The organism is Pseudomonas sp. SDO5532_S415 (assembly GCF_054071155.1).
In genome coordinates this window covers 1-57671 of record NZ_JBSVWS010000011.1, presented here as the reverse complement: position 1 = coordinate 57671, position 57671 = coordinate 1, and the positions used below count along the sequence as shown (strand labels likewise).

The following is a 57671-nucleotide window of genomic DNA, read 5'->3' as shown; positions in this document are numbered from 1 at the left end:
CGCCGTAGATCCAGCAGGTGGTGTCGCGGGTGAACTGGGTGTTGGGTAATGGCGGCAACAGAAAGCTGGAGTGGCCCAGGTAATCGCGGTACATCTTGATCACGGCGGAGCCTTCGCTTTCCGGTAGATCCTCACCGGCCACGCCGCCGATGAGGAACTCGGCCAGCTTGCGTGGCTCCAGGCCTTCGAGCCAGCTGCGCACCTCGTTGGTCAGGCCGAGGCCTACAGTGTCGGAGGTGATCTTGCGATCCAGAATCCATTTAAGGGCTTCAGGGTTCTGGACTGTATCGGTCAGCAGGTTATGCATTTCCAGTACATCGATACCACGTTCGCGCATTTTGGTGACGAAATCGAAGTGATCGCGCTTGGCCTGATTGACCCAGATCACATCGTCGAAAAGCAACTCGTCGCAGTTGCTCGGGGTCAGCCGCTGATGGGCCAGTCCGGGAGAGCAAACCATGACTTTGCGCAATTTGCCGGCTTCGGAGTGAACGCCGTACTTAACTTTTTCCTTGGACATCACAGTAATCCTCCGGATGACAAATCATTTACTACAGGGTCAGGAAACCGTCATACAGCCCATAGGCGGCCACCAGGGCGCCTATGACGACGGCTGCGAAAATCAGCTTCTCGACGTGGGTGAAAACCGGTTTGTTGACTTCGAGCTTGGCCTTGGCGAACAGGATCGCGCCGGGGGCATAGAGCAGGGCGGACAGCAGCAGGTATTTGACGCCGCCGGCATAGATCAGCCAGATCGCGTAAATCAGTGCGATAGCGCCGATGAACAGGTCTTTCTGGCGTTCAGCCCCGGCGTTTTCATAACTCTCGCCACGCATTGCAAGAAGAAAGGCGTAGGCCGCCGACCACAGGTACGGCACCAGAATCATTGAGGTGGCGAGGTAAATCAGCGACAGGTAGGTGCTGGAGGAAAACAGGGTGATGATCAAGAACAACTGCACCATGGCGTTGGTCAGCCACAGGGCGTTGACCGGTACATGGTTGGCGTTTTCCTTTCGCAGGAACGCCGGCATGGTGTGGTCCTTGGCCGCGGCGAACATGATCTCCGCGCACAGCAGCACCCACGACAGCAGTGCCCCCAGTAGCGAAATGATCAGGCCGACGCTGATCAATATTGCACCCCAATCACCCACTACGTGCTTGAGCACGGCGGCCATCGACGGGTTCTGCAGTTTCGCCAGCTCCGGCTGGGTCATGATGCCCAGCGACAACACGTTCACCAAAACCAGGATCAGCAACACGGAAATGAAACCGATGACGGTGGCTTTACCGACATCACTGCGTTTTTCCGCACGCGCCGAGAAAATGCTCGCGCCTTCGATACCGATGAACACCCACACCGTGACCAGCATCATGTTGCGCACCTGGTTCATCACGCTGCCCAGGTCGGGGTTTTTCAAGCCCCAGATGTCGGCGGTGAAGATATCCAGCTTGAAAGCGAAGAGCGCAATCAGCACAAACAGCAGCAACGGTACGATCTTGGCTACCGTGGTCACCAGGTTGATGAACGCTGCTTCCTTGATCCCCCGCAACACGAGCCAATGCACGGCCCACAGCAGCACTGATGCGCCGATCACGGCGGCAGGCGTATTACCTTCTCCAAATACCGGAAAGAAGTAGCCCAGGGTGCTGAACAAGAGTACGAAGTAGCCGACGTTTCCCAGCCAGGCGCTGATCCAGTAGCCCCAGGCCGATGAAAAACCCATGTAGTCACCGAACCCGGCCTTGGCATAGGCGTAGACACCGCCATCAAGGTCAGGTTTGCGGTTGGCGAGGGTCTGGAAAACGAAGGCCAGAGTCAACATACCCACGGCGGTGATCGCCCAGCCGATCAGTACGGCACCGACGTCAGCGCTGGCGGCCATGTTCTGCGGCAAGGAGAAAATCCCGCCACCGATCATCGAGCCGACAACCAAGGCTATAAGTGCACCGAGACGCAATTTTCCGGGGGATTCTGACATGGTTGCCTCCATTGCGGGAAAAGAGAGAAAACAGAATAGTTTTCTTCACTAATCAAACACCTGACTTGGGTCAATGCCGGATCACCAAGGCGCGTCAATGACTGATTGAATAAAACTCAGTCGATAAGTATTGATGCCGAGGAAGCCCTTTCCAGAGGCCTTGGCAAAGTGTGGTTTCTATTTATGGGGTTCATTGAAGTTTAGACGCTAGTTTGTTTTCGTGTTTTGTAAAGTTCGGTTCAAGCCAATAGTGACTTTTATCTACTTCCAATAAGAACGCTATTAAATGCGACAGATTTAGCGTGATTAGGTATAAAAAATCCGCGATAAATGAACATTAATTGACGAACGTTATTACGCTTTAGCTGCTTAGCTTAAAACCAGTTTTGGACGGTTGCGTGACAGGCAGGGAGTACAGCGATGTCGGATCCGACGCAAAAGCTTCGCTTGAGTGCGCTGATCGCTCTGGTAGTGGGCTCCATGATCGGTGGCGGGATTTTCTCTTTGCCACAGAACATGGCGGAGCGAGCCGATGCCGGCGCCGTGCTGATCGGTTGGGCCATCACCGCCGTTGGTATGTTGACCCTGGCCTTCGTCTTTCAGACCCTGGCCAATCGCAAGCCGGAGCTGAACTCCGGCGTGTATGCCTACGCCAAGGCCGGGTTCGGCGATTACATGGGATTTTCCTCGGCCTGGGGCTACTGGATCAGCGCCTGGCTGGGCAATGTGGGCTACTTCGTACTCTTGTTCAGCACCCTCGGTTACTTCTTTCCGGTATTTGGCCAAGGCAACACACCGGTTGCCATTGGTTGCGCCTCGGTCTTGTTGTGGGCGGTGCACTTTCTGGTCATGCGCGGCATCAAGGAAGCGGCGTTCATCAATCAGCTGACCACCGTGGCCAAGGTCGTGCCGCTGATCATGTTTATTGTCATTGCCGCCGTGGCCTTCAAGGCCGACGTCTTTACCCGCGACATCTGGGGGCGCAGCAACCCCAACTTCGGCAGTGTGATGGACCAGGTACGCAACATGATGCTGGTGACGGTCTTCGTCTTCATTGGCATCGAAGGCGCCAGTGTCTATTCGGCCAGGGCAGAGAAACGTGAGGATGTCGGCCGGGCAACGGTCATCGGCTTTTTTGGCGTGCTGGCACTGCTGGTGATGGTGAACGTGTTGTCGCTGGGGATCATGAGCCAGCCGCAATTGGCCAACCTGCAGAACCCGTCGCTGGCCGCGGTGCTTGAACACATTGTCGGCCCCTGGGGAGCGTTGCTGATCAGCATCGGGTTGGCGATTTCCCTGCTCGGTGCCTTGTTGTCATGGGCGCTGCTGTGCGCCGAGATACTGTTCGCCACAGCGAAGGACCGGACCATGCCGGCCTTCCTGACCAGGGAAAACGCCAATCACGTGCCGGTCAATGCGTTGTGGCTGACCAATGGGATGATTCAGCTTTTCCTGCTGATCACACTGTTTTCCGCCGGTACCTACACCAGCCTGATCTACCTCGCGTCCTCGATGATCCTGGTGCCGTACCTGTGGTCGGCGGCGTATGCGGTGCTGTTGAGCGGGCGCGGCGAAACCTATGAAAATGCTTCGTCGGAACGGGCCAAGGATCTTTTGATCGGCGGCGTAGCGCTCGGTTACGCAACGTGGTTGTTGTATGCCGGCGGGGTGAAATACCTGCTGCTCTCGGCATTGCTGTACGCACCCGGAGTGATTTTGTTCGCCAAGGCCAAACATGAGCAAGGCCAGCCGTTGTTTACCCCTATCGAAAAGGCAATCTTCACCTGTGTGATCACCGGGGCCGGGCTGGCGGCTTATGGGTTGTATAACGGTCTTTTGTCGTTGTGAGCGCTGCGGAGGTTTCAAACTACACTGAAGTGGGGCTGGAAACGGCCTACCCTGTCAAAGCGGTTCAGTATCGGTTGGCAGGGGACCCGGACGGCAACACCAGGACCCGAGTCCGACGAGGTTGGACCCATGCAAAGCATTGCAGAAAAAAAGCGCGCACCGGTGCTCGATCCCATTGACCGCGTCTCGGAGGTGATCTTCGGCCTGCTCATGGCGATGACCTTCACCGGAACGATTAGCGTTGTGACGACGGATCAGGAAGCTGAACGGGTCATGATGATCGCCGCGCTCGGCTGCAACCTCGCTTGGGGGCTCGCCGATGCGGCCATGTATTTGCTGCGGGTGCTGATCGAGCGCAGTCGCAACCGCACACTGCTTGCCAGCCTGCGCGGCGGCGTGGATGCAACCACCGGGCAAACGCTGATTGCTGATGCGCTGCCACCGCGGATCGCTTCGGCGGCCGGCGCCGACGGGCTGGAAATGTTGCGCCAACGCTTGCTCGAGGCACCCGCCGCCTCAGCACCACGCCTTGGCACGGATGATTTCAAGGGCGCTTTTGGCGTGTTTTTGCTGGTCGTACTCTCGACGTTCCCGCTCGTGGTGCCTTTCATGGTGCTGGACCAGACAATGCTGGCGGTGCGCGTCTCCAATCTGATCGGCGTCGGGATGCTGTTCGTGGCGGGCTGGATTCTTGCGCGCTACGCAGGTGTAAGACCTTTGCTGGGCGCCATTACCCTGGCCATCGCCGGTTCGTTGCTGATCGTCGCGATCATCGCGCTCGGCGGTTGAACAGACATCATTCTTCAAGAGCCTGTAGCCGTACCGCAGGGTCGTCCCGTCGGTTGTCAGTGACCTGCATTCGTGAGGTATTGATCATGGCAAAAGATAAAAAAAACGAGCAGAAGAAGCCGTCCGCGCAAAGCCCGAAACTCAAGAACCAGGACTATCTGGATCAGTTGCGGCGCTTGCACGTTGAGCTGGTCAAGTTGCAGGAATGGGTCGTTAAAGAGGGCATCAAGGTCTGTATCGTCTTCGAAGGGCGCGACGGAGCCGGCAAGGGCGGGACGATCAAGGCACTGACCGACCGGGTCAGTCCGCGGGTCTTTCGCGTCGTCGCGTTGCCTGCGCCGACCGAACGCGAGAAGAGCCAGATGTACATGCAACGCTACCTGCCGCACCTGCCCGCGGCCGGCGAAGTGGTGATCTTCGACCGCAGTTGGTACAACCGCGCGGGCGTCGAGCGCGTAATGGGTTTTTGCACCGACGATCAGCTGGACAAGTTCCTGAAGTCGGTTCCCCTGGTGGAGCGCGCCATCGTCGAATCCGGTGTGATCCTGCTCAAGTACTGGCTGGAGGTCAGCCAGGAAGAACAGACCCGCCGACTCGAGGCGCGCATCAAGGACGGGCGCAAGATCTGGAAACTGTCACCGATGGACCTGAAGTCCTACAGCCGCTGGTATGAATACTCCCGTGCCCGCGACGACATGTTCCAGGCGACCGATACCGACTATGGGCCATGGTTGGTGGCCGATTCAAACGACAAACGCCGGGCCCGCCTCAACATCATCACCGACTTGCTCAGCCGCATTCCCTACAAAGATGTGAAGCGCGAACAGGTAACGTTGCCCAAGCGACAGAAACCGGGCGGTTACCGTGAACCGGATTACCCGTTCCGGCGCATTCCGGAAAAATTCTGAGTGCTCCGTTCAAGCGAATCTGCGTTTTTTTGACGAGGGGCTATGAGCCATTCAGATGCTTCGCCACCGCTGCCGGAACCGGGCCGGATCGCGCGCAAGGAGTCGGGCGCCGATCAAACCGGCTGGCGCCGCTGGCTGCCGGGGCTGCGAACCCTGCGCAGTTACAAGATGGCGTGGTTGCAGCACGATATCGTCGCCGGCCTGGTGCTGACCACCATGCTGGTGCCGGTCGGTATCGCCTACGCCGTGGCCTCGGGCGTACCCGGCATCTATGGGCTGTATGCGACCATCGTTCCGCTGCTGGCTTATGCGCTGTTCGGTCCCAGCCGGATTCTGGTACTGGGCCCGGACTCGTCATTGGCGGCGGTGATCCTTGCGGTGATCCTGCCCTTGTCCGGTGGCGACCCGCAGCGCGCGGTGGCCTTGGCGGGCATGATGGCGATTGTGTCCGGGACGGTGTGCATCCTGGCCGGCGTGGCGCGGCTGGGCTTTATTACCGAGTTGCTGTCCAAACCCATCCGCTATGGCTACATGAACGGCATCGCGCTGACGGTGCTGATCAGCCAACTGCCCAAGTTGTTTGGCTTCTCGATAGAAACTGACGGTCCCCTGAGAAACCTCTGGGCCATCGTTTCGGCGGTGATGGCGGGCAAGACTCATTGGGTCACGTTTGCAGTCGGCGCGGCGACCCTGGTGGTGATCCTGCTGCTCAAGGACAAAAAACGCGTGCCAGGCATCCTGATCGCCGTGGTGGCGGCCACCGTCGCCGTGGGGATGCTGGATCTGGCGGCGCAAGGTGTGGCGGTACTCGGCTCACTGCCACAAGGCTTGCCGGCGTTTGACATTCCCTGGATCACCCGCGCCGATATCGTCCCGGTGTTGATCGGCGGTTGCGCCGTCGCCCTGGTCTCGTTCGCCGACACCAGCGTATTGTCACGAGTCTACGCGGCGCGCACCCGGACCTACGTCGACCCGAACCAGGAGATGGTCGGGCTGGGTATCGCCAACCTGGCGGGCGGTTTGTTCCAGGGCTTCCCGATCAGCAGCAGTTCATCGCGAACGCCTGTGGCCGAGGCGGCGGGGGCCAGAACCCAACTGACCGGTGTCGTCGGCGCGCTGGCGGTTGCCCTATTGCTGATGGTGGCCCCGGACCTGTTGCAGAACCTGCCCACCAGCGCGTTGGCGGCGGTGGTGATCGCCTCGGCCATCGGCCTGATCGAAGTCAGCGACCTGCGCCGCATCTACCGCATGCAGCGCTGGGAGTTCTGGCTGTCGATCGTCTGTACGGTGGGCGTGGCGGTGCTGGGGGCGATCGAGGGCATCGGCCTGGCGATTGTCATCGCGGTCATCGAATTCCTGTGGGATGCCTGGCGGCCGTACTCTGCGGTCCTTGGACGGGCCGAGGGCGTGCAGGGGTATCACGACACCAAACGCTATCCCGACGCGCGCCTGATCCCCGGCCTGGTGCTGTTTCGCTGGGATGCACCGTTGTTTTTCGCCAATGCCGAACTGTTCCATGACCGGGTACTGGACGCCGTGGCCGCCTCACCGACGCCGGTGCGCTGGCTGGTGGTGGCGGCGGAGCCGGTCACCAGTGTCGACGTGACGTCTGCCGACATGCTGGCCGAACTGGACGAAACCTTGCACGCGGCGGGCATCGAATTGTGCGTGGCCGAGATGAAGGATCCGGTCAAGGACAAGCTCAAGCGCTTCGGGCTGTTCACGCGGTTTGGCGAAGACGCGTTTTTTGCGACCCTGGGGGCTGCGGTCAGCCGGTATCTTGAACTTCATCCGGTGGAGTGGGAGCAGGAGGATCGGGAATAGCCCGCGCGCAATCTCCACCTGTAGGAGCGAGCTTGCTCGCGAAGAACGTGAACGATAACGCGTAAAATCAGATGGCCAGTGGCGCCTTTAGGTTTTTCGCGAGCAAGCTCGCTCCTACAGTAGTGCAAGTCGGGTTATTTGCCGGACACGCTCAGCTCATCGGCCTTGCTCACCCACCCACCACCCGTTGCCTTGTACAAATCAATCATGGACGTGAACACCAAGGCTCGTGTCCGGGTGTAGTTCAGCTCGGCATCGAACAGGCTGCGCTCGGCGTCCAGCACCTCGATGTAGTCGGTGTAGCCGTTGTCGTAGCGCAGCCGCGCGAACCGCGCGTAGGTTCGCAGCGCCTCGACCTGCCGCCCCTGGGAGGCCATCTGCTCGCGGGATTTACTGGACGCGATCAAGGCGTTTTCCACATCCCTGAAGGCCGATTGAATGGCCTGCTGGTACGTCAGCAAGGCTTGTTGCTGGAACGCTTCTGCCTGTTGCACCTGCCCGGCGATGCCGCCGGCGGTGAAGATCGGCATGCTCGCGGCCACGCCATAGGACCAGGTGGCGGCGGGCCCGGTGAACAGGTCCGAGAGCTGGTTGCTGACCGAACCCAGCAGGCCGGTCAGGGAAATCGTCGGGAAATACTGGGCCTTGGCGGCGCCGATCAGGGCGTTGGCCGAGATCAGGTTCAGCTCGGCCTGGCGCAGGTCGGGTCGCCGTTCCAGCAGGTCCGAAGGCAGGCCCGCCGGCACCGATGGAAGGACCAGTTGCCCCAGGTCACGCCCGCGAATGATCGGCCCCGGATTGCGGCCAAGCAGAACGGCCAACGCGTTTTCCTGCTGCGCCACCAGCGGTTCGAATTGCGCCACCGAGGCCAGGGTCCGCTCATATTCGGATTGGTTCTGCGCCAGTTCCATTTCGGAAATGGTGCCGGCGCCGTAGCGCAGTTTGAAAATCTCGTAGGAATCTCCACGCACCTTGGCGGTGGTGCGGGCAATTTCCAGTTCCCGGTCCAGATCGCGCAGGGTCACGTAACTCGACGCCACCGAGGAGACCAGGCTCAACAGGACGCTGCGGCGACCTTCTTCCGAGGCCAGCAGATCGGCCCGGGCGGATTCGCTGAGGCGGCGCAAACGGCCCCAGATATCCAGTTCCCAGTTCACACTGAGGATGGCCTGATAGTTGTTGAACACCGGGTCGACGGAGGAATCCAGCGGCACCGGACCGTTGTCCCGTGGCGAACGGGTCCGCTGGCCCTGGGCGCCGAGCCCGACTTGCGGGAACAACAGCGAACGTGTCTCGCCATAACGGCCCTGGAACTGCTCCACCCGCGCGGCGGCGATCTTGATGTCCTTGTTTTCGAGCAATGCAGTGCGGATCAGATCGTTGAGGACCGGGTCCCGGAATTGCTCCCACCACAGCGTGTTGGACAGGTCCCTGGCTTCCTTGTCCGCATAGCGATAAGCCGCGGGGGTGTCGATTTCCGGGTGTTGGTAATCCGGCCCCACCATGCAACCGGCCAGGCCCAGGCATAACAACAGTGGAAGAGGGGGCTTGCGCATCTCAGTCCCCCTCATGCCGGTTCTGCGCCGCGCCGTCGGGGAGCTGCGCAGACGGCGTTTGAGCGGATGTCTGGGGTTCGTCCTTTTTCGCGAACATCCGCTCCACCAGGTAGTAGAACAAGGGAATGAAGAAGATCGCGATCACGGTCGCCGCCAACATCCCGCCGATCACCCCGGTACCGATGGAGTGGCGGCTGTTCTCCGACGCGCCGACGGCAATGGCCAGCGGTACACAGCCGAGGATGAACGCCAGTGACGTCATCACGATAGGCCGCAGACGCTCCTTCGCCGCCGTCATTGCCGCGTCATAGGCCGACATGCCGTTTTCCCGGTTCAATACGGCGAACTCGAAAATCAGGATGGCGTTTTTCGCCGCCAGCGCCACCAGCATGGTCAGGCCGATCTGGAAATACACGTCATTGCTCAAGCCCCGGATGAGCACTGCCAGCAGCGCACCGAACAACGCGAACGGTACCGCCAGCAGTACGCCGACGGGCAGGGACCATTTTTCGTACTGCGCCGCGAGGATCAGGAACACCATCACCAGGCCGAAGATGAACACCCGGGACGAGGCGCCGCCGCTCTTTTTCTCCTCGAACGCCTCACCGCTCAAGGCCAGCGAATAGTCATTGGTCATGATCTCGGCGCTGATTTCCTCCAGGGCTGCCAGTGCCTGGCCGGAACTGTAGCCGGGCGCCGCGTTGGCCGTGAGTTTTACCGCCGGGAAGTTGTTGAAACGGGTCAGCAAGTCGGGCCCGGTGACGTAGCGGGTGGTCAGCACGGCCTTCAGCGGCACCATGCCGAGGTTTTTGCTGCGCACGTAGATCTGTTGCAGGTCCTCGGCCTTGAGGCGATAGGACGGCTCGGCCTGCAGGATGACCTGCCACAACCGGCTGAATTTGTTGAATTGCGAAACGTACAGCGAGCCGAACATGGTCTGCATGGCGCTGTAGACATCTTCCACCGGCACGCCCAGGGTCTCGGCCTTTTCCCGGTCCACGTCGACCATCAGCTGCCGGGAGTGCACGTTGAAGGTGGAGGTGATGGCGCCGAGTTCCGGGCGCTGCCGGGCCTTGGCCACAAGGTTGCCGACCATTTCCGCCAGTTGGTCGATGCTGTCGTCGCCCTTGCTCTGCACCCAGACCTCCATGCCGCCGGTGGTGCCCAGGCCGGGAATGGACGGCGGGTTGACCGGCAGAATGATCCCGCCCTGAACCGTGGAAAACGCATGGGCGGCTTTCTGGATGACCGCCGGGGCGCTCTGTTCCTTGATGGTGTCCGAGTCCTTGTAACGCCCTTCGAAATCCTTGAAGCCGACGAAGAAGGCGGCGGCGTTGTTCTTGTTCTGGCCGTCCAGCAGGCTGTAACCGTTGACGATGGCCACGCCTTCGACGGACGGATCGTTCATGAAGAAGTCACTGGCCACCTTGCCGACCTCGCCGGTGCGATCCAGGCTCGCCGCATCGGGCATGATGATGGCCCCCAGCAAATAGCCCTGGTCTTCCGGCGGCAGGAAGGCACTGGGGATGCGCTGGCCCATCAATACAATCAGCACAATCATGCCGGCAAACAGCAACAGTGCCAGCACAAAGCGCTTGATCATGAACGCCACCGCGTTGGAGTAGCCCTCGGTCATGCGTTCGAAGCTGCGTTCGAACCAGCGAAAAAAGGCATTTTTGTCGCCGTGCTGAGGCTTGAGCAGCAACGCGGCCAAGGCAGGCGACAGGGTCAGGGCCACCAGGCCGGAGATCACCACGGAAATGGCAATGGTGATCGCGAACTGTTTATACAGCTGGCCGGTGATACCGCCCATGAACGCCACCGGGATGAACACCGCGCACAGCACCAGCACGATGGCCACCACCGGCCCGGCCACTTCGTCCATCGCGCGCTTGGCCGCGTCCTTGGGGTTCATCTTGTGCACGTGCATGTTGCGTTCGACGTTTTCGATCACCACGATCGCGTCGTCCACCACGATACCGATGGCCAGCACCATGCCGAACAATGTCAGCATGTTCACCGAAAATCCCAGCGCCGACATGCCGATGAACGTACCGACGATGGACACCGGTACCGCCAGCACCGGGATCAGGGTGGCACGCAGGCTCTGCAGGAACAGGTAGACCACGATGACCACCAGCACCAGGGCTTCGAAGAAGGTGTGGATCACCTCGGAAATCGACGCACGGGTGAAGGCCGTGGTGTCCATCACGATCTTGTATTCGATGCCTTCGGGAAAGGTCGCCTTCATGTCCGCCAGTGTTTTGGTCACGGCGGCGGAAACGTCGAGGGCGTTGGCGCCGGGTTGCTGATACACGGCAATCAAGGTCGCCGGGCCGCCCTGGTAGGTGCTGCGCAGCGAGTAGTCTTTCTGCCCGAGTTCGGCACGCCCGACATCCCGGAGGCGAACGATGGCGGCCCCGTCGTTGCTGGCGCGCAAGATGATGTTCTCGAACTCCACCGGTTCGGTCAGACGCCCCTTGGTGGTCACGGCGAACGATTGTTCCACGGCTTGTCCCGTGGGGGATTGCCCGACCCGGCCGACCGCGAACTGCTGGTTCTGGTTGGCCACGGCTTTCTGCACGTCCGCGGCGGTGATGCCCAGTTGGGCCATGCGGTCAGGCTTGAGCCAGATGCGCATGGCGTAGTCCGGGGTGCCGAAAATACTGGCCTGGTTGGCACCGGGGATGCGCTTGATCGCATCCAGGATGTAGAGGTTGGCGTAGTTCGCCACGTAGGTGCTGTCATAGCGGTCGCCGGCGGAGTACACCGCCAGGACCATCATGAAGGCTGACGACTTCTTCTGCACCTGAATGCCCTGGCTCTGCACCGCGGAGGGCAGTTGCGGCAGGGCCAGGTTGACCCGGTTCTGCACATCCACCTGGGCCAGGGAAGGATCGGTGCCGATCTCGAAGAACACGTTGAGGGTCATGTTGCCCGTCGCGGAGCTCGACGAGTTCATGTAGATCATGTTGTCGGCGCCGTTGACCTGCTGTTCGATCGGCGCGGCCACGTTATTGGCCACCACCTGCGCATCGGCACCGGGGTAGGTGGCCGCGACGGTGATCTGCGGTGGCGTGATGTCCGGGTATTGGGCGACAGGCAGCTGGAGCATGGCCACAGCGCCGGCCAGGGTGATGATGATGGAAATCACCGAGGCGAAGATCGGCCGGTCGATGCAATAGTGGGAGATGCTCATGGCGCTTTTCCGCCGGTCGCACCTTTCGTACCGGCTTTCACCGTTTCGCCTTCGGCGGCGGGTGGCGCAGTGGTGCCGGCCGCGTCGACGATATTCAACGGCCCTCCGGGTGTGACCCTGATCGCGCCATCGACCACGATGCGCTCACCGGCGCGCAAGCCCTTGCTGATGAACCAGTTATCGCCTTGCCATTCACCCACTTCGACCACCCGTTGTTCGGGCTTGCCCTCGGCATCGAGTACCCAGACGAAATGGCTCCTGGCCCCCTCGAGCACGGCTTTCTGCGGCACCAGAATGGCATTGGGCCGGGTAGCGCCCTTGGCCAGCGCCCTGACGAACTGACCGGGACGCAGCAGTCCTTTCGGATTGGCCAGCACCGCCCGAACCAGAAAGGTACCGGTTTCCTGGCTGAACGATGGCGCGAGAAAATTCACCTTGCCGCGATCAGGCACCACGGTGCCATCGGCCAACACCACTTCGACTTCAAAATCGCTGCTGGCCGGGAATTTGAGTCGCCCGGCGCTGATCTCGTCGCGGTATTTCAGTGTTTCGTTTTCCGAGAGGCTGAAGTTGACGTACATCGGGTCCATCTGTGACACCGAGGTCAGCAGGCCCGACTCACCCGGTGTTACGTAACTGCCATCCTGTTTTTTCGCATAGCTGGAAAGGCCGGTGAGCGGGGAGGTGATGGTGGTGTAGCTGAGATTCAGCTGTGCGGTGCGTACCACTCCCTCTGCGGCCAGTACGGCGGCGCGGGTTTCCCTCTCTTCACCGACGGAATTGTCCAGGTCCATCTTGCTGACCGCGTTCTGTGCCGCCAGTGGACGGACCCGGGCCAGCGCCGCCTTGGCGACTTCCCAGCGCGCCTGCTGCTGCGCCAGTTGTCCCTGGGCCGACAGCAGCGCGGCCTCGAAGGGTTTGCGGTCCATCTGGAACAGCGTTTGCCCGGCTTTCACCAAATCGCCTTCAGTGTACAGCCGTCGATCCAGGAAGCCGGCGACGCGGGCACGGATTTCCACTTCGCGGGAACTCTGGGTCTGGGCGACGAACTCGAAAGTCACCGGGGTATCGCGGGCGGTGACCGTCATCACGGTGACGTCGGGAGGCTTGCGCGCCGGGGACACCGGTTCTTTGCCACAGCCGGCCAACAGGACGAAAACTCCCAGCAGACAGGCAATGGGTAAGCCGTTACCGCTGGAATATGCGACGCCGCCCATGCCCGTTCTCCATGAAGGTCGATCAAGGAAGCGTAGCTAGCATTGCTTCAGAAACCAGTGGTCATGGGCGGTTCTGGATTGAAAAACTCTCAGTGTTGCTGGAGGAGGGCCGTTTCGATGCAGTGCAGAAGCCTGTCGGCGTCGCAGGGTTTAGGCAGGCAGGCAATCAGCCCGGGGTCGTCGGCACCGATGGGAGGTGCCGCGTCAGGGTAGGCCGTGATGAATAGGGTGGGAATGTGGATGCCCCTTGCAACGAGCTGTTCATGCATCTCTACGCCGCTCATGCCCGGCATCTGGATATCGGAAATCAGGCAATGGGTTCAGCCAGGGCGTTCGCGTCGAGAAACTTCAGTGCGCTGCAATAGGTTCTGGTTTTATAGCCACTGGACCGAATCAGGCTTTCCAGGGCACTGCGAACGGAATCGTCATCATCGACAATCGCAATGATTGTCGCACTGCGCAGCTGAGTGTTTTGCGTCATATGATTTGCTCGTGACAGCTCCCTTCGTCTTTACAAGATACGCACTCTCAGCAGGTGGAAAAGTATATCTACGTATAGCTTGCTAAGACCAAGTGATGATGTCGCCACAGCCGTTCCATGACATCTTGCGCATGAGCAGGGCGCTTGTGTTTTTTCAGGTCATTTGCGGGTTCCGACTACCCGCCACTCGAGCCTTGATGAGCTGACCGTGAAAGGTTGCCATAAGATAGCTAATCTATCCCGCTCCGGATTCCGTCGAAAACAACGATCATCGGGATAACAGCATGCAGATTTCATGGGACGACGGTGAGCGCATCTTCTGGCGGGAATTACGCTCGGGTGCAGGTGGCAACCCTCCCGTTCTGGTGACTCGACCCGTCGCCGAACAACCACTACCGGCCTGTCTTGCCCGCCTTTCTCATGAGTTTGCGCTCAAGGACGAGCTGGATCGCAGTTGGGCGGTACGGCCACTTGAGCTGGTGCGTGACAACGGGCAGCTGCAATTGGTGCTCGAAGACCCCGGTGGCGAACCGCTCGTGCAGTTGTTGCACGCCCCCATGGAAACGACGACCTTTTTGCACCACGGCATCAGTATTGCCGTGGCACTGGGCAAGCTTCACCAGCGTGGGCTTGTCCATAAAGACATCAAGCCCAGCCATATCCTGGTCAATTGCAACGACGGACATGCCCGACTCACCGGATTCGGCCTCGCCTCGCGGCTGCCCCGCGAGCGGCAGATGCCCGAGACCATCGCTGGCACGCTCGCCTATATGGCACCCGAGCAGACCGGCAGGATGAATCGTTCGATCGATTCGCGCAGCGACCTCTATTCCTTCGGTGTCACGCTTTACCAGATGCTGACCGGATCACTGCCCTTTACCGCCACCGACCCCATGGAGTGGGTGCATTGCCATATCGCAAAAAAACCGCTGTCGCCGAGCTTGCGGGTCGAAAGCGTTCCCGAAGGGCTGTCCGGCATTGTCATGAAGTTGCTCGCCAAAACCGCCGAGGAGCGCTATCAGACGGCTGCGGCGGTTGAACATGATCTGCGCAGGTGCCTGGCTGACTGGCAGCAGATGCGCCAGATCCAGCCCTTCACCTTGAGTGACCACGGCACGTTCGACCGGCTGATGATTCCCGAGAAACTCTACGGGCGCGAGCAGGAGGTCGAGACCCTGGTTTCCGCGTTCGGCCGAATCGTCAAGAACGGAGTGCCGGAGCTGGTGTTGGTCACGGGCTATTCAGGTATTGGCAAGTCGTCGGTAGTCAATGAGCTGCACAAGGTACTGGTACCGCCGCGGGGCATTTTCGCCGCCGGCAAATTTGATCAGTACCGGCGCGACATTCCCTATTCGACGCTGGTACAGGCCTTTCAAAGCCTGGTGCGAGCGCTGCTGGGCAAGAACGATACGGAGCTGGCGAACTGGCGCGAGGCCTTGCAAACGGCACTGGACGCCAATGCGCGACTCATGACCGACCTCATTCCCGAACTGAAGCTCATCATCGGCGAGCCGTCACCGGTTCCGGCGCTTGATCCGCAACAGGCGCAACGCCGTTTCCTTCTGGTGTTCCGGCGCTTTATCGGCGTATTTGCCCGGGCTGAACATCCGCTCGCACTGTTTCTCGACGATCTGCAATGGCTCGACGCGGCAACGCTGGACCTGCTTGAGGACCTGTTGACCAGCCCGGATATGCGCTACCTGATGCTGGTGGGGGCTTACCGCAGTAACGAGGTGGATGCGACGCACCCGCTGACGGGCAAGCTTCAGGCCATCCGCAATGCGGGGGGCAGGGTGGATGAGATCACCCTGGCGCCACTCGCCAAGGTGCACATTGAACAGCTGATCGCCGAGGCGCTGCATGATCAGCTAACGCGCGTCGAACCCCTGGCGCAACTGGTGCTGGACAAAACCGCCGGCAATCCGTTCTTCGTCATCCAGTTTCTGCAAGCGCTCGCCGAGGAGCAGCTGCTGACGTTCGATCATGACGCCGGTCGGTGGTGCTGGTACCCGGATCGCATTCATGCCAAGGGCTACACCGACAATGTGGTGGACCTGATGGTCGACAAACTGGCCCGGTTGCCGGCCGAAACGCAGCAGGTGTTGCAACAACTGGCGTGCCTGGGAAACGTCTCCACCACTATCGCGCTCTCGACCGTGACAGGCATGCCCATGGCACAGTTGCGCACGGTGTTGTGGGAGGCGATTCGCCAGGAATTGGTCGAACAACTGGAAGGCGCCTACGGTTTTGTCCATGATCGTATCCATGAGGCCGCGTATTCACTGATCCCCAAGGAATCACGCGCCCAAGCCCACCTGCGCATCGGGCGGCTTCTTGCAGTGCAGACGCCGACGCAAGGTCTGGAAGAGGCGATCTTTGACATCGTCGGCCAGCTCAATCGCGGTGCCGCGCTGCTTGTCGAGCAAAGCGAGCGCGAGCAACTGGCCGGGTTCAACCTGATGGCCGGCCAGCGTGCCAAGGCGTCAACAGCCTATGCATCGGCGCTCAACTATCTGACCACGGGCGCCGGGCTGTTGAGCGACGACTGTCGAGTGCGCCAGCATGGGTTGTACTTCGCACTTGAGTTGAACCGGGCCGAGTGCGAACTCCTGACCGGACAGTTGTCTCTCGCGGACAAGCGCTTGACTGCCCTGGCGCTTCGCGTAATGACGGTGGTCGAACGCGCCAGCGTTGCTTGTCTGCAAATGGACGTCTATCTGCTCCTGGATCGCAGCGATGGCGCGGTCGCTGTCTGTCTCGATTACCTGCGGCATGTGGGGATCGAGTGGTCGGCACATCCCGGCGACGATGAAGTGCGTCGCGAGTATGAGCAGATCGGGCGGTTGTTGGGGGACCGGGCCATCGAGGATCTGATTGATCTGCCCTTGATGGAGGACGCCACGGCCCTCATGACCGTCAATGCGCTGGGCAAACTCTTCGCGCCGGCCTTGCAGACGGACACGAACCTTTCGTGCCTGTCGATTTGCAAGGCGGTCAGCCTGAGCCTGGAGTGGGGCAACTGCGATGCCTCCTGCGTGCTGTACGCGAATGTGTTCCGGGTCGCCGGCCGGCGGTTCGGTGACTACCAGGCCGGTTTCCGCTTCGGCCAGCTGGGTTGCGACCTCGTTGATCGACGCGGTCTGACACGTTTCGAGGCCAGCACCTATCTTTGCTTCTCCTGTTTTGCCGTGCGCTGGATGAAGCCGGTGGGGCAATGCCGGGACTTGCTGCGGCGTTCTTTTGCAGCGGCGAACCGGATCGGCGATCTGCCTTACGGCGCCTATGCCGGCAACAACCTCACCGCCGATCTGCTGTTCGCCGGCGAGCCGTTGCCGGATGTACAAGGCGAAGCCGAACAGGGCCTGGCTTACGCCCGCAAAGTGCGATTCGGCCTGGTGGTTGATTTTATCCTCACGCAATTGACGCTGATCCGGATGCTCCGTGGCTTGACGCCCACCTTCGGACGCCTCGACGACGGCGAGCAAAACGAGCCCGAGACCGAAGCCCACCTGTCCAGCAGTCCGGACCTGGTACTGGCTGAATGTTTGTACTGGGTCCGCAAACTGCAGGCCCGCTACATGGCCGATGATCCAGCCGCGGCCATGTCCGCCGCTGCCAAGGCGCAGGGGTTACTCTGGGTTTGCCAGTCGTTCTTCGAGGAAGCCGAATTTTACTTCTATGACGCGCTGGCCCGGGCGGCCTGGTGCGACGAAGTCCCGGTCGAAGAACATGCGCAGCAACGGGTCGCCATGGAGCGCGGTTACCGCCAGCTCCAGACCTGGGCGCAACAGTGCCCGGAGAATTTTGCCAGCCGGGCCGCGCTGGTCGGCGCCGAAATCGCCCGCGTCGAAGGACGTGTGGTCGATGCCGAGTTGCTTTATGAGCAAGCCATCCACCTGGCGCAGGAGAGTGGCTTTGTCCATATCGAAGCGCTCGCCAACGAATGTGCATCTCGCTTCTACGCGGCGCGCGGCCTGGGGAAGATTGCCCGGGTCTATTTGCAGGACGCCCGTTACGGCTACCTGGGGCGCCGATGGCAAGGTGCGGCAGCTTGATGCCAAGTGCCCATCGTTGAGGACCGAAGCGCTCGGGCTCGGCCCGACGACCACCATGGCCACCACGGTCGAACACCTGGATCTTGCCACCGTACTCAAGGTATCCCAGGCCGTCTCGGGTGAAATCGTCCTGGAAAAGCTGATCGATATGGTCATGTGCACGGCCATTGAACAGGCCGGTGCCGAACGCGGCCTGCTGATTCTGTCGGACGGTGGCGAGCAGCGGATAGCGGCGCAAGTGACCACCGGCGACAACGCTACGCAGTTGCGCGATGCGCCGGTCAGCATGGCGCTGTTGCCGGAGTCCGTTCTCTATCAGGTCCTGCGTACCCAAGAGAGTCTTGTGCTTGACGATGCCATGACCGAGGCTTCGTTTGCCGCGGATCCTTACATCCGTCAGCATCGCGCCCGTTCCATTCTCTGCCTGCCGTTGATGAACCAGGCCAAGCTCGTCGGCGCGCTCTACCTGGAAAACAATCTGACTGCCTGTGTGTTCAGCCCGGCCCGTATCGCCGTGCTCAAGCTGGTGGCGTCACAGGCGGCCATTTCACTGGAGAATGCCCGTTTGTACCGCGAGGTCGCTGAGCGCGAGGCGAAGATCCGGCGCCTGGTGGATGCCAACATCATCGGGATCGTTGTCTGGAATGCCGAGGGTGACATTATCGAGGCCAATGATGCCTTTCTGCGCATGCTGGGTTACACGCAGGAGGATGTCGTCTCGGGCCGCCTGCGCTGGAGGGATTTGACGGTGCCGGAGTTCCGCGAGCTCAGCGAGCGCTCGATGTTGGAAGCGGTGCGAACCGGCCATGCCCAACCCTTCGAGAAGGCATACTTCAAAAAAGATGGCAGCCGCTTGCCGGTCATTCTCGGTTTGGCAATGTTCGAAGCCAGCAGCAAGGAGGGGGTCGCCTTCGTGCTGGACCTGACCGACCGCAAGCAGGCGGAAGAAAAAATTCGCGAAAGCGAGCGCCGCTATCGCGAGGTGCAGACAGAACTGGCCCACGCCAACCGTGTCGCGACCATGGGGCAGCTGGTGGCGTCGATCGCTCACGAAGTCAACCAGCCGATTGCCGCGACCATCCTCAACGCCAATGCCGCGCAACGCTGGCTGAACATCCAGCCGCCGGAGCTCGACGAGGTCCGCCATGTACTTGGCCGACTTATCGTGGATGCCAATCGGGCGGCGGACGTGCTGGGACGGATCCGTGGGCATATCCGCAAGGCGCCGCCGCAGAAGGAACCGGTGAACATCAATGCCGCGATCGGCGAAATGATCGAGTTCACCCGTGGCCAGATCATAAAGAGCGGTACCTCGTTGCAGACACAACTCACCGAAGCTTTGCCGCTGGTCGAAGGCGATCGTGTAGAGCTGCAACAGGTGCTGCTCAACCTGATCATGAACGCACTGGAGGCGATGGGCAGTATCCGCCAGGCCGAGCGACAGTTGCATATCGGCGCGGTGCTGGACGATGCGGGCGGGCTAATCGTCAGCGTCAGCGATACGGGGCCGGGGTTCCCTGCGGAAAACGTCGATCAGGTGTTCAGGTCTTTCTACACCACCAAGCCCACTGGCCTGGGAATGGGGTTGTCGATCTGTCGCTCGATCATCGAGGCCCATGGAGGGCGGTTGTGGGCAAGCGCCAACCGACCCTGCGGGGCCACCGTGCAATTCACGCTGCCCGTTGCGTCGCCGGTCTCCATTTAGGGACCGGGCGCTGTGCTACTCTTTTTTTTCCGATAATTACCGCAGAGGCTTGTGCATGAACGCTCCGGTCAATGAGCTGCAAAGCAAGGGTTCCATGGTGTTCGTGGTGGATGACGATGTCTCCATTCGCGAAGCGTTGAGCAACCTGTTGCGCTCTGCGGGCATCAACGTCGAGACGTTCGCCTCCACCGCGGAATTTGTCCGGCAACCGAAGACCGAGGGCGCCAGTTGCCTGGTGCTGGACGTACGGCTTCAGGGTAACAGCGGCCTGGACTTCCAACGGCAGTTGGTTGAGTCGAACACCCATATTCCAATCATCATCATTACCGGCCACGGGGACATCGAGATGTCCGTCAAGGCGATGAAAGCCGGTGCCGTGGACTTCCTGGCCAAGCCGTTCCGTGAACAGGATCTTCTGGACGCGGTGTCCGCCGCGCTTGCCACGGATATCAAGCGCCGGGAAGTCGAGCGACAGCTTGCAGACTTGCACGACCATTACCAATCACTGACCGTTCGTGAACGAGAGGTGATGGCGCTTGCCGTCAAAGGCCTGATGAACAAGCAGATTGCCGGACAGATGAGCATCAGCGAAATCACCGTGAAAATTCACCGCGCCCATGCCATGAAAAAAATGCACGCCAAGACCTTTGCTGACCTGGTTCGAATGGCAGAGGCGCTGGGGGTAGGGCACAAGGGTTGAGCGGGGTTACAGGTTTCTGATCTTCGATGGCACCAAACTTGCGGCCGTTGTAAACCCCTTGTGGGAGAGAGCCAGTTCGCGAAGATACTGGCACATTCAGCAGAGATATCGTCAGACACACCGCTTTCGCGAGCAGGCTCGCTCCCACAGTTTTTGATCCTCGGTGGGAGCGTGGCTTGCCCGCGAAGAGGGCGGCACATTCAGCAGAGATATCGTCAGACACATCGCTTTCGCGAGCAGGCTCGCTCCCACAGTTTTTGAGGCGTGACCGGAATCAGGACTCCTCATCCTCGGCGCCGGGATAAAAACCGTGCAGCAGTTGATAGCGGTCACTGCGGATCCTGTCGACCCGCTCCTGCACCTCCTGTTGAGGAAAACCGAGCAGAATCAGCGCATGCGAGGCAAGCATCAAGCTGGATTCCATGAGTTCGGGCACTACCTCGCTGGCGCCGGCTGCTTTCAACTCCGGCCCCTGATCATCGTCCCGTGTGCGTACCAGGATAGGTACGCTCGGGTTGATTCGGCGTGCCGCCAGCAGGATTTGCAGGGCGGTGCCGGTATTGTCGACGGCGATGACCAGCAGGCTGGCACGCTCCAGCCCGACGGCGGACAGCAGGTCTGCACGCTGTGAATCACCGTAGTGCACGGTACTTTCCGCGACTGCCGCTTCCTGGACCCTCACCGGGTCGCTGTCCAGCGCGACGTAAGTCTGCTGGGCGTTGCGCAGGAATCGCCCGATGGATTGCCCGACGCGACCATAACCACAAATCACCACATGCTTTTTTGCCTGCGCGTTGAGCGCACTGATTTCCTCAAGTCTGGCTTCTTCGTTGGGCTTGCGGTGCAAGTGTGCGGCGATGCGAGGGGCCATGCGCAGCAGCGACGGTGTGACCAGCATCGAGCAGAAGGTCGCGGCGAGCAACAATCCGCCAAGATCCGCCGGCATCAGATTGTTCTGCTGCATCTGCGTCATCAATGCAAAACAGAACTCGCCGCCCTGCGCCAGGGCCAGGCCGCTGCGCCAGGCGGTTTCATTGTCACTGCCACGCCACTTGACCAACAGTGCGACCACGCTGGCCTTGATCAGCAACAGCCCCAGGGTCAGTCCGAGGATCAGCACGCCGTGGCTGGCAAACAGGCGCAAGTCGATCAACATGCCGATACTGACGAAGAACACGCCCAGCAGGATGTCGCGAAACGGGCGAATATCGGCCTCGATCTGATGCCGGTAATGGCTTTCCCCCAGCAACATGCCGGCGAGAAAGGCGCCAAGGGCAGGGGAGAGACCGATCAGGTGTGTCAGCCCCGCAGTCAGCAGCACGATTACCAGTGCCAGCAATACGAACAGTTCGGCGGAACGCGAGGCCGCCACCTCATGAAACAAATGGGGCAACACCCAGCGACTGAGCAGGGACAGCCCTGCGAACAGCACCAACGTTTTACCCAGCGTCAGGGGAAGCGCCCAGTACCAGGCTTGATCGCTGGTGCCGGCGAAGACCGGGACCAGCGTCAGCAGTAACACGGCCACGACGTCCTGGAACAACAGCACACCGATAGCGTTCTGGCCATGGCTGCTGAAAATTTCGCCGAGACTCCCCAGTTCCTTGCTGACAATGGCGGTAGAGGAAAGGGCCAGGCCACCACCGAGTAAAAACGCCGCCGCCGTAGGCACGCCTGCCAGCATCAACAAGGCGCCCAACACTGCCCCGGATACCACCACTTGCAAGGTGCCCAAGCCGAACACCACCCGGCGCAGCGCAATCATCTTCGACAGTGAAAATTCCAGCCCCAGGGAAAACAGCAGAAACACCACGCCCATTTCGGCAATCAGGGGCAACGCATCGCTGTCTTTTACCCAGTCGAAGGCCATCGGTCCGACCATCAGCCCCACGCACAGATAGCCCAGCACCGGCGGCAAGCGCAAGCGATGGAACAGGGCAATGACGACCAGGGATGAGGTGAAGATGACCAACAGGCTGGCGAACATGGTCGCTCCGTGACGGCTCTAGTGTGCAGGTGAGCAATTGTAGCTTGCGCACGGGAGGCGCGACCGATGGGCTTTAGTTCGGGGGAGGGTAGAGATACGAATTGCAAAAGCTGAGGGGGCGAGCAATCGGGGCCGGTACGGTCGTCCGGCCCCGACAGGGTTACTTGCGTACGTTCTGGTACAGCATCAATCTCGACGTTTCATGCATGCCCCGGGTCAGTTCAACCAGGCGCTTGAACTCTTCAGGGTTTTGCTGGGCCACGTTGTCCAGCGGTGTCGGCGAGGCCAGGTCGTGCAGTGTCGGCGAGCTGCCGTCGTGCTCCATCTGCACCATGTAGTGCTGGGTGACGCCCGCAATCAACGGGAAGGTGCCTTCACGCAGCACCAATGGCACTACGCGCTCACCCTCGGGCGCAGGTTGCTGGATATCACGTCCCAGGCCGCTGTTGCGAAACTCAACGCCGGCCATGCCGGCCACGGTCGGCAGCAAGTCCACCAGGCCGACGGCTTCCTTGACGGTCCGCGTGCCGAGCAGGCCCGGTGCGTGGATGATCATCGGCACCGCGTTGCTTTCCAGGCCCAGTTGTTCATAAGCCGGTGCCAGGAAAGGGATCTGGGCGATACGGGTGTTATGGTCGCCAAACAGCACGAAAATGGTGTTGTCGTACCAACCACCTTCCTTGGCAATTTCCATCAGGCGTCCGATGTTGAAGTCCAGCAGGCGCACAGCGTTGTACTGCTCGACACTGCGCGATCCCGCGGCCTGGACTTCAGCCAGGGTAGGGTGCTTGACCTCGAATCCGTCATTGGTCTTGGGAATTGTGAAGGGACGATGGTTGCCGGCCGTCTGCACATAGACAAAGAACGGTTTGTCCTTGGGCAGGGCTTGCAGGATCTTGTCGGTTTCCTTGAATAGATCCAGATCCGAAATTCCCCAGACATCCACCACCGGGGCTTGCCAGTCCCGCTCTTCGTACAAGCGGACCCCGTCGATGCTTTGACGGATCAAGGCGTTCATGTTGGCCCAACCGGAGTTGCCGCCGATGGTGTAGATTTTCTCGTAATCGGTGAACGCATTGATCAGTGTGTGTTGCTTGGTGATCAACGGATTACGCGTCGCGGTTTCCTGGCGGGTGACGTCCGGAACCCCGCTGATGCTGGCCCAAACGGTTTTCGCGGTGCCGGTGACCGGCACATAGAAGTGCTCGAAGAACCAGCTCTGCGTGGCCAGGCGGTCGATATTGGGCGTCGGATTGAGCGGGTTGCCATAGGCCCCGACGGCACTGGTGCCCAGCGATTCAAGCATCACAAACATCACGTTCGGCGCCCGTGTGCCCGATACCTTGTAGGGCTGTGGCGCCTGGTGACGGACGAAATTCAGGGTTTGCGGGTCGGGCTGGTCGACCCCCAGGTATTTGGAGATCACGGCATAGTGCTCACGCACCTGCGCTTCGTCATAGCGCGACTGGCCGACCTTGACCGTGTCGTAGAAGAAAATCACCGGGTTCAGGCCCAGTGCCGCGACCTGGTTATTGCCGGAGAAGAACGCATCGCTCCAGCGCAATGGCACCGGGTTTTCAAGGTTCATGTTCTCGACGCGCCCCAGGATACCCAGCAGCACCAACACGACCATCAGCGTGCTGCCCCAGGTGACGGAGAGCGGGTGGATGGCTTTGCGGGCGCGGTCCAGCGTCAGGCGTTCCAGGCGCACCAGGACCAGCGTCACCAGTGCGACCGTCGCCAGCCAGCCCAGAGAAATCCAGATGACCGGGTAGGTCTGCCAGACCATGTCACGGGATATTTGCGCGTCTTCGATGAAGCGCAGGACGGTGGCGTTGATCCTTACACCCAGATAGGCGTAATGGCCAAAATCGACGATATAGATCAGGAGCAGGGCGCCGATGGCGGCCGACACATACACGCGTCCCAATCGGCGAAGCAGGCGGCTACTCACCAGATTCCAGCGCGGAATCCAGGCCAGCAACGCCAGTGGCAGCATGACCAGGATGGCCAGGCGCAGATCGAAGCGAAAGCCGATGCCCAGGGTTTCCAGAACGGCATCTTCTGCGCTCAACGCGCCGGCGTCGAAACCGGAAAAGCCGAAAAAGAACACTACCCGCAGTAACGCAAACAGCACGAACGCAATCGCTGTTGCGCCTAGCCAGTAATGCAAACGTCTCGATTGCAGCCAACGCATCCATGTACCCCTGTTAAAAAATTGTCGTTGAATCTCAAGCGGACCTGGAGTCTTCCACTGAGCCACGCGATGGGTTTCGCCGGCCATGCATACCGCGCACCGCCAGCATCAGCAATGCCGAGCAGCAGTACAGGCCCAGCAGTGGATCGACCAGGTAGTCCCAATAGTTATGCGACGGTTTTATCCCGCCGATGAAGGCCAGGGTCGCAGCGGCCAGCATCACGACGGCCAAATAACTGCGCAGATAAAACAGGCCTGCCGTGAGCAGTCCGACGAAGATCAGCATCGGGCGTGGACTGAAACCGAACCGATAGGGGTCCAGGTAAGTCAACCCCAGCGTTGCCGGATAGAGCATCAGCGCCATGGCGGCGAAGACAATCAGTACGGTGGTTGTGCCTGGCCGCGCAGCCGGCAGGAAATCCAGTCGACGCAAACAGCCCCACGCCATGAAAACCAGGGTCGTGACGGCAAGGTCATCAATGTGGCTGCGCAAGTACGCGGCCAGCGACAAGCCATCCAGCGGTATGAAGCTGACTGCCAGCAAGGCGAGCAATAGCCCGATGCGGACGGTCCTCTTCAAGCCAAAGGACGGCAGCAACAGGAAGACGATCATTGCGAAGCTGATATGGGCTTGCCACAGGTTGATCATTTGGCACGCTCCGACAGCCACGCATCGTTGAAGGTGACGTGTTTGATGAAGGTGTTATTCCAGGAATAAACCAGGTGATACAAACCGTCGGGACTTCGAATGAAGTAGGGGTATTCATATTCGAAAACGCAGCCTTGCGCCTTGCAGACCCGGTTGTCGAGGTTGTTCAGGAACTGGGCCTCCAGCGGTTGGCGAAGTGCGCCGCTGGATCCGCGGAATTCTCTACCGATGATTTCCTTGTAGGCCTCGGGCGAAAACGTATCGCCCTCAGGATCAGGAGACTTGTCGAGGTCGCGCAGCGAGCGCCAATCGTCCATTTTTGCATCGGTACCATAAAGACTCAGTTTGAAGCGCCCCTCCTGTAAATCATTGAGCGCCACCAACAACCCATGTTCGGGTGTCGCGATGGCCGCCAACGAGGAGTTCGGGTTCGAGGGGTCGAGCGGATAAGGTTCGCTCCAGGTTTGCCCGGCGTCTTCGGTACGGGTCGCCAGGACACGGTGGTGGGTATCGCCGGCATAGCGCAGCAAGGCGATGCCACGCTGGCCATCCAGCGGAACGACCGTGGGTTGCAATGAGTTATTGCCGCGGCTGATGCGGTATTTATCGATCACATCACCGTCAGCGCTCAGGTACAGGTACTCGGAAAACTTGCCCAGGAATTCGTGGTAGACCGGCAAACCGATGGAGCCGTCGGCATGGAACACCGGGGCCGAACGTACCAGGGTGCTGATATTCAGAAACGGGGAGGTGACCAACTGGCGTGGTTCGGACCACTGGCGACCATAGTCGTCGGAGACCATCACATTGACCGCACTGCCGGCCCAGCCACCCATGGACACTGACACGTAGAACAACCAGAGGCGGTTGTCCGGTGCGAGCGCAACGACCGGGTTGCCCAATTTGCGGATGTATTTGCGAGTGCCCTGTTGGGTCGAATCCCGAGTCGCCAGAACCTGTTCCGCCCCCCATTCGCCGGTTTTCGCGTCGAAGCGGGCAGAGCGCACCTGCACGTCGGCCGCGCCTTCGCGTGTGCCGGCGAACCAGACTGCCATCAGGCTGCCGTCAGGCAAGGCGGTGACTGCCGAGGAATGTACGAAATCCACCAGGCCGGATGAGGCAAATCGACTGGTGTAAATGGGTTTGGCGACTTGATCAGCCACGGCCCGGGTCGGACTCATCAGGGCAAAGGATGAGTGCACAGGTGCGGGGTGAGTGAGCCAAGCGGTCGCGAACAGGCAAGTAAGGGCAAGGTAAGCCCCGAATGCAGGGAGGCTGGGTAGGTGGATGCGCATAATGTAAGGCTGTGCATCTCTTGGTCAGGTAAGGCAGCGTAACCTATCACTTGTAGTTACTAACTCGGTGTTTAGCGAGCTGGTGCTTTGTAAGCAAATGTGTTTTTGGCGTTATCAGCTCTCTGGTTGATGTTCTATTTTCTTTTATATCAATAGCTTGTGGCAGGATTGAGCGCCCCATCCGTTGATCGAAAACCTCGTCTCGACGACCTTTGATCATGCTGTTCCTTTCCTCATGGGCGGTGAACCGGTGCCGCGGTCCGGGCCAGGAAACCGCGGCGACCGATCAATCAGGCGGCGGGGAGCAGGCCTTTCTGTTTGGCGACATGAGTCGCCAGTGCGTCCATCAGATCCGGGGACAGGCAATCATAGGGCTCCAGGCCGATCGAGCGCAGGCGCTCACGGATAGCCTTCATTTGCGCCGGTGGCGTACCGGTTTCGATCAAGGAAGACACGAACCCCGCGAAGCCTGGTGCAGACCATCCCTTCTGGGGAGAGAGTTCGGTGTGAATGAAGTCCAGGCCATATAACGCATGGTCCTTGTTTTCGATACGCCCGAAGAGATGGGCGTGGCACTGCTTGCAGGCATGGCGTTGGACGGTGGCGGCTTCGTCGACAATCGCCAGTTTTTCGCCGTGGGCAATAATGCTGACCTTATTGCGAGGTACAGCGGCAATGACCGCGAATAACGCATTTTGCGGTTTCCAGCATTTGCTGCAGCCGCACGCGTGGTTGTGCACGGTTTGCGCGTCGATCCTGACTTCGACCTTGTCGGTTGCACACAGGCATTGCAGGGTGCCACCTGTGAAATTGGCGGCGGCGGGTTGGATGCCATTGTCCAGTGCAGGGTGAAGTTTCATGGTGTTCATGCTGGCTTCTCCTTTTCAGTGCTTCAGACAAAAAGAGCCGGCGGTGTACCCAGGGCAGTCGCTGATCCGAACCGATACCGGCTCATGTTCACGGGCCTCATCAGAATATTCCACGTCACCCGACAACGCCTGAATCTCGACAACCGGTAAGGGAGCGCGTCAGGCCATTGTTAGTTGGAACGCCAGCTCCATAATTTCGTTTATGTTGGTTAATTAGTTATGAGCTAATAACCGCAGCCTTATAACGCTTCTCCGTTTTTTACGACGGCTTAGTTATACGGAGCGCACTTATATCTTTATACGAAATGATGATTAGTCATGGGGTGTTTTATGTCTTTATGATCTGTCCCACAACAACTCGTGAGACAGGAGGTAACTCGATGACCATTCAAATCAAACCCGTCGCTGGTCGTATTGGTGCGCAACTGGAGGGAGTCAAACTGGGTGGGAACATCAGTGATGAAACATTCGAATTCATTAACCAGGCACTTCTGAAATATAAAGTCCTGTTCTTTCGCGACCAACACTTGGACGACGCCGAGCACGAAGCTTTTTCCCGGCGTTTCGGTGACCAGGTGCCGCATCCGACCGTGCGTTCCGCCGAGCAAAGTGCCGCTATCCTGCACCTGGACGCCAAGGAAACCCGCGCCAACTCCTGGCATACCGATGTGACCTTTGTTGCCAATTACCCCAAAATATCCATCTTGCGCGGTGTGGTTATTCCACCTTATGGCGGCGACACGGTGTGGGCTAATACCGCAGCGGCCTATGCCGACTTGCCCGAGCCATTGAAACAACTTGCAGATGGCCTCCGCGCGTTGCACACCAACTTATATGACTATGCGGCGCCGCGTAATACCGATGAGTCGGGTTTGAAACGCTACCGCGAACAATTTACCGCCGAAGTCTACGAGACCGAACATCCTTTGGTACGGGTGCATCCGGAGTCGGGTGAAAGAAGTTTGTTGTTGGGGCACTTTGTCAAACACATACAAGGCGTCAGCAATAACGATTCGAAACAACTGATTCGTCTGTTTCACGACCGCATAACCCATGTCGACAACACTGTGCGCTGGCGCTGGCATGAGGGTGACGTGGTGATCTGGGATAACCGCGCCACGCAGCATATAGCGATCAACGACTACGGCGATGCCCGGCGCATCGTGCGCCGGACCACCATCGACGGTGATGTTCCGGTAGGGGTGGACGGTCGCCTCAGCCAGGCGCTCAAGCCAAGCCCGGATACCCGCTCGCCGAAAACCGAAGCCGACAAAAAACACCTCGCCGCCTGACAGCTCGACCCTCATTGCCACAAGGAAGTCTTGTACATGGAACTCAAACGTATCCCTCTGTTTCTCAAAGGCAGTATTGCTGCGGCACTGGCCACGGTTTTTGCAATCCCGTTGGCCCAGGCCGATGTATTGCGCATTGGTGTAGCGACGGCCGGCGGCGGTGACCCGGTAACGTTCAGTGGTTCGCCCCTGGGCATCGTGCGCAATCAACAATTGCTGGAAAAAGCCTTCGCTGGAACCGGGACCGAGGTGCAGTGGTTTTTCTTCAAGGGCGCCGGCCCCGCGGTAAACGAAGCCTTTTCAAACCAGCAACTCGACTTCGCCTACCAGGGCGATCTACCCGCCGTCGTCGGGCGCTCCAACGGACTGGACACCAAACTGCTGGCCGCACTGGGGGTGCGCGCCAATCTTTACCTGGCCGTTCCCAAAGGATCCGATCTCAAAAAAATCGAGGATCTCAAGGGCAAAAAGGTGGCGATCTTCCGTGGAACCAATGGCCATCTGGTGACGATCAACCTGTTGGCGGAGCATGGTCTTACCGAGCGCGATATCAAGGTGATCAACCTCGACACCGGAAGCACTCAGGCAGCCTTGGTATCCAATGGGGTAGATGCCGCATTCGGCGGTCGCGAACTGTTCAAGCTGCGCGACAAAGGCTTGATCGACATCATTTACGACAACCCCACTCAGGATGTGCGCTACACCCGGCAGACCGCCTTGGTGGTTCGGGGTGCCTACGAAAAAGAACATCCGGACAACGTGCAAAAGGTCGTCGATACCCTGGTGGACGCAGCGAAATGGACGTCGCAGGACAGCCATCGTGATGCGGTCTTCGCTGAATGGGCCAAGAGTAATGAACCCGCAGAGTCACTGCGCGCTGACTTTACCGGGGTCAGCATCAGGGACCGGGCCTCGCCTCTGGTCGACAACTTCCTGCTCGGCCGCTATCAGGCTGTGGCGGATCAGGCCAAGGAAGAAAAGCTCATCCGCCGCCCCGTCAGTATCGATGGCTGGTTCGAGACCCGCTATTTGCAACAATCCCTGAAAACCAAGGGCCTCGAGAACTACTGGACGCCCTATGGCCCGGATGGCAAACAGCCGGCCGGCAATGCAGTAGCGGCCGCGACCAGCAAGCAAGGGAGCTAGGCAAATGGCCAGGGCACAGACCGTCAGGATAGAGCAGTACACGGCACCGGCAATCGCGAGCGACAACGTCAAGCGTTTGCCACCGTCACCGACCCGCCCGGTTCGCAAGGTTGAGGTGCCTCGCACGTCCAGGTGGACGTTGAGTCTGGGTGACAAGGCTTTGCCCTGGCTGTTGCCGCTGGTGTTGCTCGGCTTATGGTACCTGGGGGTGGAGCGCGGCTGGCTTTCAGAGCAGGTGCTGCCACCGCCGGCCTACATTTATCAGACCTTGTCGGACCTGGTCACCAGTGGTGATCTTTGGCTGAATGCGTCCGCCAGCCTGCAACGGGTTGTCGTCGGATTTACCTTGGGCGCCTTCATCGGCATGGCGCTGGGGCTGGCCATGGGACTTTTCAGGACGGTAGAGGATTATCTGTTACCCACCTTCAACGCCCTGGTGCAGATCCCGGTACTTGGCTGGTTGCCGTTTGCCTTGCTGCTGTTCGGCATCGGCGAAACGCTCAAGTATGTGCTGATTGCCAAGGCCGCCATGGTGCCGATCACCCTGTGCACCTTGCAGGCTTTCCACCAGGCACCCAAGGGACTGTTGGAAGTCGGCCGGGCCTACGGATTCAGCCGTCGACAAAGCGTCAGCTCCATCATCTTGCCGGCAGCCGTCCCGACGCTGTTCACCGGATTGCGCCTGGGCTTCACCAAAGCCTGGTTATCGCTGGTCGTGGTCGAGTTGGTGGCTTCGAGTGAGGGGCTGGGTTACCTGATAGTCTATGGGCGCCAGCTGTTTCAACTGGACCTGGTGATGGCGGCCGTTGTGGTGGTGGGGGCGCTCGGTCTGGCGATAGACCGCGGTTTCGATTACGTGGAGCGGCGCCTGAATCGTGGTCGTCCAGCGGCCGGGGGGCGCTTGTCATGAGTGCGATCATTGCAGTAGGTCGTGGCAGTCGAAGATATCGTGGTTGGGTCTTGCCAATTGCCGCCATCACCCTGTGGTGGCTGGCTTCGAACCAGGGTTGGAGCCAGTCGGGCCTGTTCGTTTCGCCGGAAAAAGTCGCCGCGACGGCCTGGGATCAAATTGCGTCGGGCAAATTCTGGCGGGCCATTTCCGCCAGCCTGGCGCGCAACCTCAGCGGCTTTTTTATCGGCACCACACTGGGCCTGATACTGGGCTGCCTGCTGGGCCTGTCGCGGCACTTCGAACGTCTTGTAGGTCCGAGTTTCAATACCTTCAAGCAAATCTCTCTGTTCGCCTGGATCCCGCTGATCTCGGTGTGGTTCGGCCTGGGCGACGTGGCCAAGGTGGTGTTCCTGTCACTGGCGGCACTGGTGCCTGTGGTGGTCAATACTTGCGACGGTTTGCGCAACGTCCCGCCCAATCTGTTGGAGGTGGCTCGGGTGTATGGCTTCACCCGCTGGCAAACCATCATCGGGGTGATGTTGCCCGCCGCCTTGCCGTCGATATTCACAGGGCTTTACCTGGCACTGGTCTATTCCTGGCTGGCGACCATCGGCGCCGAATACCTGCTGGTATCGGGGGAGGGGATCGGCAATACGCTCATTGATGGCAGCGAACATTTCATGATGGACCTGGTGTTGTTCGGGATGGTGGTTATCGGCCTGGTGGGCTGGGGCCTCAATGCCCTGGCCCGGACACTCGAGCGGCGGATGCAGCGCCTGTATGGCATCGCTGCTCGTTGATCGGCACTTTCATAAGGATTGCAACATGCTCAATAACAGCCTGACCCTGCAAAACATCAGCAAGCGATTCGCTTCCCGACCGGGCAGTTCGACTCAATTGCAAGTACTCGACAACATCCATCTCGACATCGCACCTGGCGAGTTCATCAGCATCGTCGGCGCCAGTGGTTGCGGCAAATCCACGCTGCTGCGACTGATTCTTGGCCTGGACGAAGAATACGACGGGCGCATCCTGCTCGATGGCAAACCCATCGAAGGCACTGGCCTGGAGCGCGGCATTGTGTTTCAGGATCACCGCTTGTTTCCCTGGCTCAACGTCGAGCAGAACGTTGCTGTCGGGCTGAAGAATTCACCCCTGAGCCCCGGGCAGAAACGCGAGACCGTGCGCGAGCACATCGAACTGGTCGGTCTGCAAGACTTTACCGATGCCTACCCGCATCAGCTATCCGGCGGCATGGCGCAACGCGTGGCCATAGCCCGCGGCCTGGTCAATCGTCCGAGCATCCTGTTACTGGATGAACCGCTGGGTGCCCTCGACGCCTTGACCCGTGCACGCCTGCAGGGCGAACTGCAAAGCATCTGGGCCAAGGAAAAAATCACCATGATCCTGGTGACCCACGATGTTGATGAGGCGGTATTCCTGGGCGATCGCGTGGTGGTGATGCAGCCCAATCCCGGTCGGATCCGACGCATTGTCGACATCGATCTGCCGCGCTCGCGCAACCGCAGTGACAGCCGTTTCATCGCTCTGCGCGACGATGTGCTGAGCGATTTCGCCGAGCTGCACTGAGCCTCTGCACCGTGCGCGATTTGCTGTATTTCAAACACACTTTTTCAAGGAGCGGAAATGTCTGAACGCCAACTCAACCTGAACCTCTTCATCTACCCCAACGGCCATCACGAAGCCGCCTGGCGTCACCCGCAATCGGTGCCGGAATCTTCCATGGATATCGGCTATTACCAGCAACTGGCGTTACGCGCTGAACACGAAAAGCTGGATGCGATTTTCTTCGCTGATTCTCCGTCACTGGCCGAAAGTGGGCGTGAAGGCTTGCGCATTCGTTTCGAACCCATCACCTGGCTGGCGGCAATTGCTGCGGTGACCCAACGCATCGGCCTGATCGCCACGGCCAGCACGACCTACAGCGAACCCTACAACCTGGCCCGTTCGTTCAGTGCGCTGGACCACCTCAGCAAGGGCCGCGCCGGCTGGAACATTGTCACCACGTCCATGGCCGCCGCCGCCGCCAACTTCGGCCTGGACCAACACCCGTCGGCCCATGACCGCTATGCCCAGGCCGAAGAATTCGTGCAGGTGGTCGGTGACCTGTGGGACAGCTGGGAGGACGATGCGCTGGTGCTGGACAAGACCTCAGGGGTGTTTGCCGACAATGACAAGGTGCATACGATCAACCACGTGGGCGCTCACTACAAAGTCAAAGGCCCGTTCAACTCGCCACGCTCGCCTCAAGGGCGACCGGTGCAGGTGCAGGCCGGCTCTTCCGAAGATGGCCGTGATTTCGCCTCCAGGCATGCTGAAGCGATTTTCACCGCGCACCAGACCCTGCAAAGCGCGACCGAATTCGCCAACGATATCCGTGCCCGGGCGAAGGCGGTGGGGCGCGACCCTCGTCAGCTGAAAATCCTCCCGGGCATCAGCCCCTACATCGGCAGCACCGAAGCCGAAGCCCAACGCAAATTCGACGAGCTCAACGAACTGGTGCTGCCGCACATTTCTCTGGGTCAGTTACGCCGCATGCTGGGCGTGGACTTGTCCGGTCAGGACCTGGATGCACCATTCCCGCGCCAGCTGATCAACTTCGACAGCAGCGAAAGCCAGTCCAGCCGCTTCAAGCTGATCATCGACATCGTCGACCGCGAGAAACCGACGTTGCGCCAGCTGATCAATCGCCTGGCCGGTGCGCGCGGGCATTGGGTGCCGGTGGGCACGCCGGTGCAGATTGCCGACCTGATCGAGCAGTGGTTCCGCAGTGGCGCCGCCGACGGTTTCAACGTGATGCCGCCGGCGTTCCCCGAGGGCTTTGAAGTGTTCCTCGATGAAGTGTTGCCGATCCTGCGCAAGCGCGGCCTGTTCCGTCATGAATACGCGGGGAGCACGCTGCGTGAGCACTACGGCCTGAATCGCCCGGCTTCGCGTTTTGCCCTGAAGTCCGCCTGAGCGACTTTCAGGTTTTTCTTCCTGAGGCCAGGCCTGCCGATTGAGGCGAGCCTGGCTGCGGCCCCTCAATGCTCATGGGCATGTGAATGGGTGATCAGGGAATGCGGAACCTTGGTGCGTTCCAGCCCCCCACGGTCCAGCCACCTGAGGGTCTGCTCATAAGCGCGCTGCAACAGAGACTCGGTCTGGGCAAAGTTGAACACCGAGACATCCACGGGGCACAAAGGCGGGACGATGTGCAGGCTGGTGAGGGTGCGGAAGTGTTCGATGTCGCTCACCAACTGACGCATGCTCATCAGGTTGACGGTATGCAAGGCCAGGGCGATCAAACCCCGGGGCGGTTGAGACAGGGCGCAACTCATTCCAGTGGGGACGACCACGACGTTGGTGGCCCCCAGGGCGACGGCCGTTGAAATCGGCGTATTGCTGGCCACGCCACCGTCAATCAGGAACTGATCGGCAATTTGTACGCAGGGGAACACCAACGGGATGGCTGCGCTGGCCAGTAACGCCTGGCTGAGTTCACCCGTGGACAGAACGGTCTCGGCACCGCTGAGCAGGTCGGTGGTGACGATGTGCAGCGGCAGCGTCGCGTCCTCGATACGGTGGATCGGCAGCGCTTGCCCCAGCAGTCGGTTCAAGGCTTGCGGCTGCAACAGAAAACCCCGGCGTTTGATCAGTCCTCTACAGGTATCGAGCCAGGACAGGGGAAAGATGTCCGTTTTACGCAAGCCGCGCCAGAAACCGGCGAGCGCCTCGACGCCTTCGGCATCGGGTCTTGCGGCAAAGTAGGCACCGTTGATGGCGCCCACCGAAGCCCCCACCACCAAGTCGAATCGAACATTGGCCTCGACCAGGGCCCGCAACATGCCAACCTGGACAGCCCCCAGGCTGCCACCGCCAGCGAATACGATTGCAGTTTTGGTCGCCATGCCCGAATTCCCTGTGCAGCCGTGTGTCGAGTCAGTGTAGTTGACCGACCGGCGCTGTTTTCGGGGAACTGCGCCCAAAGCATGCGCAGCTTGAGGTGCTGAATCGACAGCAGGGGCAGGGGGCCTTATTCCGAAAAGGAATTGGATGCGACGGCAGGCGTGCGTCAGCCTCTGGGGCAGGTAGCGGCCGGCGCTGTCAGGCTTGCCACTTGATCGACCATCGTAAACGCGCGTGAGCGCCCAAAGATATCGAGGTAGAGAAATGGCCAAGGCCGCAGATGTCGTTGTGCAATGCCTGGAAAACGAGGGCGTGGAGTTCGTATTCGGCATTCCTGGCGAGGAAAACCTGGACTTGCTGGAGTCCCTGCGAAAATCAACCATCAAGCTGGTACTGACCCGCCACGAGCAGTCCGCCGGTTTCATGGCCGCCACGTACGGCCGGCTCACGGGCAAGACCGGCGTCAGCCTGTCGACGCTCGGCCCCGGCGCGACCAACCTGGTCACGGCCGGTGCGTACGCCTACCTCGGCGGCATGCCGATGCTGATGATCACAGGGCAGAAACCGATCAAGAAGTCCAAGCAGGGCCGTTTCCAGATCCTGGACGTCGTCGGCATGATGCAGCCGCTGACCAAGTACACCCATCAGTTGGCATCTGCCGACAACATTCCTTCGCGCGTACGCGAAGCCTTTCGCCTGGCTGAAGAAGAAAAGCCCGGGGCCGTGCACCTGGAACTGCCTGAAGACATTGCCGCCGAACAGACCGAAAGCATGCCGATCCCGCCGAGCCTGGTCCGTCGCCCCCTGGCCGAGCACAAGTCCATCGAAGGTGCCGTCGAAAAACTCAAGGCCGCCCGCAGCCCGATCCTGGTGATCGGCGCCGGCGCCAATCGAAAAATGACCGCCAAGGTCCTCAAGCAACTGATCGACCAAACCGGCATCCCGTTTGTCACCACGCAAATGGGCAAGGGTGTGGTGGATGAACGCCACCCACGCTTTCTCGGCAACGCCGCACTCTCTGCCGGCGACTTCGTCCACCGCGCGGTCGAGGCCGCCGACCTGATCGTCAACATTGGCCACGACGTGATTGAGAAGCCGCCGTTTTTCATGGTCCGTGGCGGAACCGAAGTGATCCACGTCAACTTCCGTTCTGCAGAAGTCGATCCTGTTTATTTCCCGCAGATCGAAGTGGTGGGCGACATCGCCAACGCCGTGTGGCAGATCGGCGAGGCGCTCAAAACCCAGAAACATTGGGACTTCAGCCGCCTGCTGGCGATCCGCGAAGCCAACGAAGCCCAGATCATCGAGGGCGCGGATGACAACCGCTTCCCGATCTACCCTCAGCGCTTCGTGGCTGATGTGCGTCGCGCCTTGCCATCCGAAGGCATCGTCGCGCTGGACAACGGTATCTACAAAATCTGGTTCGCGCGTAACTACAAGGCCCACAAGCCCAACACCGTGCTGCTGGACAACGCGCTGGCGACCATGGGCGCAGGCCTGCCATCGGCCATGGCCTCACATCTGGTTTACCCGGATCGCCCTGTGGTGGCCGTGTGCGGCGACGGTGGTTTCATGATGAACAGCCAGGAACTGGAAACCGCCGTGCGCCTGAAGATGAACCTGACGGTCATCATCCTGCGCGACGATGGCTACGGCATGATCCGCTGGAAACAGTCGAACATGGGCTTCACCGACTTCGGCCTGGACTATGGCAATCCGGATTTCGTCATGTATGCGCAAAGCTATGGCGCCAACGGCCACCGGGTGGAAAGTGCCGAAGACTTCCTGCCCCTGTTGCAACGCTGCATCAGCGAACCGGGCGTGCACGTGATCGATTGCCCCGTGGACTATTCGGAGAATGATTTCATTCTCAACACTGAGCTCAAGCGAAGAAGCGCGCTGGTCTGATCCATCAAGGCTGGTTTAGTCAAAGTAGCGGTACGGCTGCGTCGTACCGCTCGACCAAGTGATTTCAGCAACTGATTGGCTTGTTGACTGCATTGATTCTGCGTCCGGATTTCGAGCTCAAATTCAAGACGCCGGGCTACCTTCAACGCCCCCTTGCAATTTTATGTAGCGCCACATTCGAATCGTCCCAAGGGTTAAAAGTGGATTTCAGCAGTCTTGAGGCCCAGGTCTCGAAGCTCGGCGATCAAGTCATCCAGATGCCCGAAAGACTCGACCTCTTCGTTGTCATCAACCAGGAAATAACTTCTCCCGGCGTCCTTCTTGAAAAACACAATCCACTCCTTGGGGTTGGTCGGGTTTGCGATCACATGGGTGTCGAAGGACACGCCTTCGGCATGTTTGGTTTTCACAGCTTTACGATTCATGTCTGTCACCACGCTATGCGCGTTCTCAAAATTCTCAATTGGCAGTGCATGCCCGCCCAGCTCCATCTGAGCGTTCACCATAAACATCTCCAGCCACACGAAGCAGTGGAGCCAGGGCATTTCAATTATCACTGTATGTTAATATTATGCACATGCATCCACTGAGGAGCTAGCCGTGATTGCGATAGGTGAGGCGTGGAAGACGGGGCTGTTGGGGCGAGGGCACTGGCTTCGCAATATAGTGTCTGGCGTGATTGTCGGGGTCGTGGCGCTCCCTCTGGCAATGGCGTTTGCCATCGCCTCTGGCGTCAAGCCTGAACAAGGCATCTACACCGCAATCATCGGTGGTCTGCTGGTTTCGCTCTTTGGGGGAAGCCGCTTGCAAATTGCCGGCCCGACAGGTGCGTTCATCGTGATTCTGGCGGGTGTCACCGCCGAGCATGGTGTTGACGGCCTGCAGATCGCCACGATGATGGCGGGGGCCATGCTGTTATTGCTGGGGATGGCCCGGCTCGGTGCAATCATCAAGTTTATTCCCGATCCGGTGATCGTCGGATTCACTGCGGGCATCGGCGTGATCATATGGGTCGGGCAGTGGAGAGACTTTTTCGGTTTACCGAAGGTCAGTGGAGAACACTTCCATGAAAAGCTCTGGCATCTGCTCCAGGCCCTGCCGGGTCTTCATATCGCCACAACCCTGTTGGCGGTGATCAGCCTTTTCCTGGTCATAAGCGCATCCAGAATTCCCGGACTCAAACGGATACCTGGCCCGCTGATCGCCATGGCCGTCGCTACCGCGATACAGTCAACCTTTCACTTCGAGGGGGTCGCCACCATTGGCAGTGCATTTGGCGGCATACCTCAAGGTCTGCCAGCGATGAGCCTGCCTGAAATCACGCTGTCGCGTGTCATCGATTTGATTGGTCCGGCGTTCACGATCGCCATGCTGGGAGCCATCGAATCACTGCTGTCGGCGATGGTGGCCGATGGCATGGCAGGTACCAAGCATGATTCCAACCAGGAGCTGATCGGTCAGGGTGTGGCCAACCTGGTCACGCCCTTGTTTGGCGGCTTTGCCGCTACCGGGGCCATTGCCCGCACGGCAACCAATATCCGCAATGGCGGCACAAGCCCGCTGGCCGGCATTACGCACGCCGTCACCCTGGTGCTTATTATTCTGTTTCTGGCACCTCTGGCCTCAAACATCCCGCTGTGCGCCCTGGCCGCTATTCTTTTCGTGGTCGCGTACAACATGAGCGAGTTGAAGCATTTCAAGCGCATGGTCCAGCGAGCCCCGCGCGCAGACGTATCGATCCTGCTCATCACCTTCAGCCTCACCGTGTTCAGCGACCTGGTGATTGCCGTGAATATCGGCGTCATTCTGGCGATGCTGCACTTCATGCGCCGCATGGCCTCATCCGTGGAGGTGCAACAGGTCGTCGAGCACGAGCTGGAAGAAGAGCTAAGGGCCAACGGGCATGCTCGCCTGCCGCCCGGGACATTGATTTATACGATTGAAGGGCCGTTGTTCTTTGGCGCGGCCGAGACTTTCGAGCGAGTCCTGGCTCAGACCCATACCGACCCACGTCTGCTGATTATCCGTTTGAAGCGCGTCCCATTCATGGATATTACAGGCTTACAGGTGCTGGAGGAGGTCATCCAGCAGTTGCACAAGCGGCATATCGTGGTGAAACTTTGCGAGGCGAATACGAAAGTGCGTAACAAGCTCGAAAGGGTGGGGATCTTGCAAGAAATCGGCACGGAGCATTACCACACCGACTTCAACACCGCGCTGGCTGAAGCGGTCAGTCTCGCAGAGGAGACATCGACTCTTTAGAGGCTGACGGTCCGTGCCGGGTTATGGCTTGGTGCTGGTGGCGTGCTTGCTTTTGGTCGAATAGCTGGCGCCGTGGGCGTCCAGGTAGTCACGAATCAGCTGGCGGACCACCTGCGAAGGCGTCAAATCCTGTGCTGCACAGAGCTCCTCGAACGCTTTTTTCTTGATGGGATCAATGAGCACAGTGAGGCGCGCAGTCTTGCTTTCCATGGGGTATTCAATCACTCAATCGCTAGATGTTAATCAAATTGTAATTGCCTTGTCCGGTGCTGTCACTGTTACGACCGTGGGTCGTTCGGCCGGTCGATTGTGATCAGTCATGTGCGACCGGGAAAGACTTCAGGGCTATCCTGAGTCTTTGAGACTGAGCACTGTTGTGATCTTGTGTCCCGAGGCAGGCAGAACCGCGTTTTTTGGCATCAGGATCCAGTATTGAATGTTGCGCTCACCCTCTAGTGAAGAGGGCTCTTTTGGTGCTCCACAGGCCTTTAAGGATAAAGCCCGGTGGCCGTATGGAAAGTAGCAGCAATGAATGCAAAAGTCGGACTGACGAGTGACGCAGAGGCGGAAGACTTTTTCATACAAACATTGGAGCAGGCGATCGATGCGGTTGTGATCATTGATGATCACAACCGGGTGGTGTTTTTCAATAGCGCCGCCGAGACGTTTTGGGGCTGTTCGCGGATTGACGTGCTGGGTCGAAATGTCAGCACCCTGGTCCCTCACACATTACGCGCCCATCATGATGGCTATATCAGTGCCAACCGCGAGACGGGGATCAACAAAATCGTGGGCGTCAGTCGGGATGTCCGAATCGAGCGTGAGGATGGCGAGGAGCGCTGGGGCTCTATGTCTATCTCGAAAATCGCTCTTCATGACCGAATCCTGTACGCGGCCTTCCTCAAGGATATAACGCAATTACGCTTGAACGACATCGAACGCGGCTTGCTGTCGATGTCGGTCAATGTCACCAGTTCGGCCACCTGTATTGTTGACGCGAACTCATACCTTATCTATGTCAACGATGGGCTGATTCGGCTGCTGGGCTATTCCCGTGAGGAAATGATCGGGCAGTCACCCCTGATGTTCTTCGTCTCCGATGTTCCTGCGCAAGCGCCTGCGGAACCAGGGCTGGAAGGCATTCTCTGTGGTCAACCTCATGATGTAAGCGCCTTGATCAGCAAGCGCAACGGTCAACGACTATGGGTGCACGTCTCATCAACACCCGTGTTCGACGCGCAAGGCTTGCTCGAAAATGTCGTGATCGTATTGACCGACATTACCCAGTCAAAACTGCATGAAGTCCTGCAGGAGAGGGTCATTGGTGCACTGCTGAAAGAGGAACCCCTGGAGAGCGTGCTAACCATGATGTGCCACGAAATTGAGCGCATCGCCCCCGAAGTCATTGTCTCGATCCTGAGCGTGGACGAGGAGGGGATCTTGCACCCGCTAGCCAGTCCAGGCTTGCCCACCGATTACTCCAGGGCCATTGAAGGATTATCCATCGGTCCTGTGGCGGGTTCCTGCGGCACGGCCGCCTATCGGGGTGAGCCGGTTCTGGTAACCGACATCAATAATGACCCGCTGTGGGCTGAGTACAAATGTCTGGCGAAACAGTCAGGCTTGCGGGCTTGTTGGTCTATTCCTGTGCGCAACGGCGCGGGACGGATTGCGGCGACCTTTGCGCTCTACTTCAGGGAAAGCCGCGGCCCCGACCCCTTGCACGCTCATTTGGTGTCGGCAGGGACGCACTTGTGCATGTTGGCACTTGAGCGGGAGGAGGCGCGCCAGTCCATTCGAAGAATGGCTTTCTACGATGCGTTGACCGGCTTGCCCAACCGAAACTACCTGCTTTCCCAAGCACACAAATGCATTCTCGAAATGACTCGAGAGGCTGCAGAGCTTGCCGTTCTGTTTATCGATCTAGACCGATTCAAACAGGTCAACGACGCCTTGGGGCACGCGTCAGGAGACGAGTTGCTGCGAGTCATGGCCCAACGGTTACGCAGCGTGCTTCGAGAGTCTGATTTCGTTGGGCGTTTATCCGGTGATGAGTTCGTGTTGGTACTGCCGCGGATGAATGCGACACAGGTCACGATCTTTCTTGAGCGACTGATGATGATCCTGAAGGCGCCGACGACGATTGCGGGCACTTCTATCGTTGTTTCCGCCAGCATCGGCATCAGCCTGTTCCCAGGGGATGGTCAAGACATGGAGAGTCTGTTGCATTGCGCTGACATTGCCATGTACCAGGCCAAACGGGCCGAGCGGGGGACCTTCAGTTTCTTTCTTGAAGAGATGAACAGACTCGCTCAAGGGCGATTGATGCTGGAAACAGAACTGCGCAAAGCGCTCACTGACAGTGGCCTGTCACTCCATTATCAGCCACAAATCGACCTGAACAGCGGGCGTCTGGTCGGTGTTGAGGCACTGGCGCGTTGGGCACACCCGACACTCGGAACGATCTCGCCAATGCAATTTATTCCGCTTGCCGAGGAATGCGGGCTGATCAATGACCTGAGTCAATGGGTGTTGCGCGAGGCCTGTGAACAGCTTGCCCAGTGGCAGCGGCACGGTTTGCAGATTCCGTCCGTGTCGATCAACCTCTCGCCCATCAATTTTCACAACCTGAACCTGGCGACGCTGATTGCTCAACAACTGCAACGTTGTGGCTTGCAGCCCGTCAATTTATGCGTGGAAGTGACCGAGGGTGTGTTGCTGAGCGACAGTCTTGGGGCCGAGCAAGCCATCCGGGATTTGCATGCGTTGGGAGTACGACTGGCCATTGATGATTTTGGTACAGGTTATTCCAGCCTTGGGTATTTACGGCACCTGCCAATCAGCGAGCTGAAACTGGACAAGAGCTTTGTCGACGATCTGGAACACGACATGTCCTGCCGCGCTTTAAGCGAGTCCGTCATTGCAATAGGCAGAGGGCTTTCGTTGCACGTAGTGGCTGAAGGTATTGAGCACGCTATTCAGTGTGAGATTCTCAAAGCCCAAGGCTACAAGATCGGGCAAGGTAACTTTTTTTCAGCGCCACTGTCTTGCCGGGATTTTGAACAATGGTTCACAGCGTACGGTCATGATTGAACGCGACGCTAGGATTTAACTGGCTAACTATCGGAAATCGCGTTTGCCCTGGCCAGTGTCGTAGATGCAAGGATCTGCGCATCAGGGAGCTGGAGCAGACCGACCAACTGCTCGATGATTTCAATCACTTCCTGGCCCGGACCGAAACACGCTTTGACCCCTTGGCACAGTAGCTGTTGTACATCGGCGTCCGGAATGATTCCTCCCACGACCACCGAAATATTGAGTTCACGTTCGTTCAACAGACTCAACAGTTCCGTGAGTAATTGGTTGTGCGCCCCGGCCAGACTTGAAATTCCGATCAGATCCACCTGGCCTTTTTCGTCCAGTGATTGCAGTAACTGAATCGGAGTTTGAAACATGGGAAGCAGGCGCACCTCGAAGCCGGCATCGACGAGCGCTGCGGCTATCAATCGAATACCACGGTCATGCCCGTCCTGGCCCAACTTGGTCAGCAGCATCCTGGGCGAACGACCATGGTCAACGATAAAGCGGGAAATGCGCGCACAGACCACGGCCCAATCGGGGTGCTTACTCATAGCGGGCCCATAGTGGCCGGCGTGAAAACTCAGGTCTTGCCTGTAGCGTGGCCACATCTTTTCCAGTGCCTGGGTGCATTCGCCGAGCGTCGCCCGCGCCCTGATGGCAGCCACTGTCTTCTCCAGCAGATTACCCTGGCCTGAGCATGCACACTCGGTGATCGCCTGCAGCAGGGTTTCAACACGGGAAGTGTCGCGCCTTAGTCGCAGGCTGCTGAGGCGGCGGCATTGGCGGGCACACAGTGCCTGACTGTCCACAGGCAACGCAGGCTCTTGCGCCGACTCATTTGAGGCAACACGCCTTTGGATCCCGCAATCAAGACGGGCCTGGGTTGACATGGCCTGGAGGTGGATGGCCTGGCTGATCCAGCCGGACGCTATCGACTGGAACACGTCTCCCCGGGCATCAATTTCGATAATCTTTTGGCGAACCAGCGCAGCCATTTGTGCCGTCAGGGATTCCATCATGTAGGACCCCGCCCAAGGGTCTACCACATCGCAAAGTCCGGTTTCCTGTTGAAGGATGTGTTGGGTATTGCTGGCCAATCTTGATGAGTCTTCACTGGGCAGTGTGAGGGCCTCGTCCCAGGCATTGGTGTGAAGGGACTGCGTGCCGCCGAATACCGCGGCCATGGCCTGGACGGTTGTGCGCACGACATTGTTGAGCGGGTCCTGAGCGCTGAGCGACCAGCCTGATGTCTGGCAGTGCATGCGCAACGCCTGTCCTTTTTCACTCGTGATGCCCAAGTCTCGGGTTATTTCGGACCAGAGCAGACGGGCCGCGCGACACTTGGCGACTTCGCTGAAAAAATCGCTGCCGATGCCGAAAAAAAAGCTGATGCGCTCACAGAATCGTTGCAGGTTCAGGCCGCTCTTCTGTACCTGTTCGGCATAGGTTCTGGCGTTGAGCAAGGTCAGCGCCAACTCCAGCACAGCGTCGGCACCGGCCTCCTGAAAGTGGTAGCCGGACACTGAGATCGGGTTGAATCTCGGCATGTGTTCGTTCAAGTATCCGATCACATCCAGGGTGATGCGCATCGAGGGCTGTGGCGCAAAAATGTAGGTGTTGCGTACTGTGAACTCTTTGAGAATATCGTTCTGGATCGTGCCGCTGAGCAGCTCTGCAGCGACACCGGATTCTTGTGCCGCAACGATGAAGGCCGCCAGCACGGGCAATACCGCGCCGTTCATGGTGAGTGACACCGACACCTGGTCCAGGGCAATGCCATCCAGCAATTCCACCATGTCCTCGACGCTGTCGATGGCCACACCTGCCTTGCCGACATCGGCCTGCCATTGTGGATCGCTGGAGTCATAGCCACGGTGTGTCGGCAAGTCGAAGGCCAGGGACAACCCCTTCGCGCCTTCGGCCAGCCGTTGTCGCAGTCGCTGGTTGCTGGCCTCGGCTCCGGCAAATCCGGTGTACTGGCGCACCGTCCAGGGTTTTTCCGGGTACATGCTCGAATAGGGGCCACGCACAAACGGTACCTTGCCGGGCAGGCTGTGCAAGTGTTCAAGACCTTCTAGGTCACTGCAGTGATACAGCGGTTTGAGTCGAAGGCCTTCAGGCCGCCAGAGAGGAGAATGGCTCATGGTCGGCTGCACTCGGAGAGATGGTGTTTGCGGGTGAAAATGTCAGCCAGTTTGAATTGGTCGCTGCGCCGGAATACCTCACACCAGTGTGGCCCTCGATGACCTGACTGCCCCGTGTGCAGTCGGATCTGCAAGCTGTCGTTGATATTAAGGTTTGCGTAGAAATGCAGCTCGCGCTGGCGAATGAGGCCGGGTCGGCGCAAGCCCGACAAGGCCCATTCCGCACGCTCGACCATGGCCTGGAAGTTGGCGAAGTACAGCAGGTCGGCACCGTTGAAGTCGATGTCAGGGCAGGGCGTAAAGTCCAGTACGCGCGGCTCGGTTGACTGGCGATCGATGGCGTAATGACTGTGCCAGTCACCGCCACGTATGCGTCGATTGTCGGCGTGCAGTTGCTGCAACACCTGCGGTGGTTGTGTCACAGGTGCTTGAGTGTCCCTCAGACATGCTTTGCTGACGCTGCGATTGTCGCCGGGAACGTGACGGCTCACGAAGGTGGACAGCAATGCCAGTTGCCCCACGATGCGCTCGCCAAGCCTGACGTCATGTTCGCTGTAATGCCGGGCCTGCCCACCGCGCCCGATCCGGGTATGGATCTGGAACGGGCGATTCTCGACGATCGCTTCCAGTTTCAGATTCCACAGCTTTACGCCAGTGAACGCGGCATAGGCGATGCGACCTTGCTCATCGACAAAATCCGGCAAAGACCGATCATGTAGTTGGGCTAGCGCGAGCCAGTGTTGATGGCCGCATTCTTTCAACAACCAGTTTTCCGACAACCCGGTGTACGCCAGGTTGGGCATCGAAGCCAGGTAGGTTTCTGAACGGGTGGCGGTGAACGCTGAGGATGTCGGCATGGCAGGAATCCGTCATTTCGCCCCGCAGGGCGGTCAAGCCGTCACGGGGAAGTGACGGGGCTGATTTCCCGATTGCGAAAGGCGTGCCGATTTACAGCAGTTCTCCAGGATTGTTCTAACTATCTGATTATCAATAATAATTTTTGGTTGGTGGGTGGGCGATGGCGGTATCGAGGCGCTACGTGAGTTCGTAGAAATACGAATCCTCGTAGTGGATGTCACGAAATTACGTGGCCCACCGGAACAACATTATTCCCCCAGTTTGATTTCAAGCCGCTTGAACCTCGAAGCCAGTGTCGTGGGTTTGAGCCCCAGCAGTTCAGCGGCACCGCCTTTACCGAACAACTTGCCATCCGCAGCCTTGAGCGCCGCTTCCATGTTGCTGCGTTCGAGTTCGCGAATCTGAGCGTCAGTCATGATTGCGGTCGTGGAGGAGGGCCGCTGTGGCGCGCAGGGACCGGGGTGGGGTTCGTCGGGCAGATCGAGGTTCAGATCCGCGCCTACGGAAGTGATCAGTGCGCGCTCGATGACGTTTTGCAACTCGCGAATATTGCCCGGCCATGAATACCGTTGCAGCCGCTCGATGTCGCGGTTGCGCAGGCGTCGCCCCGGCATGTTCAAACGCGTGCTGGTCTGCTTGAGGAAATGGGCGGCCAGAGGTGCAATATCAATCGGACGTTCACGTAATGCTGGGGACTGAATCGGGAAAACGTTGAGCCGGAAATACAGATCCTCACGGAAATGCTTCGCAGCGACTTCCTGGCGCAGATCGCGGTTCGTCGCAGCAATGATCCGCACATCAACCTTGCGGGTGCGCTCTTCGCCGACCCGTTCGAACTGGCCTTCCTGCAAAACCCGCAGCAGTTTACTTTGCAGTTCGAGGGGGATTTCTCCGATTTCATCGAGGAACAGCGTGCCGCCATTCGCCAGTTCAAAGCGCCCGACGCGATCACGCACAGCACCGGTAAAGGCGCCACGAATGTGGCCGAAAAATTCGCTTTCGAACAGTTCCGCCGGGATGGCCGCGCAATTGACCCGGATCAGCGGACTGGCATTGCGGCGGCTGGCCTGATGGATCGCTCGGGCGATCAGTTCCTTGCCCGTACCCGACTCGCCGTTGATCAGCACGCTGGCATCCGTCGGCGCGACCACGTCAATCTGCTTGATTATTTTGCTGATCGGCTCGCTCTGGCCAACAATCTCGCGGAAGTTGTGCTCGATGTGAATCTCTTCCTGCAAGTACGCGTTTTGCTCTTCGAGCCTTTCCTTGAGCACCTTGAGTTCTTCAAGGGCGCTTTGCAGCTGGTTTTCGGTGCTGCGTCGTTCGGTAATGTCGCGGAACACCACCACGGCACCAACGATACGGCCATCGGAAATAACCGGGGTGCTGGTGAATTCCACCGGGAACGAACTGCCGTCGCGGCGCCAGAACACCTCCTGGCGTCCCTCGTGGACCACGCCATCGCGCACGGCCTTGTAGATCGGGCATTCCTCGACTGGGTAATGGCTGCCGTCCGCATGAGTATGGTGGTGAATGCGATGAATGTTTTTGCCGATCATGTCCTGTGGTTCCCAGCCCAGCATGCGCGCGCCAGCCGGGTTGACAAAGGTAGCCAGGCCTTCACTGTTGATGCTGTAGATGCCATCGCCGACGGAACTGAGCAGCAGTTGGTTATCGCGCTCGCTTTCCTGGAACAGGTTGAGGATGTTGCGCCACTCAATCAGCCCGCCACGCATGGTGCGCTCGGTGTGGGCCTGGTCGCGTTGGTATTTCTCATGGCTCAGCTCACGCAGCACCAGAATCAGTTGCTGCTCGCCCTTGATTTGCAACGTCGTGGCGGATATTTCCAGCTCGATACGTTCGCCGCTTTTACAGTTGCAGCTCAACTCTTCGGTCCAGCCGCGACCTTTGTCCATCACGGCCTGGGTGAACACGATCAGGTCCGCCAATTGATGGCCGAACAGCTTGCTGACCGGCAGCTCCAGCAATTCCTGGCGTGGGTAGCCGAGCAACTTGCAGGCGGCGATGTTCAGGTCGCCCAGTCGATCGGAAAACGGATTGAGCAGTGCGATGGCTTCGGCGCAATGCTCGAACACCATGTGCCGTGACGAGTACGCCAGGTCGGCCCAGCCGTTGAGTGAGTCTGATTCGTTCATGGATACGAGATCTCGTTGTTGGCCGCTACGAATATTCGTATTTCTACGGGAATGCGTGATTCACCGATAGCGTCAGATACGCCATGAAAAACCGGATCAGATTTTCATCCTCAGATTAATCAACGACTTACGATAGTGCGGAGAATAATTTTATTTTCTGGCACGGCGTTCGCTCTATCTCCTGCAACCCGGCAGCTAACACCGGCTGACGTTCAAGCACGAAGAAACTGGAGAGCGACACTATGCCAACCGTGGATATTCCCCATTACAAAGACGGCGACTTCCTCGTCAATTACGAAGAGAAAGTCTTTGAGGACATCAAAGCCGAACCCGGCGAAAAAGTCCTGATCACCTTCCACACCATCGCTTTCGAAGGCTCCATTGGCCTGGTCAATATGCTTCAAGCCAAGCGCCTGCTGCGCAAAGGTTTTGAAACCAAAATCCTGCTGTACGGGCCAGGCGTGCAACTGGGTGTGCAGCGTGGTTTCCCGACCCTGGGAGCTGAAGCATTTCCCGGTCACCTGGCAGTCAACAAGCAACTCATTCAATTCATGGAAGAAGGCGGTGAGGTCTACGCCTGCCGGTTCGCCCTGCAAGCGTTGTACGGCCAGACCGAAAAAGCCCTGATCGAAGGCATTCGCCCGATCAACCCGCTGGACGTGATGGACCTGCGGCTGCTGATGCGCCGTGAAGGCGCCATGATCATCGATACCTGGACTGCCTGACAGCACAAGCCTCTGTAAGGGCTGGCTTGCTCGCGATGGCGGTGTGCCTGACACACCGTGAAATCCGCATCGCAGGCAAGCCAGCTCCCACAGGACTGATGTGAAACCTACAAATCACTACGAACTCAGGACCCCTCATGGCCATCATTCGCGCAGCCGCCGTACAGATCAGCCCGGTGCTTTACAGCCGCGAAGGCACCGTGGACAAGGTCTGCCAACAGATCATCGCCCTCGGTCGACAAGGCGTGCAGTTCGCCGTGTTCCCGGAAACGGTGGTGCCTTACTACCCCTACTTTTCGTTTGTGCAGCCAGCCTTTGCCATGGGCGCGCAACACCTCAAGCTACTCGACCAGTCTGTCACGGTGCCGTCCGCCGCCACGTTGGCGATTGGCGAAGCCTGCAAGCAAGCCGGCATGGTCGTTTCCATCGGGGTGAATGAGCGCGATGGCGGCACGATCTACAACGCGCAATTACTGTTCGATGCCGACGGCAGTCTGATTCAGCATCGACGCAAGATCACGCCGACCTACCACGAGCGCATGGTCTGGGGGCAGGGCGATGGTTCAGGCCTGCGTGCCATCGACAGTGCAATCGGGCGCATTGGCTCGCTGGCGTGCTGGGAACATTACAACCCGCTGGCCCGTTACGCCTTGATGGCGGACGGCGAGCAGATCCACGCCGCGATGTTTCCCGGCTCGCTGGTCGGCGATATTTTCGCCGAGCAAATCGAAGTCACCATCCGTCATCACGCGCTGGAGTCGGGTTGCTTTGTGGTCAACGCCACGGCCTGGCTGGATGCCGATCAGCAAGGCCAGATCATGCAGGACACCGGCTGTGGTATCGGCCCGATTTCGGGCGGTTGCTTCACGGCCATCGTCTCTCCCGAAGGCAAACTGCTCGGTGAGCCGCTGCGTTCTGGCGAAGGCGTGGTGATTGCCGATCTCGATCTGGCCTTGATCGACAAGCGCAAACGAATGATGGATTCGGTCGGGCATTACAGCCGCCCTGAACTGCTCAGCCTGTTGATCGACCGCACGCCCACGGCGCATGTGCATGAACGCGCCGCGCACCTTGTGGCGGTTGCCGGCGAGGAGTCCGATCATGCACACCAATGAGTTGCTGGCCGAACTGCAATGCCATGGCGTGCGTTGGCCTGCCGCGCAAAACGGCTTGTCTCGACAGGGTGGCGCGGGGCCGTCAGATCACAAGGCGCTGAGTTTCGGCAGCCGGACGATGATGGTGCCGATCCTCAATCAGGCCTCGCAGGATTCGCCCTATCAAGCACAACCCAGTGCCGATGGCAGTCAGGCACTGATCTTCCGCGAGGGGTTGCAGGTCGGTCAGGTACAGATGCCCGGCGTCCCGAAGTTCTACGGTTTGAGTACCACCGATGGCATTCCTTACTGGAAGATCGCCACGCTGCACAGCAGCGATGTGCTGGCGACAACGGTGTTGCAGCACTGCATTCGCTTCAATGATCGCGGCAGCTCCTGCCAGTTCTGCGCTATCGGCCAGTCGCTGGCCGCGGGCAAGACCATCGCCCGTAAACGCCCGCAACAACTGGCTGAAGTGGCAAAAGCGGCGGTGGAACTCGATGGCGTCAAGCACATGGTGATGACCACCGGCACCCCGCAAACCCCGGACCGCGGTGCGGCGATTTTGTGTGAGTCTGCCACCGCAGTAACCGCAACCGTCGATCTGCCGATTCAGGCCCAGTGCGAACCGCCGGACGACGATCGCTGGTTCCAGCGCCTGGCCGATAGCGGCGTGGTGTCTCTGGGCATGCACCTGGAAGCGGTCACTGATGACGTGCGCCAACGGATCATGCCGGGCAAGGCCGAAGTTCCGCTGAGTCGCTATTTCGAAGCGTTCAGTGCGGCGGTTGAGGTGTTCGGTCGGGGCCAGGTCAGCACCTACATTCTCGCTGGCCTGGGTGACAGCGAAGCAGCGATCAGCGAGATGAGCGAGCGCTTGTGCGCGCTGGGTGTGTATCCGTTCGTAGTGCCGTTCGTACCCATCGACGGCACACCGCTGGCTAATCACCCAAAACCCGACAGCGCGATGATGGCCAGGCTCTATCCGCAGATCGGCGCGAGCCTGCGTCGTCACGGTTTGCACTCTGATCAGATCAACGCCGGTTGCGCCAAATGTGGCGCGTGCTCGGCCCTCAAAAGCTACGAATAAACCGGAGAACGCCCATGTCGAATCTCGCCTTTGCTTTGGTCGACAGCACCTTCGAACCGTTCCGCGCGGGTGAACTGCTGGTCAAGCCCGCCAGTGAACACTGGGAGAAACAAGCCTACTTTGCCCTGCGGCGCTCGGTGTTTTCCGATGAACAACAACTGCTGGTCCGGGACAAGGACAGCCATGATTTTCAAGCGATTGCCATCGTCGCCCTGGCGGGCAATTGCGGGATCTGCGATCAGGTAGTGGGTGCGGTGCGCATCTATCAGCCGCAGCCGGGGCTTTGGATTGGCGGGCGATTGTGCGTGGCCCCGGCGTATCGACGGCACAGCATGATTGGCAAAGCGTTGGTCAATGAAGCCGTGTCGCGGGCCAAGGAGTTGGGGTGTGAGGTGTTTCGCGCCACGGTACAGACGCAGAACGAAACCTATTTTCATGCCTTGCACTGGCAAACCCTCGAACACATGGAGTTGCATGGCCAGCCGCATTGCTTGATGCAGGCGGTCCTGCCGAGCTACCCGCTGATGCCGCGACAGGTTTCATTGCGAGCACTGAAGGTGGCTCGCCATGATTGAAAAGGCTGATTTGACGGCACTGCTCGACAGAGTGCGCAGCACGCCCGCGATGCGTTCAAAACAGGCGATTCAGCAACCTGCCGGCGTGATCGGCAGCCCGAAACAAACCCTGAGTCGCGAGCAACTTTACGCATTGCCCGGTGATGACACAGCAGCGATTGCCACTGGCGATCATTTTCAGCTACTGGCTATCGAAGGCATGTTGCCGGCGTTCGTCGAGGCGGCACCGTGGTTTTCCGGTTGGTCAGCGGTGATGGCTAATGTCAGCGACATTACGGCCATGGGTGGTCGCGCGACGGCGGTGGTCAACGCTTATTGGCATCACGATAACGCTGCCGCGCAACAGGTGCTGGCAGGCATCCGCGCCGCGTGCGAGGCCTACGGATTATTGCTTGCCGGTGGGCACACAAGCCTGGCGGCGGGCAATCGCGCCGCACTGGCGGTAGCGATTACCGGTGTTGCGCAAAAGTTGCTGTCCACACTGCATGTTGCGCCTGGCCAGGTCATCGCCATGGCGGTTGACCTTGAAGGGCATTGGCATGCCGACAGTACCTATTGGAAAGCCTTCGAAGGCGTACCCGCCGAGCGCCTGCGCAGCAAGCTCGAAGTGCTGCCGCGCCTGGCAGAAGCCGGCCTGCTGCGAGCGGCCAAAGACATCAGTAACGCCGGGGTACTCGGCAGTCTGTTGATGCTGCTGGAAGCCACCGGCTGTGGCACAACGATCGATTTGGCCGCACTGCCGTGTCCGGAAGATGCCGACCTCGCTCGCTGGTTACAGGTGTTCCCCAGCTACGGCTTTTTGCTGACGCTCCAGGAACGTGACTGGGCGCAGGTGCAGGCTGCTTTTACCGTTGAAGGCGTGCGTTGTGAACGCATCGCACAGGTCAATTCCAGCGGAGTGTTGAACGTCCGGCTCGGTGAGCAACACGGCGAATTCTGGAACCTGCGCGAGCAGCCATTTACCGGTTTCAGCTACCCCCATCTCGATCTGACGCCCTTGAACCTTGATCAACAGGAGCACTGACATGCCCGCCGTCAATTTCAAAATCCGCTGGCCCAATGGCCGGGAAGCAACCGGTTATTCACCCTCGACCGTGATTTATCAATACCTGGAGGAGGGCGCCAGTTACCCGCTGGCGGACTTTCTGCAACGCATCGAAAGCGCATTGAACAGTGCCTCGGAGCGGGTCAAGCAGGTCAAGGGCTTCTATTGCAGTTCGGCGATGGACACCTTGAGCTCGCTCAAGGGCCAGGCCAGTTATTTGAGCGAGCCCACCCACATTGACGGCCAGGTTGACGTTCTCAGCATGCGAACCGAGGGCGCCGGCCAGGTGGTCGGCGCCTGCTGGAGTTCCTTCTGATTCATCGATTTTTCCCTTAACCCTTTTCATTACCCAGTACCGGAGCACCCGATGACCAGTCACCTCACTTCAATCAAACCTCCACACCACAGCGTGATCGTCGTCGGCGGTGGCCAGGCGGGTTTATCTGCCAGCTACTACCTGCAACAGCAGGGTATCGAGCATCTGGTATTGGAGAAGCACAGCCTGACCCACACCTGGCGTAACCAGCGTTGGGATGCCTTTAGTCTGGTGACGCCCAACTGGCAGTGTGCATTGCCGGGTTACACCTATACCGAAGGATTCGGCGGCAGCGATCCTCACGGCTTCATGAAGAAAGACGAGATCAACGAATACCTGGCGGGCTTCGTCAAATCGGTCAACGCCCCGGCCCGTGAAGGTGTCACGGTGCAACGCGTGGTGCCACGCAGCCTCGGTGGTTTCGAGGTGCACACCTCGCAGGGTGAATTCACCGCTGATCAGGTGATTGTTGCGTCGGGCGGCTATCACACGCCGATCATTCCGCGTCTGGCTGAGCGTTTGCCGGCCGGCATTCATCAGATTCACTCCGAACAATACCGCAATCCCCAAGCGTTGCCGGCCGGCAATGTGCTGGTGGTCGGTTCCGGACAGTCGGGTGCGCAAATTGCTGAAGATTTGCATCTGGCTGGTCGCAAGGTTTATCTGGCTGTCGGTGATGCGCCCCGTTGTGCGCGCTTTTACCGTGGCAAGGACGTGGTCGATTGGCTGGCAGAAATGGGCTACTACGAGATTGGCGTCGACACGCACCCGCTGCGTGAGGGTGTACGCGACAACACCAACCACTATGTCACCGGTCGCGATGGTGGCCGTGATATCGACCTGCGCAAATTCGCCCTCGAAGGCATGGAGTTGTTCGGTCGTCTCGATGGATTGCAGGGCACAGTCATGCAGTTCGCCAACAACCTGGGCGAGAGCCTCGACAATGCCGATGCGGTCTATAACCGGATCAATGCATCCATCGACAAGTACATCGAACAGCACTCGATTGATGCTCCGGCAGGAGCTCGTTATGAGCCGGATTGGGTGCCCGGGAAAGAGCGCAGCGAGCTGGATCTGCAAGGCGAGGGCATTACCAGCATCATTTGGTGCATCGGCTTCAGCCCGGACTTTACCTGGGTCGAGGCTCCGGTGTTCAACGGTCGTGGTCATCCTGGCCACCAACGTGGAGTGACAGCGCAGCCTGGTCTGTACTTCCTGGGATTGCCCTGGTTATACACTTGGGGTTCGGGGCGTTTTTCAGGCGTGGCGCGGGACGCGGAGTATCTGGTACAGCACATGGCCGAAGGCGCGCTGGGGAGCACCATGCGGCAACGCCGTTCGGTGGCTGGCTAGGCGAGAGCACAACGCCTCTGCGTGCCAGAGGCGTTTGAGCACCCGCTTAATCACGCAATGTGTCCACATCACCCATTCCTGACCAAATCTCTGCATGGCCCACAGAGTCCGGTATTTTCGATGCTGACGACCCTCATTCGCTACTCACTTGAGGTGTCGTTAAAGGCAGTATTATCGAGGTCTAACTCAGCTTCTCGACCCTCGGTCTTGTGGCCCTACCTTTGTTCGGGTAATGGTCATAGCATTCCTGCCCTACACTGCAATCTTGAGCGATTCATTTTCGACGGATCCGAACAATCGATTGTCTGACGCATTCGATAACGGCGGGATCAACCCCAGTCCTGTCCACTTGAATGCCTTCCCTCAGACTTTTTATCTTCTGTGCAGTGAGTATTTGCAAGATGGATAGTCTGAGTCTCGATGTTGAAGATGCGCAGCGTCTCGTTCCGGACGAGATCCGTTTCGGCGATTTCCAGTTTTTCCCCACCAAACGGTTGTTGCTGAAGGAAGGGAGCCGCGTTGAAATCGGTGGTCGTTCGCTCGATATCCTGCTTGTCCTGATCGCCAACGCTGGAAAAGTGGTAAGTAACCGGGAACTGATCAGGATCGTCTGGCAGGAGGTGGTTGTTGAAAGCAGTAGCTTGCGAGTACACATTTGTGGCCTGCGCAAGGCTCTGTCATGCGGTGAGTCGGACGTCCATTTTGTGGTCAATGCCCCTGGTCGAGGCTATAGCTTTGTTGCTCCTGTCATTTTGCCCAGCTCCGTGGGCTCCATAACGCAACTTTTGCCTTTGCAAGTATGGTCCGGCGAAGGGTTGCCTCCGCGTCTAGCGAGAATGGTCGGTCGGGATGACACGGTTTGTTATCTCGCCAATAGCCTGAAACGACAGCGATTCATCACCATAACGGGTCCAGGAGGAATGGGTAAAACCACCGTGGCTGTTGCAGTTGCGCACACATTACTGTCGCATTTCGAGGGGGCTGTGTACTTTCTCGATCTAGGCTCCGTTACCGATCCGGCATTGTTGGTGGGGACATTGGCTTCGGCCTTTGGTGCCAACTGCAAAGGCACCGATAACACCCGTGAACTCGTGGTGTTTTTGAAGAGTAAACGCTTGCTCCTGGTGCTTGATAGTTGTGAGCATTTGATCGACGCAGTTGCAGCGCTGACAGAAAGGCTCTTCGGTGAGGCGGTGCAAGTGCACATTCTCGCCAGCAGTCGTGAACCCCTTCAAGCTGAAGGTGAGAACGTTCACCGCTTGTGTCCATTGGCTTGCCCCCCAGAGCAAAGCGATCTGTCTGCGGCCACTGCTTTAGGGTTTTCGGCCGTTCAATTGTTTGTAGAAAGGGCTTCGACAGGTGGTGTTCCCCTAATTCTGAGTGACGAGGATGCGCCAGTTGTCGCGCAAATCTGCCGCAAACTCGACGGTGTGGCGTTAGCCATCGAGTTGGGGGCGGGCCGGGTCGACGCCTATGGCATCCAGGGCACTGCCGAGTTGTTGAACAGTCGTTTCAGTCTGTTCTGGAGTGGTCGGCGAATTGCACTTCCGCGACACCAGACCCTTAACGCGATGCTCGATTGGAGTTACAACCTCCTATCCTCGATGGAGGCGATGGTGCTCCGTCGGCTATCGATATTCAGTGGCGTTTTCTCTCTCACCACGGCCACAGAAGTGGTGCTGGATTCTGGTGCTGACGAGACACAGGTCATCGATATGATTGGGCGGTTGGTGGCGAAGTCATTGCTCTCGGCACAACCCACAGGCCGTTCCATGCGTTATCGAATGCTCGACACCACGCGAGTCTATGCCCTGGATAAACTGCGCCAGAGTGGCGAGGCTGGGGAAATGGCCAGGCGGCATGCGCTTCATCAGATTGCACTGTTAGAGCGACTTGATGTGAACTCGGTCTCCTTTCTGGAGTATGAGCACGCTCACCGTTATCTTGAGCATCTGGGTAATTTACGCGCGGCGCTGGAGTGGTCATTTTCCGAAACGGAAAACCTGAAGATCGGTATTCGCCTTGCCGTGGCGGCGGTGCCGCTGTTTTTGGGGCTGTCGATGCTCAATGAGTGCCTGCGCTGGAGTGAGCAGGCGTTATCCGTGCTGGACAACACAGGTGGCAGTTCGCAAGAGATTATTCTGCAAGAAGCGTCGGCCATCTCCTCGATGTTCACTCACGGCAACTCTTTGACGGTGCACAGGGCTTTGATTCGCGGGATAGAGCTAGGTGAATGTCTCAATGATGCACCGCGGCAATTGCGTTTGTTGGCGGGGTTGAACATCTTTTTGACACGGGCGGGAGATTTTCAGAAAGCGCTTCAAATAGCCCACAAGAATATGGAAGTCAGCACGCGAGTCTCCGGTCCAGCGGGTATTGCCATGGCAAAATGGATGTTGGGGGTTTCTTGTCATCTTGTTGGTCGGCAGGCGCAGGCGCAGCAGCTATGTACGGACGGGCTGAACATGGTGTCGTCACAACCGCATGGCGATGCTATTTATTTCGGCTACGACCATCAGATTCGTGCACTGGTGTCCCTGGCCCGAACCTTGTGGTTGCGAGGTTACCCGGATCAGGCGGTGGTGATTGCCCACCAGGCGCTGGAGGATGCGCAGAATCTAAAACATCCGGTGACCATCTGCATTTCCTTGATTTACGTATCGACGGTGTTTCTCTGGGTGGGCGATTGGGTTACCGCTGAAAGGACTATCGAAAAACTGATGCTCAACGCCAGAAAAAATGCACTTAATCCGGATCAGGCCGTTGGTATGGGGCTTAAAGGTATTTTAATGATCCGTCAGGGCCGTGTGGATTGCGGTGTGGTTCTGCTGCAACAGTGCTTGAGTGTATTAAATGAGGAAAATCATCAAGTCCTCAGTACGATGTTCATGAAAAGCCTGGCAGAGGGGCTGGCAATGCGGGGCGAGTACGACAACGCCCGTCAGATGATCGTTGGCGCACAATGCATGGTCGAAGATAACGGTGAAACATTTGATACCCCGGAGGTGCTGCGTATTGCCGCAGAGATATACTCGACGCAATCTACGCCGGACTTCGAGCGAGCAGAGGCTTGTATTCAACGATCGTTGAATTGCGCGCGCCGTCAGACTGCTTTGGGGTGGGAATTGCGTGCTTCTATCACGCTGGCAAAGTTGCGCGTTTTGCAGGGGCGAAACAGCGAAGCCTACGAGTTGATTTGGCAAGTCTACCGACGATTCAGCGAGGGTTTCGACTCCGTTGATCTGCGCACCGCCAGGCAGTTGCTTCACAAACTGCCACACGCGCAAAACCTGCCAGGCGCCACTTGGGACAGCCTCATTAACGGCCCTCGCTAAATCCGGAGAAAGGGGATCAGGCCTTACCTGCGAGTAATGCTACGGCTTCGTCTGTGGTCCACAGAGCATTGGCCATGAAGCGGTAATTGATCAGCGCGGCCTGATATCCATCTCCTTCGGGCAGTTTTGGCCCTGCTACGGCATCGCGTACCACGGCAACCTCAAAGCCCTGCTCAAGTAAATCGCGCAGGTGGGATTCGACGCAGAGATTGGCGAGCATACCTACCAGTATCACTTGGTCGACATGCTGTTTGCGTAGTTGCAGGGTCAAGTCATTGACTTGCGGGCCGTACAGTTTATGGGGTGAGCAGACTATGGTTTTGTTGTCCTCGATGTAGGGTTTGAATTCAGGCATGAAATCGCTCCCGGAGTTGAGAAAACCTTCAAGGCTCAGGGCGCTTGGGCGATCGAATATCTTGATGTCGTGCTGGAATTGCTCAGCGGGTCCCTGGATCTGCCAAGCGTGATCGTGGGGGTAGTAGTAATGCGGCGAGATGGCCACGGTGATATCCGCTGCTTTCGCTGCTTTGAACAAGCGTAGCAAATTGGCCACCAGGTTTTGCTCGGTCACACTTTCTCCCACCACGGCCCAGGCCTTACCCTTATCGCTCATGAAGTCAATTTGCGGGTCAATGACAACCAGAGCCGCGTGGGCGATGTCTAGTTTCATTGACGACTTGGGGAGCGCCGGATTTTTCGGATCAGCGTATTTTTCTTTGGGTGAGGTCGCCGGTTTGTCGTCGGCAAAGGAGGGCAGCGCGGAGGCGGCTGCGGCGATCATCGCGCCAGTTACAAAAGAGCGTCGACCTATGATGGGGAGGAATTTATTGGACATTTTTATCTCCAGTCGTTGTGGGGCAGTCCGCTATGCAAGAACACCAGCAAATCCTTGTTTGATTGCTCGCGATGGGTTTCTGCCAGCTCATGGGGCGCACCGGGGTAAAACCCTCAGTGTTGCGTTGGGCACTTACATCTTCGAGACGCGGCCAGCAGCAGCTCTGCTGCTCAGGTAATCTGCGCTTCGCGCTCAGCCATAGCCGCATCGGCCATCCGGACGGTGCGCCAGACGTTGTAAGCCAGCAACAACATGCCGCCGAGGAAGAACACGCCCCCGGCGAAGCGCACCACGAAGCCCGGATGGCTGGCCTGCAAACCTTCAACAAAGGAGTAGGTCAGCGTGCCGTCGTCGTTGATTGCGCGCCACATCAGGCCCTGGGTGATGCCATTGACCC

At 58.9% G+C, this 57671-nt stretch carries 39 protein-coding genes and 3 pseudogenes (1 of these 42 running past the window's edge); 23 read left to right on the top strand and 19 right to left on the bottom strand.

Annotated elements, in window-relative coordinates; all coding sequences use genetic code 11:
• Window positions 1-520, bottom strand: partial view of an arginine deiminase gene (gene arcA / locus ACW9HW_RS05875; protein ID WP_095194282.1) — the start only. The gene continues 737 nt to the left of window position 1, outside the view; only the first 520 of its 1257 coding nucleotides appear in the window; it begins with the start codon at window positions 518-520; its stop codon lies off the left edge, out of view.
• Window positions 521-551: 31 nt separating this feature from the next.
• The gene (gene arcD / locus ACW9HW_RS05870; protein WP_095194283.1) at window positions 552-1979 is read right to left on the bottom strand and encodes an arginine-ornithine antiporter; all 1428 of its coding nucleotides are present in this window, start codon (window positions 1977-1979) and stop codon (window positions 552-554) included.
• Window positions 1980-2399: 420 nt separating this feature from the next.
• Here arcD (ACW9HW_RS05870) and arcD (ACW9HW_RS05865) point away from each other — a divergent pair, with 420 nt between their 5' ends.
• The 4 genes from arcD (ACW9HW_RS05865) (at window position 2400) to ACW9HW_RS05850 (ending at window position 7348) form a co-directional block, all read left to right on the top strand.
• Window positions 2400-3827 (top strand): arginine-ornithine antiporter, encoded by a 1428-nt coding sequence (gene arcD, locus ACW9HW_RS05865; RefSeq protein ID WP_095194284.1) that lies wholly within the window; start codon window positions 2400-2402, stop codon window positions 3825-3827.
• Between the two features lie 129 nt (window positions 3828-3956).
• The gene (locus ACW9HW_RS05860) at window positions 3957-4616 is read left to right on the top strand and encodes a hypothetical protein (protein ID WP_095194285.1); all 660 of its coding nucleotides are present in this window, start codon (window positions 3957-3959) and stop codon (window positions 4614-4616) included.
• Between the two features lie 86 nt (window positions 4617-4702).
• A complete protein-coding gene (ppk2, locus tag ACW9HW_RS05855) occupies window positions 4703-5524 on the top strand; it encodes a polyphosphate kinase 2 (RefSeq protein ID WP_457398889.1) in 822 nt (273 codons plus the stop codon).
• 42 nt (window positions 5525-5566) lie between these two features.
• Window positions 5567-7348, top strand: a complete 1782-nt coding sequence (locus tag ACW9HW_RS05850; protein WP_457398887.1) for a SulP family inorganic anion transporter — start codon at window positions 5567-5569, stop codon at window positions 7346-7348.
• A 134-nt stretch (window positions 7349-7482) separates the two neighbouring features.
• Here the strand turns inward: ACW9HW_RS05850 and ACW9HW_RS05845 are convergent, their stop codons facing one another.
• The 4 genes and pseudogenes from ACW9HW_RS05845 to ACW9HW_RS05830 all read right to left on the bottom strand — a co-directional run bounded on the left by ACW9HW_RS05845 (window position 7483) and on the right by ACW9HW_RS05830 (window position 13801).
• Window positions 7483-8904 (bottom strand): efflux transporter outer membrane subunit, encoded by a 1422-nt coding sequence (locus ACW9HW_RS05845; protein ID WP_457398885.1) that lies wholly within the window; start codon window positions 8902-8904, stop codon window positions 7483-7485.
• Between the two features lies 1 nt (window position 8905).
• A complete protein-coding gene (locus ACW9HW_RS05840) occupies window positions 8906-12103 on the bottom strand; it encodes an efflux RND transporter permease subunit (RefSeq protein ID WP_457398884.1) in 3198 nt (1065 codons plus the stop codon).
• On the bottom strand, window positions 12100-13320 hold the full coding sequence (locus tag ACW9HW_RS05835; protein ID WP_457398882.1) for an efflux RND transporter periplasmic adaptor subunit: 1221 nt from the start codon (window positions 13318-13320) through the stop codon (window positions 12100-12102). The genes ACW9HW_RS05840 and ACW9HW_RS05835 overlap by 4 nt, the downstream gene beginning before the upstream one ends.
• Before the next feature lie 89 nt (window positions 13321-13409).
• Window positions 13410-13801: pseudogene (locus ACW9HW_RS05830) on the bottom strand (response regulator transcription factor).
• Between the two features lie 284 nt (window positions 13802-14085).
• Between ACW9HW_RS05830 and ACW9HW_RS05825 the strand changes: the two are divergent.
• Together ACW9HW_RS05825 and ACW9HW_RS05820 are read left to right on the top strand one after the other, a co-directional pair.
• Window positions 14086-19561, top strand: a pseudogene (locus ACW9HW_RS05825) (trifunctional serine/threonine-protein kinase/ATP-binding protein/sensor histidine kinase).
• Between the two features lie 55 nt (window positions 19562-19616).
• Window positions 19617-20261: a response regulator transcription factor gene (locus ACW9HW_RS05820; protein WP_170948658.1), complete on the top strand. Its 645-nt coding sequence runs from the start codon at window positions 19617-19619 to the stop codon at window positions 20259-20261.
• Between the two features lie 274 nt (window positions 20262-20535).
• On the opposite strand, the gene ACW9HW_RS05815 is transcribed toward ACW9HW_RS05820, so the two are convergent.
• The 5 genes from ACW9HW_RS05815 to gfa form a co-directional block, all read right to left on the bottom strand.
• Window positions 20536-22248 carry a cation:proton antiporter gene (locus tag ACW9HW_RS05815; protein WP_457398880.1) on the bottom strand — a complete coding sequence of 571 codons (1713 nt, stop codon included), beginning with the start codon at window positions 22246-22248 and terminating at the stop codon, window positions 20536-20538.
• 160 nt (window positions 22249-22408) lie between these two features.
• Window positions 22409-24445 carry an LTA synthase family protein gene (locus tag ACW9HW_RS05810; RefSeq protein ID WP_457398878.1) on the bottom strand — a complete coding sequence of 679 codons (2037 nt, stop codon included), beginning with the start codon at window positions 24443-24445 and terminating at the stop codon, window positions 22409-22411.
• 34 nt (window positions 24446-24479) lie between these two features.
• A complete protein-coding gene (locus ACW9HW_RS05805; protein ID WP_457398877.1) occupies window positions 24480-25094 on the bottom strand; it encodes a hypothetical protein in 615 nt (204 codons plus the stop codon).
• Window positions 25091-26389, bottom strand: coding sequence for a sialidase family protein (locus ACW9HW_RS05800; RefSeq protein WP_095194297.1), 1299 nt, complete (start codon window positions 26387-26389; stop codon window positions 25091-25093). Before ACW9HW_RS05800 ends, ACW9HW_RS05805 begins: the two co-directional genes overlap by 4 nt.
• Before the next feature lie 290 nt (window positions 26390-26679).
• Entirely contained in the window at window positions 26680-27258 is a 579-nt protein-coding gene (gfa, locus tag ACW9HW_RS05795; RefSeq protein ID WP_095194298.1) for an S-(hydroxymethyl)glutathione synthase, read from the bottom strand.
• A gap of 380 nt (window positions 27259-27638) precedes the next feature.
• Between gfa and ACW9HW_RS05790 the strand changes: the two genes are divergently transcribed.
• From ACW9HW_RS05790 to ACW9HW_RS05765, 6 genes are read left to right on the top strand one after another with little or no spacing between them, the layout of a single operon-like run.
• Window positions 27639-28550: a TauD/TfdA dioxygenase family protein gene (locus ACW9HW_RS05790; RefSeq protein ID WP_457398875.1), complete on the top strand. Its 912-nt coding sequence runs from the start codon at window positions 27639-27641 to the stop codon at window positions 28548-28550.
• A gap of 36 nt (window positions 28551-28586) precedes the next feature.
• Window positions 28587-29696, top strand: coding sequence for an ABC transporter substrate-binding protein (locus tag ACW9HW_RS05785; RefSeq protein ID WP_457398873.1), 1110 nt, complete (start codon window positions 28587-28589; stop codon window positions 29694-29696).
• A 4-nt stretch (window positions 29697-29700) separates the two neighbouring features.
• The gene (locus tag ACW9HW_RS05780) at window positions 29701-30606 is read left to right on the top strand and encodes an ABC transporter permease (protein WP_457398871.1); all 906 of its coding nucleotides are present in this window, start codon (window positions 29701-29703) and stop codon (window positions 30604-30606) included.
• Window positions 30603-31388, top strand: coding sequence for an ABC transporter permease (locus tag ACW9HW_RS05775; RefSeq protein WP_457398869.1), 786 nt, complete (start codon window positions 30603-30605; stop codon window positions 31386-31388). Before ACW9HW_RS05780 ends, ACW9HW_RS05775 begins: the two co-directional genes overlap by 4 nt.
• Before the next feature lie 25 nt (window positions 31389-31413).
• Window positions 31414-32178 carry an ABC transporter ATP-binding protein gene (locus ACW9HW_RS05770; RefSeq protein ID WP_457398867.1) on the top strand — a complete coding sequence of 255 codons (765 nt, stop codon included), beginning with the start codon at window positions 31414-31416 and terminating at the stop codon, window positions 32176-32178.
• A gap of 57 nt (window positions 32179-32235) precedes the next feature.
• Window positions 32236-33567, top strand: coding sequence for an LLM class flavin-dependent oxidoreductase (locus ACW9HW_RS05765; protein ID WP_095194304.1), 1332 nt, complete (start codon window positions 32236-32238; stop codon window positions 33565-33567).
• A gap of 65 nt (window positions 33568-33632) precedes the next feature.
• Here ACW9HW_RS05765 and ACW9HW_RS05760 read toward each other — a convergent pair whose 3' ends face one another.
• Window positions 33633-34499 (bottom strand): patatin-like phospholipase family protein, encoded by an 867-nt coding sequence (locus ACW9HW_RS05760; protein ID WP_457398865.1) that lies wholly within the window; start codon window positions 34497-34499, stop codon window positions 33633-33635.
• 262 nt (window positions 34500-34761) lie between these two features.
• Here ACW9HW_RS05760 and ACW9HW_RS05755 point away from each other — a divergent pair, with 262 nt between their 5' ends.
• Window positions 34762-36405, top strand: coding sequence for an acetolactate synthase large subunit (locus ACW9HW_RS05755; RefSeq protein WP_137807966.1), 1644 nt, complete (start codon window positions 34762-34764; stop codon window positions 36403-36405).
• Window positions 36406-36599: 194 nt separating this feature from the next.
• Here the strand turns inward: ACW9HW_RS05755 and ACW9HW_RS05750 are convergent, their stop codons facing one another.
• The gene (locus ACW9HW_RS05750; RefSeq protein WP_095194359.1) at window positions 36600-36830 is read right to left on the bottom strand and encodes a hypothetical protein; all 231 of its coding nucleotides are present in this window, start codon (window positions 36828-36830) and stop codon (window positions 36600-36602) included.
• Window positions 36831-37005: 175 nt separating this feature from the next.
• Between ACW9HW_RS05750 and ACW9HW_RS05745 the strand changes: the two genes are divergently transcribed.
• On the top strand, window positions 37006-38667 hold the full coding sequence (locus ACW9HW_RS05745) for a SulP family inorganic anion transporter (RefSeq protein ID WP_457398863.1): 1662 nt from the start codon (window positions 37006-37008) through the stop codon (window positions 38665-38667).
• Between the two features lie 21 nt (window positions 38668-38688).
• Here ACW9HW_RS05745 and ACW9HW_RS05740 read toward each other — a convergent pair whose 3' ends face one another.
• On the bottom strand, window positions 38689-38877 hold the full coding sequence (locus ACW9HW_RS05740; protein ID WP_095194320.1) for a ribbon-helix-helix protein, CopG family: 189 nt from the start codon (window positions 38875-38877) through the stop codon (window positions 38689-38691).
• 318 nt (window positions 38878-39195) lie between these two features.
• On the opposite strand from ACW9HW_RS05740, the gene ACW9HW_RS05735 reads away from it, so the two are divergent.
• Window positions 39196-41760, top strand: a complete 2565-nt coding sequence (locus ACW9HW_RS05735) for an EAL domain-containing protein (RefSeq protein WP_457398861.1) — start codon at window positions 39196-39198, stop codon at window positions 41758-41760.
• Window positions 41761-41783: 23 nt separating this feature from the next.
• Here ACW9HW_RS05735 and scpA read toward each other — a convergent pair whose 3' ends face one another.
• The 3 genes from scpA to ACW9HW_RS05720 all read right to left on the bottom strand — a co-directional run bounded on the left by scpA (window position 41784) and on the right by ACW9HW_RS05720 (window position 46906).
• Window positions 41784-43892, bottom strand: coding sequence for a methylmalonyl-CoA mutase (gene scpA, locus ACW9HW_RS05730; RefSeq protein WP_457398859.1), 2109 nt, complete (start codon window positions 43890-43892; stop codon window positions 41784-41786).
• Entirely contained in the window at window positions 43889-44749 is an 861-nt protein-coding gene (locus tag ACW9HW_RS05725) for a Pnap_2097 family protein (RefSeq protein ID WP_457398857.1), read from the bottom strand. The genes scpA and ACW9HW_RS05725 overlap by 4 nt, the downstream gene beginning before the upstream one ends.
• Before the next feature lie 249 nt (window positions 44750-44998).
• Window positions 44999-46906 carry a sigma 54-interacting transcriptional regulator gene (locus ACW9HW_RS05720; RefSeq protein ID WP_457398855.1) on the bottom strand — a complete coding sequence of 636 codons (1908 nt, stop codon included), beginning with the start codon at window positions 46904-46906 and terminating at the stop codon, window positions 44999-45001.
• Window positions 46907-47148: 242 nt separating this feature from the next.
• Here ACW9HW_RS05720 and ACW9HW_RS05715 point away from each other — a divergent pair, with 242 nt between their 5' ends.
• The 8 genes from ACW9HW_RS05715 (at window position 47149) to ACW9HW_RS05680 (ending at window position 56439) form a co-directional block, all read left to right on the top strand.
• A complete protein-coding gene (locus tag ACW9HW_RS05715) occupies window positions 47149-47631 on the top strand; it encodes an MSMEG_0572/Sll0783 family nitrogen starvation response protein (protein WP_007969977.1) in 483 nt (160 codons plus the stop codon).
• 137 nt (window positions 47632-47768) lie between these two features.
• Window positions 47769-48746 carry a Nit6803 family nitrilase gene (locus ACW9HW_RS05710; protein WP_457398854.1) on the top strand — a complete coding sequence of 326 codons (978 nt, stop codon included), beginning with the start codon at window positions 47769-47771 and terminating at the stop codon, window positions 48744-48746.
• Complete coding sequence (locus ACW9HW_RS05705; RefSeq protein ID WP_457398853.1) at window positions 48733-49815, top strand: MSMEG_0568 family radical SAM protein; 1083 nt, start codon at window positions 48733-48735, stop codon at window positions 49813-49815. Before ACW9HW_RS05710 ends, ACW9HW_RS05705 begins: the two co-directional genes overlap by 14 nt.
• 14 nt (window positions 49816-49829) lie before the next feature.
• Window positions 49830-50390 carry an MSMEG_0567/Sll0786 family nitrogen starvation N-acetyltransferase gene (locus tag ACW9HW_RS05700; protein WP_457398851.1) on the top strand — a complete coding sequence of 187 codons (561 nt, stop codon included), beginning with the start codon at window positions 49830-49832 and terminating at the stop codon, window positions 50388-50390.
• Complete coding sequence (locus ACW9HW_RS05695) at window positions 50383-51414, top strand: sll0787 family AIR synthase-like protein (protein WP_457398850.1); 1032 nt, start codon at window positions 50383-50385, stop codon at window positions 51412-51414. Before ACW9HW_RS05700 ends, ACW9HW_RS05695 begins: the two co-directional genes overlap by 8 nt.
• A gap of 1 nt (window position 51415) precedes the next feature.
• Window positions 51416-51751, top strand: coding sequence for an MSMEG_0570 family nitrogen starvation response protein (locus ACW9HW_RS05690; RefSeq protein WP_457398848.1), 336 nt, complete (start codon window positions 51416-51418; stop codon window positions 51749-51751).
• 51 nt (window positions 51752-51802) lie between these two features.
• Window positions 51803-53104 (top strand): MSMEG_0569 family flavin-dependent oxidoreductase, encoded by a 1302-nt coding sequence (locus ACW9HW_RS05685; RefSeq protein WP_457398847.1) that lies wholly within the window; start codon window positions 51803-51805, stop codon window positions 53102-53104.
• Between the two features lie 401 nt (window positions 53105-53505).
• The gene (locus tag ACW9HW_RS05680) at window positions 53506-56439 is read left to right on the top strand and encodes a winged helix-turn-helix domain-containing protein (protein WP_457398846.1); all 2934 of its coding nucleotides are present in this window, start codon (window positions 53506-53508) and stop codon (window positions 56437-56439) included.
• Between the two features lie 16 nt (window positions 56440-56455).
• Here the strand turns inward: ACW9HW_RS05680 and ACW9HW_RS05675 are convergent, their stop codons facing one another.
• A complete protein-coding gene (locus ACW9HW_RS05675) occupies window positions 56456-57109 on the bottom strand; it encodes a cysteine hydrolase (protein WP_457398896.1) in 654 nt (217 codons plus the stop codon).
• A 335-nt stretch (window positions 57110-57444) separates the two neighbouring features.
• Window positions 57445-57671: pseudogene (locus tag ACW9HW_RS05670) on the bottom strand (cytochrome C oxidase Cbb3); the annotation flags it as partial.

Coding starts and splice junctions, on each gene's coding strand:
- ACW9HW_RS05690 (WP_457398848.1), top strand. CDS start 51,416: ATGCCCGCCGTCAATTTCAAAATCCGCTGGCCCAATGGCCGGGAAGCA.
- ACW9HW_RS05740 (WP_095194320.1), bottom strand. CDS start 38,877: ATGGAAAGCAAGACTGCGCGCCTCACTGTGCTCATTGATCCCATCAAG.
- ppk2 (WP_457398889.1), top strand. CDS start 4,703: ATGGCAAAAGATAAAAAAAACGAGCAGAAGAAGCCGTCCGCGCAAAGC.
- ACW9HW_RS05805 (WP_457398877.1), bottom strand. CDS start 25,094: ATGATCAACCTGTGGCAAGCCCATATCAGCTTCGCAATGATCGTCTTC.
- ACW9HW_RS05820 (WP_170948658.1), top strand. CDS start 19,617: ATGAACGCTCCGGTCAATGAGCTGCAAAGCAAGGGTTCCATGGTGTTC.
- ACW9HW_RS05750 (WP_095194359.1), bottom strand. CDS start 36,830: ATGAATCGTAAAGCTGTGAAAACCAAACATGCCGAAGGCGTGTCCTTC.
- ACW9HW_RS05675 (WP_457398896.1), bottom strand. CDS start 57,109: ATGAAACTAGACATCGCCCACGCGGCTCTGGTTGTCATTGACCCGCAA.
- ACW9HW_RS05810 (WP_457398878.1), bottom strand. CDS start 24,445: ATGCGTTGGCTGCAATCGAGACGTTTGCATTACTGGCTAGGCGCAACA.
- ACW9HW_RS05705 (WP_457398853.1), top strand. CDS start 48,733: ATGCACACCAATGAGTTGCTGGCCGAACTGCAATGCCATGGCGTGCGT.
- gfa (WP_095194298.1), bottom strand. CDS start 27,258: ATGAACACCATGAAACTTCACCCTGCACTGGACAATGGCATCCAACCC.
- ACW9HW_RS05845 (WP_457398885.1), bottom strand. CDS start 8,904: ATGCGCAAGCCCCCTCTTCCACTGTTGTTATGCCTGGGCCTGGCCGGT.
- ACW9HW_RS05720 (WP_457398855.1), bottom strand. CDS start 46,906: ATGAACGAATCAGACTCACTCAACGGCTGGGCCGACCTGGCGTACTCG.
- ACW9HW_RS05815 (WP_457398880.1), bottom strand. CDS start 22,248: ATGTTCGCCAGCCTGTTGGTCATCTTCACCTCATCCCTGGTCGTCATT.
- scpA (WP_457398859.1), bottom strand. CDS start 43,892: ATGAGCCATTCTCCTCTCTGGCGGCCTGAAGGCCTTCGACTCAAACCG.
- ACW9HW_RS05755 (WP_137807966.1), top strand. CDS start 34,762: ATGGCCAAGGCCGCAGATGTCGTTGTGCAATGCCTGGAAAACGAGGGC.
- ACW9HW_RS05775 (WP_457398869.1), top strand. CDS start 30,603: ATGAGTGCGATCATTGCAGTAGGTCGTGGCAGTCGAAGATATCGTGGT.
- ACW9HW_RS05685 (WP_457398847.1), top strand. CDS start 51,803: ATGACCAGTCACCTCACTTCAATCAAACCTCCACACCACAGCGTGATC.
- ACW9HW_RS05735 (WP_457398861.1), top strand. CDS start 39,196: ATGAATGCAAAAGTCGGACTGACGAGTGACGCAGAGGCGGAAGACTTT.
- ACW9HW_RS05695 (WP_457398850.1), top strand. CDS start 50,383: ATGATTGAAAAGGCTGATTTGACGGCACTGCTCGACAGAGTGCGCAGC.
- ACW9HW_RS05680 (WP_457398846.1), top strand. CDS start 53,506: ATGGATAGTCTGAGTCTCGATGTTGAAGATGCGCAGCGTCTCGTTCCG.
- ACW9HW_RS05700 (WP_457398851.1), top strand. CDS start 49,830: ATGTCGAATCTCGCCTTTGCTTTGGTCGACAGCACCTTCGAACCGTTC.
- ACW9HW_RS05760 (WP_457398865.1), bottom strand. CDS start 34,499: ATGGCGACCAAAACTGCAATCGTATTCGCTGGCGGTGGCAGCCTGGGG.
- ACW9HW_RS05790 (WP_457398875.1), top strand. CDS start 27,639: ATGACCATTCAAATCAAACCCGTCGCTGGTCGTATTGGTGCGCAACTG.
- ACW9HW_RS05835 (WP_457398882.1), bottom strand. CDS start 13,320: ATGGGCGGCGTCGCATATTCCAGCGGTAACGGCTTACCCATTGCCTGT.
- ACW9HW_RS05800 (WP_095194297.1), bottom strand. CDS start 26,389: ATGCGCATCCACCTACCCAGCCTCCCTGCATTCGGGGCTTACCTTGCC.
- ACW9HW_RS05780 (WP_457398871.1), top strand. CDS start 29,701: ATGGCCAGGGCACAGACCGTCAGGATAGAGCAGTACACGGCACCGGCA.
- ACW9HW_RS05785 (WP_457398873.1), top strand. CDS start 28,587: ATGGAACTCAAACGTATCCCTCTGTTTCTCAAAGGCAGTATTGCTGCG.
- ACW9HW_RS05715 (WP_007969977.1), top strand. CDS start 47,149: ATGCCAACCGTGGATATTCCCCATTACAAAGACGGCGACTTCCTCGTC.
- ACW9HW_RS05710 (WP_457398854.1), top strand. CDS start 47,769: ATGGCCATCATTCGCGCAGCCGCCGTACAGATCAGCCCGGTGCTTTAC.
- ACW9HW_RS05860 (WP_095194285.1), top strand. CDS start 3,957: ATGCAAAGCATTGCAGAAAAAAAGCGCGCACCGGTGCTCGATCCCATT.
- ACW9HW_RS05725 (WP_457398857.1), bottom strand. CDS start 44,749: ATGCCGACATCCTCAGCGTTCACCGCCACCCGTTCAGAAACCTACCTG.
- arcD (WP_095194283.1), bottom strand. CDS start 1,979: ATGTCAGAATCCCCCGGAAAATTGCGTCTCGGTGCACTTATAGCCTTG.
- arcD (WP_095194284.1), top strand. CDS start 2,400: ATGTCGGATCCGACGCAAAAGCTTCGCTTGAGTGCGCTGATCGCTCTG.
- ACW9HW_RS05850 (WP_457398887.1), top strand. CDS start 5,567: ATGAGCCATTCAGATGCTTCGCCACCGCTGCCGGAACCGGGCCGGATC.
- ACW9HW_RS05765 (WP_095194304.1), top strand. CDS start 32,236: ATGTCTGAACGCCAACTCAACCTGAACCTCTTCATCTACCCCAACGGC.
- ACW9HW_RS05840 (WP_457398884.1), bottom strand. CDS start 12,103: ATGAGCATCTCCCACTATTGCATCGACCGGCCGATCTTCGCCTCGGTG.
- ACW9HW_RS05770 (WP_457398867.1), top strand. CDS start 31,414: ATGCTCAATAACAGCCTGACCCTGCAAAACATCAGCAAGCGATTCGCT.